This window comes from Mycolicibacterium agri (assembly GCF_002553505.1).
Classification (GTDB): domain Bacteria; phylum Actinomycetota; class Actinomycetes; order Mycobacteriales; family Mycobacteriaceae; genus Mycobacterium; species Mycobacterium agri.
This window is the reverse complement of the sequence record NZ_PDCP01000035.1, coordinates 1-54,718: the sequence shown is the minus strand read 5'-3', so window position 1 is coordinate 54,718 and position 54,718 is coordinate 1. Positions and strand designations below refer to the sequence as shown.

The 54,718-nt window shown below is 67.4% G+C and carries 61 protein-coding genes and 2 pseudogenes (1 of these 63 cut by a window edge); 29 read left to right on the top strand and 34 right to left on the bottom strand.

The window, feature by feature from the left end; all coding sequences use genetic code 11:
* The 6 genes from CQY20_RS19280 to CQY20_RS19255 form a co-directional block, all read left to right on the top strand.
* Positions 1-615, top strand: partial view of a hydrogenase assembly protein HupF gene (locus tag CQY20_RS19280; protein ID WP_097941686.1) — the 3' portion only. The gene continues 123 nt to the left of window position 1, outside the view; only the last 615 of its 738 coding nucleotides appear in the window; the start codon falls outside the window, past its left edge; its stop codon occupies positions 613-615.
* Positions 612-1,316 (top strand): D-sedoheptulose-7-phosphate isomerase, encoded by a 705-nt coding sequence (locus tag CQY20_RS19275; RefSeq protein ID WP_097941685.1) that lies wholly within the window; start codon positions 612-614, stop codon positions 1,314-1,316. The genes CQY20_RS19280 and CQY20_RS19275 overlap by 4 nt, the downstream gene beginning before the upstream one ends.
* Positions 1,313-2,413 (top strand): hydrogenase expression/formation protein HypE, encoded by a 1,101-nt coding sequence (gene hypE / locus CQY20_RS19270; RefSeq protein ID WP_163700357.1) that lies wholly within the window; start codon positions 1,313-1,315, stop codon positions 2,411-2,413. The genes CQY20_RS19275 and hypE overlap by 4 nt, the downstream gene beginning before the upstream one ends.
* A gap of 25 nt (positions 2,414-2,438) precedes the next feature.
* Positions 2,439-2,711, top strand: a complete 273-nt coding sequence (locus CQY20_RS19265; RefSeq protein ID WP_097941683.1) for a HypC/HybG/HupF family hydrogenase formation chaperone — start codon at positions 2,439-2,441, stop codon at positions 2,709-2,711.
* A gap of 10 nt (positions 2,712-2,721) precedes the next feature.
* Positions 2,722-3,849 carry a hydrogenase formation protein HypD gene (gene hypD, locus CQY20_RS19260; protein ID WP_097941682.1) on the top strand — a complete coding sequence of 376 codons (1,128 nt, stop codon included), beginning with the start codon at positions 2,722-2,724 and terminating at the stop codon, positions 3,847-3,849.
* Between the two features lie 75 nt (positions 3,850-3,924).
* On the top strand, positions 3,925-4,167 hold the full coding sequence (locus tag CQY20_RS19255; RefSeq protein ID WP_097941681.1) for a hypothetical protein: 243 nt from the start codon (positions 3,925-3,927) through the stop codon (positions 4,165-4,167).
* A gap of 17 nt (positions 4,168-4,184) precedes the next feature.
* Here the strand turns inward: CQY20_RS19255 and CQY20_RS19250 are convergent, their stop codons facing one another.
* Complete coding sequence (locus CQY20_RS19250) at positions 4,185-4,379, bottom strand: DUF3046 domain-containing protein (protein ID WP_097941680.1); 195 nt, start codon at positions 4,377-4,379, stop codon at positions 4,185-4,187.
* Positions 4,380-4,472: 93 nt separating this feature from the next.
* Here CQY20_RS19250 and CQY20_RS19245 point away from each other — a divergent pair, with 93 nt between their 5' ends.
* Positions 4,473-5,030: a hemerythrin domain-containing protein gene (locus CQY20_RS19245; RefSeq protein WP_097941679.1), complete on the top strand. Its 558-nt coding sequence runs from the start codon at positions 4,473-4,475 to the stop codon at positions 5,028-5,030.
* A gap of 11 nt (positions 5,031-5,041) precedes the next feature.
* Here CQY20_RS19245 and CQY20_RS19240 read toward each other — a convergent pair whose 3' ends face one another.
* Positions 5,042-6,214: a glycosyltransferase gene (locus CQY20_RS19240; protein ID WP_097941678.1), complete on the bottom strand. Its 1,173-nt coding sequence runs from the start codon at positions 6,212-6,214 to the stop codon at positions 5,042-5,044.
* 42 nt (positions 6,215-6,256) lie between these two features.
* Between CQY20_RS19240 and CQY20_RS19235 the strand changes: the two genes are divergently transcribed.
* On the top strand, positions 6,257-6,691 hold the full coding sequence (locus tag CQY20_RS19235) for a limonene-1,2-epoxide hydrolase family protein (protein WP_097941677.1): 435 nt from the start codon (positions 6,257-6,259) through the stop codon (positions 6,689-6,691).
* Here the strand turns inward: CQY20_RS19235 and pspM are convergent, their stop codons facing one another.
* The 4 genes from pspM to pgsA form a co-directional block, all read right to left on the bottom strand.
* A complete protein-coding gene (pspM, locus tag CQY20_RS19230) occupies positions 6,692-7,468 on the bottom strand; it encodes a phage shock envelope stress response protein PspM (RefSeq protein WP_097941676.1) in 777 nt (258 codons plus the stop codon). It lies immediately after the preceding gene.
* Positions 7,469-7,576: 108 nt separating this feature from the next.
* On the bottom strand, positions 7,577-8,392 hold the full coding sequence (gene pspA / locus CQY20_RS19225) for a phage shock protein PspA (RefSeq protein WP_097941675.1): 816 nt from the start codon (positions 8,390-8,392) through the stop codon (positions 7,577-7,579).
* An 80-nt stretch (positions 8,393-8,472) separates the two neighbouring features.
* A complete protein-coding gene (clgR, locus tag CQY20_RS19220; protein ID WP_097941674.1) occupies positions 8,473-8,799 on the bottom strand; it encodes a transcriptional regulator ClgR in 327 nt (108 codons plus the stop codon).
* A gap of 118 nt (positions 8,800-8,917) precedes the next feature.
* Positions 8,918-9,514, bottom strand: coding sequence for a CDP-diacylglycerol--glycerol-3-phosphate 3-phosphatidyltransferase (pgsA, locus tag CQY20_RS19215; RefSeq protein WP_097941673.1), 597 nt, complete (start codon positions 9,512-9,514; stop codon positions 8,918-8,920).
* 81 nt (positions 9,515-9,595) lie between these two features.
* Here pgsA and CQY20_RS19210 point away from each other — a divergent pair, with 81 nt between their 5' ends.
* Positions 9,596-10,078, top strand: a complete 483-nt coding sequence (locus CQY20_RS19210) for an amino-acid N-acetyltransferase (protein ID WP_097941702.1) — start codon at positions 9,596-9,598, stop codon at positions 10,076-10,078.
* A gap of 238 nt (positions 10,079-10,316) precedes the next feature.
* Here the strand turns inward: CQY20_RS19210 and CQY20_RS19205 are convergent, their stop codons facing one another.
* Positions 10,317-12,794 (bottom strand): FtsK/SpoIIIE family DNA translocase, encoded by a 2,478-nt coding sequence (locus tag CQY20_RS19205; protein ID WP_097941672.1) that lies wholly within the window; start codon positions 12,792-12,794, stop codon positions 10,317-10,319.
* A gap of 137 nt (positions 12,795-12,931) precedes the next feature.
* Here CQY20_RS19205 and CQY20_RS19200 point away from each other — a divergent pair, with 137 nt between their 5' ends.
* From CQY20_RS19200 to CQY20_RS19180, 5 genes are all read left to right on the top strand, one after another.
* Positions 12,932-13,258: a putative quinol monooxygenase gene (locus CQY20_RS19200; RefSeq protein WP_097941671.1), complete on the top strand. Its 327-nt coding sequence runs from the start codon at positions 12,932-12,934 to the stop codon at positions 13,256-13,258.
* Positions 13,258-14,076, top strand: a complete 819-nt coding sequence (locus CQY20_RS19195; protein ID WP_097941670.1) for a mycofactocin-coupled SDR family oxidoreductase — start codon at positions 13,258-13,260, stop codon at positions 14,074-14,076. The genes CQY20_RS19200 and CQY20_RS19195 overlap by 1 nt, the downstream gene beginning before the upstream one ends.
* Entirely contained in the window at positions 14,076-14,963 is an 888-nt protein-coding gene (locus CQY20_RS19190) for an SAM-dependent methyltransferase (protein ID WP_097941669.1), read from the top strand. Before CQY20_RS19195 ends, CQY20_RS19190 begins: the two co-directional genes overlap by 1 nt.
* Before the next feature lie 86 nt (positions 14,964-15,049).
* Positions 15,050-15,421, top strand: a complete 372-nt coding sequence (locus CQY20_RS19185; RefSeq protein WP_097941668.1) for a hypothetical protein — start codon at positions 15,050-15,052, stop codon at positions 15,419-15,421.
* Positions 15,422-15,446: 25 nt separating this feature from the next.
* Entirely contained in the window at positions 15,447-15,821 is a 375-nt protein-coding gene (locus CQY20_RS19180; protein WP_133119088.1) for a hypothetical protein, read from the top strand.
* Positions 15,822-15,829: 8 nt separating this feature from the next.
* Here CQY20_RS19180 and CQY20_RS19175 read toward each other — a convergent pair whose 3' ends face one another.
* The 3 genes from CQY20_RS19175 to thyX are packed head-to-tail and all read right to left on the bottom strand — an operon-like array spanning position 15,830 to position 19,185.
* Positions 15,830-17,506: a ribonuclease J gene (locus tag CQY20_RS19175; protein ID WP_097941666.1), complete on the bottom strand. Its 1,677-nt coding sequence runs from the start codon at positions 17,504-17,506 to the stop codon at positions 15,830-15,832.
* Positions 17,506-18,414, bottom strand: a complete 909-nt coding sequence (gene dapA, locus CQY20_RS19170) for a 4-hydroxy-tetrahydrodipicolinate synthase (RefSeq protein WP_174814640.1) — start codon at positions 18,412-18,414, stop codon at positions 17,506-17,508. Before dapA ends, CQY20_RS19175 begins: the two co-directional genes overlap by 1 nt.
* Before the next feature lie 18 nt (positions 18,415-18,432).
* Complete coding sequence (gene thyX / locus CQY20_RS19165) at positions 18,433-19,185, bottom strand: FAD-dependent thymidylate synthase (RefSeq protein ID WP_097941665.1); 753 nt, start codon at positions 19,183-19,185, stop codon at positions 18,433-18,435.
* Positions 19,186-19,263: 78 nt separating this feature from the next.
* Between thyX and CQY20_RS35180 the strand changes: the two genes are divergently transcribed.
* The 4 genes from CQY20_RS35180 to CQY20_RS19150 all read left to right on the top strand — a co-directional run bounded on the left by CQY20_RS35180 (position 19,264) and on the right by CQY20_RS19150 (position 21,798).
* Positions 19,264-19,416, top strand: a complete 153-nt coding sequence (locus CQY20_RS35180) for an FAD-dependent monooxygenase (protein WP_207767300.1) — start codon at positions 19,264-19,266, stop codon at positions 19,414-19,416.
* Positions 19,376-20,719: an FAD-dependent monooxygenase gene (locus tag CQY20_RS19160; RefSeq protein ID WP_207767299.1), complete on the top strand. Its 1,344-nt coding sequence runs from the start codon at positions 19,376-19,378 to the stop codon at positions 20,717-20,719. Before CQY20_RS35180 ends, CQY20_RS19160 begins: the two co-directional genes overlap by 41 nt.
* Complete coding sequence (locus tag CQY20_RS19155) at positions 20,716-21,306, top strand: acyl-CoA-like ligand-binding transcription factor (protein WP_097941664.1); 591 nt, start codon at positions 20,716-20,718, stop codon at positions 21,304-21,306. The genes CQY20_RS19160 and CQY20_RS19155 overlap by 4 nt, the downstream gene beginning before the upstream one ends.
* A gap of 195 nt (positions 21,307-21,501) precedes the next feature.
* Entirely contained in the window at positions 21,502-21,798 is a 297-nt protein-coding gene (locus CQY20_RS19150) for a Psi4 family immunity protein (RefSeq protein WP_133119087.1), read from the top strand.
* Positions 21,799-22,057: 259 nt separating this feature from the next.
* Here the strand turns inward: CQY20_RS19150 and CQY20_RS19145 are convergent, their stop codons facing one another.
* The 3 genes from CQY20_RS19145 to CQY20_RS19135 all read right to left on the bottom strand — a co-directional run bounded on the left by CQY20_RS19145 (position 22,058) and on the right by CQY20_RS19135 (position 24,676).
* Positions 22,058-23,266: a winged helix-turn-helix domain-containing protein gene (locus CQY20_RS19145; protein ID WP_097941662.1), complete on the bottom strand. Its 1,209-nt coding sequence runs from the start codon at positions 23,264-23,266 to the stop codon at positions 22,058-22,060.
* Positions 23,263-23,754 carry a dihydrofolate reductase gene (locus CQY20_RS19140; protein ID WP_097941661.1) on the bottom strand — a complete coding sequence of 164 codons (492 nt, stop codon included), beginning with the start codon at positions 23,752-23,754 and terminating at the stop codon, positions 23,263-23,265. The genes CQY20_RS19145 and CQY20_RS19140 overlap by 4 nt, the downstream gene beginning before the upstream one ends.
* A 121-nt stretch (positions 23,755-23,875) precedes the next feature.
* On the bottom strand, positions 23,876-24,676 hold the full coding sequence (locus tag CQY20_RS19135; RefSeq protein WP_097941660.1) for a thymidylate synthase: 801 nt from the start codon (positions 24,674-24,676) through the stop codon (positions 23,876-23,878).
* Positions 24,677-24,718: 42 nt separating this feature from the next.
* Here CQY20_RS19135 and CQY20_RS19130 point away from each other — a divergent pair, with 42 nt between their 5' ends.
* Entirely contained in the window at positions 24,719-25,456 is a 738-nt protein-coding gene (locus tag CQY20_RS19130; protein WP_097941659.1) for a dienelactone hydrolase family protein, read from the top strand.
* Positions 25,457-25,509: 53 nt separating this feature from the next.
* Positions 25,510-26,430, top strand: a complete 921-nt coding sequence (locus CQY20_RS19125; RefSeq protein ID WP_097941700.1) for an HpcH/HpaI aldolase/citrate lyase family protein — start codon at positions 25,510-25,512, stop codon at positions 26,428-26,430.
* Here CQY20_RS19125 and CQY20_RS19120 read toward each other — a convergent pair.
* The 7 genes from CQY20_RS19120 to CQY20_RS19090 all read right to left on the bottom strand — a co-directional run bounded on the left by CQY20_RS19120 (position 26,424) and on the right by CQY20_RS19090 (position 34,093).
* Positions 26,424-26,888, bottom strand: coding sequence for a hypothetical protein (locus CQY20_RS19120; protein ID WP_097941658.1), 465 nt, complete (start codon positions 26,886-26,888; stop codon positions 26,424-26,426). The two genes, CQY20_RS19125 and CQY20_RS19120, sit on opposite strands and share 7 nt — an antisense overlap.
* Positions 26,889-26,936: 48 nt before the next feature.
* Entirely contained in the window at positions 26,937-27,392 is a 456-nt protein-coding gene (locus CQY20_RS19115; protein ID WP_097941657.1) for a flavodoxin family protein, read from the bottom strand.
* The gene (locus CQY20_RS19110; protein WP_097941656.1) at positions 27,389-27,853 is read right to left on the bottom strand and encodes a tetratricopeptide repeat protein; all 465 of its coding nucleotides are present in this window, start codon (positions 27,851-27,853) and stop codon (positions 27,389-27,391) included. Before CQY20_RS19110 ends, CQY20_RS19115 begins: the two co-directional genes overlap by 4 nt.
* A 1-nt stretch (position 27,854) precedes the next feature.
* Positions 27,855-28,592 carry a 4-hydroxy-tetrahydrodipicolinate reductase gene (gene dapB / locus CQY20_RS19105; RefSeq protein ID WP_097941655.1) on the bottom strand — a complete coding sequence of 246 codons (738 nt, stop codon included), beginning with the start codon at positions 28,590-28,592 and terminating at the stop codon, positions 27,855-27,857.
* A gap of 33 nt (positions 28,593-28,625) precedes the next feature.
* The gene (locus CQY20_RS19100) at positions 28,626-30,266 is read right to left on the bottom strand and encodes an FAD-dependent monooxygenase (RefSeq protein WP_097941654.1); all 1,641 of its coding nucleotides are present in this window, start codon (positions 30,264-30,266) and stop codon (positions 28,626-28,628) included.
* On the bottom strand, positions 30,263-31,285 hold the full coding sequence (locus CQY20_RS19095) for an LLM class flavin-dependent oxidoreductase (RefSeq protein WP_097941653.1): 1,023 nt from the start codon (positions 31,283-31,285) through the stop codon (positions 30,263-30,265). Before CQY20_RS19095 ends, CQY20_RS19100 begins: the two co-directional genes overlap by 4 nt.
* Before the next feature lie 66 nt (positions 31,286-31,351).
* Positions 31,352-34,093: a helix-turn-helix transcriptional regulator gene (locus CQY20_RS19090; protein ID WP_097941652.1), complete on the bottom strand. Its 2,742-nt coding sequence runs from the start codon at positions 34,091-34,093 to the stop codon at positions 31,352-31,354.
* Positions 34,094-34,134: 41 nt separating this feature from the next.
* Here CQY20_RS19090 and CQY20_RS19085 point away from each other — a divergent pair, with 41 nt between their 5' ends.
* On the top strand, positions 34,135-35,097 hold the full coding sequence (locus CQY20_RS19085; protein ID WP_097941651.1) for a squalene cyclase: 963 nt from the start codon (positions 34,135-34,137) through the stop codon (positions 35,095-35,097).
* On the opposite strand, the gene aldR is transcribed toward CQY20_RS19085, so the two are convergent.
* A complete protein-coding gene (gene aldR, locus CQY20_RS19080; protein ID WP_097941650.1) occupies positions 35,086-35,601 on the bottom strand; it encodes an HTH-type transcriptional regulator AldR in 516 nt (171 codons plus the stop codon). The two genes, CQY20_RS19085 and aldR, sit on opposite strands and share 12 nt — an antisense overlap.
* Positions 35,602-35,694: 93 nt before the next feature.
* Here aldR and ald point away from each other — a divergent pair, with 93 nt between their 5' ends.
* Positions 35,695-36,810 (top strand): alanine dehydrogenase, encoded by a 1,116-nt coding sequence (ald, locus tag CQY20_RS19075; protein WP_097941649.1) that lies wholly within the window; start codon positions 35,695-35,697, stop codon positions 36,808-36,810.
* Positions 36,811-36,814: 4 nt separating this feature from the next.
* On the opposite strand, the pseudogene CQY20_RS19070 reads toward ald, so the two are convergent.
* From CQY20_RS19070 to CQY20_RS19040, 7 genes and pseudogenes are all read right to left on the bottom strand, one after another.
* A pseudogene (locus CQY20_RS19070) lies at positions 36,815-37,227 on the bottom strand (YchJ family protein).
* A gap of 18 nt (positions 37,228-37,245) precedes the next feature.
* The gene (locus CQY20_RS19065; protein WP_097941648.1) at positions 37,246-38,055 is read right to left on the bottom strand and encodes a rhomboid family intramembrane serine protease; all 810 of its coding nucleotides are present in this window, start codon (positions 38,053-38,055) and stop codon (positions 37,246-37,248) included.
* Between the two features lie 2 nt (positions 38,056-38,057).
* Complete coding sequence (gene bla, locus CQY20_RS19060; protein ID WP_097941647.1) at positions 38,058-38,960, bottom strand: class A beta-lactamase; 903 nt, start codon at positions 38,958-38,960, stop codon at positions 38,058-38,060.
* A 17-nt stretch (positions 38,961-38,977) separates the two neighbouring features.
* Positions 38,978-40,330, bottom strand: a complete 1,353-nt coding sequence (locus CQY20_RS19055) for a M16 family metallopeptidase (protein WP_097941646.1) — start codon at positions 40,328-40,330, stop codon at positions 38,978-38,980.
* A complete protein-coding gene (locus CQY20_RS19050; protein WP_097941645.1) occupies positions 40,311-42,572 on the bottom strand; it encodes a polyribonucleotide nucleotidyltransferase in 2,262 nt (753 codons plus the stop codon). The genes CQY20_RS19055 and CQY20_RS19050 overlap by 20 nt, the downstream gene beginning before the upstream one ends.
* Before the next feature lie 324 nt (positions 42,573-42,896).
* Positions 42,897-43,166 (bottom strand): 30S ribosomal protein S15, encoded by a 270-nt coding sequence (gene rpsO / locus CQY20_RS19045; protein WP_097941644.1) that lies wholly within the window; start codon positions 43,164-43,166, stop codon positions 42,897-42,899.
* 126 nt (positions 43,167-43,292) lie between these two features.
* Positions 43,293-44,267, bottom strand: a complete 975-nt coding sequence (locus CQY20_RS19040) for a bifunctional riboflavin kinase/FAD synthetase (RefSeq protein WP_097941643.1) — start codon at positions 44,265-44,267, stop codon at positions 43,293-43,295.
* A gap of 106 nt (positions 44,268-44,373) precedes the next feature.
* Between CQY20_RS19040 and mntR the strand changes: the two genes are divergently transcribed.
* The gene (gene mntR / locus CQY20_RS19035; protein ID WP_097941642.1) at positions 44,374-45,078 is read left to right on the top strand and encodes a manganese-binding transcriptional regulator MntR; all 705 of its coding nucleotides are present in this window, start codon (positions 44,374-44,376) and stop codon (positions 45,076-45,078) included.
* On the opposite strand, the gene CQY20_RS19030 is transcribed toward mntR, so the two are convergent.
* Complete coding sequence (locus tag CQY20_RS19030) at positions 45,075-45,488, bottom strand: DUF6632 domain-containing protein (protein WP_097941699.1); 414 nt, start codon at positions 45,486-45,488, stop codon at positions 45,075-45,077. The genes mntR and CQY20_RS19030 overlap by 4 nt on opposite strands.
* A 203-nt stretch (positions 45,489-45,691) precedes the next feature.
* Between CQY20_RS19030 and CQY20_RS19025 the strand changes: the two genes are divergently transcribed.
* Positions 45,692-47,143, top strand: coding sequence for a PE-PPE domain-containing protein (locus tag CQY20_RS19025; RefSeq protein WP_097941641.1), 1,452 nt, complete (start codon positions 45,692-45,694; stop codon positions 47,141-47,143).
* Between the two features lie 20 nt (positions 47,144-47,163).
* On the opposite strand, the gene truB is transcribed toward CQY20_RS19025, so the two are convergent.
* The 3 genes from truB to CQY20_RS19010 are packed head-to-tail and all read right to left on the bottom strand — an operon-like array spanning position 47,164 to position 49,657.
* A complete protein-coding gene (truB, locus tag CQY20_RS19020; RefSeq protein ID WP_165789275.1) occupies positions 47,164-48,054 on the bottom strand; it encodes a tRNA pseudouridine(55) synthase TruB in 891 nt (296 codons plus the stop codon).
* The gene (gene pptT, locus CQY20_RS19015) at positions 48,051-48,716 is read right to left on the bottom strand and encodes a 4'-phosphopantetheinyl transferase PptT (RefSeq protein WP_097941640.1); all 666 of its coding nucleotides are present in this window, start codon (positions 48,714-48,716) and stop codon (positions 48,051-48,053) included. The genes truB and pptT overlap by 4 nt, the downstream gene beginning before the upstream one ends.
* Positions 48,713-49,657, bottom strand: coding sequence for an ACP phosphodiesterase PptH (locus CQY20_RS19010; RefSeq protein WP_234816314.1), 945 nt, complete (start codon positions 49,655-49,657; stop codon positions 48,713-48,715). Before CQY20_RS19010 ends, pptT begins: the two co-directional genes overlap by 4 nt.
* 130 nt (positions 49,658-49,787) lie before the next feature.
* On the opposite strand from CQY20_RS19010, the gene CQY20_RS19005 reads away from it, so the two are divergent.
* Together CQY20_RS19005 and CQY20_RS19000 are read left to right on the top strand one after the other, a co-directional pair.
* Positions 49,788-50,393, top strand: coding sequence for a DUF3558 domain-containing protein (locus CQY20_RS19005; protein ID WP_097941639.1), 606 nt, complete (start codon positions 49,788-49,790; stop codon positions 50,391-50,393).
* The gene (locus CQY20_RS19000; protein ID WP_234816313.1) at positions 50,390-52,021 is read left to right on the top strand and encodes a CocE/NonD family hydrolase; all 1,632 of its coding nucleotides are present in this window, start codon (positions 50,390-50,392) and stop codon (positions 52,019-52,021) included. The genes CQY20_RS19005 and CQY20_RS19000 overlap by 4 nt, the downstream gene beginning before the upstream one ends.
* 107 nt (positions 52,022-52,128) lie before the next feature.
* Here the strand turns inward: CQY20_RS19000 and CQY20_RS18995 are convergent, their stop codons facing one another.
* Both CQY20_RS18995 and CQY20_RS18990 read right to left on the bottom strand, forming a co-directional pair.
* Positions 52,129-52,677 carry a DUF1802 family protein gene (locus CQY20_RS18995; RefSeq protein WP_097941695.1) on the bottom strand — a complete coding sequence of 183 codons (549 nt, stop codon included), beginning with the start codon at positions 52,675-52,677 and terminating at the stop codon, positions 52,129-52,131.
* Positions 52,678-52,688: 11 nt separating this feature from the next.
* Positions 52,689-52,958: a DUF2277 domain-containing protein gene (locus CQY20_RS18990; RefSeq protein WP_097941638.1), complete on the bottom strand. Its 270-nt coding sequence runs from the start codon at positions 52,956-52,958 to the stop codon at positions 52,689-52,691.
* Positions 52,959-52,980: 22 nt separating this feature from the next.
* Here CQY20_RS18990 and CQY20_RS18985 point away from each other — a divergent pair, with 22 nt between their 5' ends.
* From CQY20_RS18985 to CQY20_RS35175, 3 genes and pseudogenes are all read left to right on the top strand, one after another.
* A complete protein-coding gene (locus CQY20_RS18985; protein ID WP_097941637.1) occupies positions 52,981-53,739 on the top strand; it encodes an enoyl-CoA hydratase in 759 nt (252 codons plus the stop codon).
* Positions 53,740-53,756: 17 nt separating this feature from the next.
* Positions 53,757-54,323 (top strand): class I SAM-dependent methyltransferase, encoded by a 567-nt coding sequence (locus CQY20_RS18980; protein WP_097941636.1) that lies wholly within the window; start codon positions 53,757-53,759, stop codon positions 54,321-54,323.
* A 125-nt stretch (positions 54,324-54,448) separates the two neighbouring features.
* Positions 54,449-54,655, top strand: a pseudogene (locus CQY20_RS35175) (leucine zipper domain-containing protein); the annotation flags it as partial.
* Positions 54,656-54,718: the final 63 nt, after the last annotated feature.

Sequence of the window (54,718 nt, the reverse complement as noted above, 5' to 3'; positions counted from 1 at the left end):
TGGGAACCGCACGCCCACCACGTCGCCGTCGAGTTCGTCCATCCGGTGATCATGGGTAAACGCGCGCTGCCGTCGGTGGCGCTCGTCGAACCCGATCCGGTGGCGCAGGCCCGCGTCGCCACCCAGCCCGGTGACCTGTTGATGGCCGTGGCGTCGGCCGACCAGCCGGCCGTCATCGACGCGATGCGGCGCGCCCCGGCGTGGGGTGCGCGCACGCTGTGGATCGGTTCCGGCCCGCGCCCACCCGCCGGGGCCGCCGACCACATCCTGTGGGTCGACTCCGACGACCCGATGGTGCCCGCCACCGGCCGCTTCGTCCTGCTGTATCACCTGCTGTGGGAACTCACCCACGTCTGCTTCGAACACCCCGGTCTGCTCAAACCCGAGGCCGACGAATGCGCCGACGACGTGTGCGTCACGTGCAGCGACGAGGGCAGGCTCGGCGAAGTGGTGCTCGAGCCCGCAGAACCGTTGGGGCAGGCCCTGGTTCGCACCGCCAAGGGCGAGGAATGGGTCGACGTCAGTGTGCTCGGCGACGTGGCACAAAACGACCTGGTGCTGGTGCACGCGGGGACAGCGATCGCGCGCGTGGATGACGGGGAGGTGGATCGATGACCACACACGACGCCGGAAGCGGCGGCACGAAAAGCACTGAGAGCACCGGCTTCCTCTATCCGTTCATCGAGTCCGAGGAAACCGACGCGGGCAGCCTCCTCGACGACCTCGCCGCCTCGGCACGCGGCAAGGCCGCCGAAAGCGCTCGCCTGCAACAGGAGTCGCTGGACGAGTACGGGCCGGCGTTGACCGCGGCGGGCACGGAGATGGCCGAACGCTTCCAGCGCGGCGGCCGTCTTTACACGCTTGGCAACGGCGGCAGCTCGACCGACGCGGCGACGCTGGCGTCACTGTTCAGTCGCCCGGCGCGCGGACGCGCGGTCGCGGCGTGGTCGCTGGCCGCCGACGAAGCGGTGGTGACGGCCCTGGGCAATGACGTCGGCTTCGAGCTCATCTTCAAGAGGCAGATCATCGCCCACGCCCGCGACCGCGACGTCGCGATCGCGCTGTCGACCTCCGGCAACTCCGAGGACCTGATGACCGCGATCACCGAGGCCAAGCGCCGCGGGCTGTTGACGATCGGGTTCGCCGGGCACGACGGTGGCCGCATGGCCGTCGCCGACGACCTCGACTACTGCTTCACGGTGCACAGCCAGAGTATTCACCGCATTCAGGAGAGCCACGCGATGCTGGGCTTCCGGCTCTGGTCGGTCGCGCAGGAGCACATGTCCCGCCGCCGCAATGGAGTACACACGTCATGAGCTCAACCGATGCGATGACCGCCGCCGAACGCGAAGACCGGGTGCTGGAGCGGATCGACAAGTTCCGTCAGCGGCGGCCACGGCTGCTCGACGACGTGGTGACGCTCGCGCACGGCGCGGGCGGCAAGTCGTCGGCGGCGCTCGTCGACGCCGTTTTTCTCGAAGCGTTCCGCAACGACGAACTCGAACAACTCGGTGACGCGGCCGGGTTGCGCACACCGTCCGGTGAACGGCTGGCGTTTTCCACCGACTCGTTCGTCGTTTCACCGCGGCGCTTCCCGGGCGGCTCCATCGGCCATGTCGCCGTGCACGGCACCATCAACGACCTCGCGGTCTCCGGTGCACGCCCCCAGTGGTTGTCGGCGGCGTTCGTCATCGAAGAGGGCTTCCCCATCGACGAACTGCGCGAAATCGTCGCGGACATGAGCGAAGCCGCCGCGAAAGCGGGCGTGCAGATCGTCACCGGCGACACCAAAGTCGTCGGAAAGGGCGCAGCCGACGGGGTTTACATCAGCACCGCAGGGGTCGGCGTGGTGCCCGAGGGCAGGCAGCTTTCCGCTGAGCTGGTGCGTCCCGGCGACAAGGTCGTGGTGTCCGGCTCGATCGGTGAACACGGGATGGCCGTCATGCTGGCCCGCGGCGACCTGGCCATCGACGCCGACATCGCCTCCGACACCGCACCCGTGCACGAGCTGGTCGAGTTGCTCCTCGAGGCCGCGCCGTCGACACGGTGGATGCGCGACGCGACCCGGGGCGGGGTGGGGACGGTGTGCAACGAACTGGTCAAGGACCGCCCGTTCGCACTCGTCCTCGACGAACGGAGCCTGCCGGTGCAGCCGCAGGTGCTCGGCGCCTGCGACATGCTCGGCATCGACCCGCTGTATGTGCCCAACGAAGGCAAGTTCGTCGCCGTCGTCGCGCCGGAGGAGGCCGACGCGGCCGTCGGCGCGCTGCGCACGCATCCACTGGGCGCGCGGGCGACGGTCGTCGGCGACATCATCCCCGAACCCAACGGCATTGTCGCGCTGCGGACTTCGTTCGGCGGCAGCCGAATCGTCGACATGCTCGTCGGCGACCCACTACCCCGCATCTGCTGATGCGTCGCGTGAAAGGAGTTTGACGATGTGTCTGGGAATCCCCGGCCAGGTGGTCGACATCGTCGACGCCGAACAGTCGCTGGCCAAGGTCGACGTCAACGGCGTCCGCCGCACCATCAGCGTGCGACTGCTGGCCGACGACAACCTGCAGGTCGGCGACTGGGTGTTGGTGCACGTCGGATTCGCGATGGCCAAGATCGACGAGCACGAGGCGAAGCTGACGCTCGACCAAGTGCAGAAGATGGGCGCCGACTACATCAACGAGATCGAGGCCTTCAACTCCTCCGAAATCGCCTGAAAGGCTTGACATGAAGTTTGTCGACGAATTCCGCGACCCCGCCGCCGCACGCGCTCTGGTCAAATCGATCACCGAGCTGGCGGGCGGCGACGAATTCAAGTTCATGGAGGTGTGCGGCGGTCACACGCACACGATCTACCGGCACGGCATCGAGCACCTGCTGCCCGAATCGGTGGAGCTCGTTCACGGACCGGGATGCCCGGTGTGTGTGATCCCGATGGGCCGCGTCGACGACGCGATGTGGCTGGCCGAACAGCCCGGAATCATTTTCACCACGTTCGGCGACATGATGCGGGTGCCCGGATCCAAGGGAAATCTCATCGAGGCCAAAGCGCGTGGCGCCGACGTCCGGTTCGTCTACTCCCCCCTCGACGCGCTGAAGGTCGCCGTCGACAACCCCGACAAGCACGTGGTGTTCTTCGCCGTCGGTTTCGAGACCACCGCGCCGTCCACCGCGGTGACGCTGGTGCGCGCCCGCGCGCTGGGGGTGCGCAATTTCAGCATCTTCTGCAACCACGTCACGATCGTGCCGCCGATCAAGGCCATTCTCGAATCCCCTGATCTGCGGCTGTCGGGCTTCCTCGGGCCCGGTCACGTGTCCACCGTCGTGGGGCTGCGGCCGTACCGGTTCGTGCCCGAGGTGTACGGAAAGCCCATCGTGGTGGCCGGATTCGAGCCGCTCGACATCCTGGCGTCGGTGCACATGCTGCTGCAGCAGATCAGGGACGGCCGTTGCGAGGTCGAAAACCAGTACACCCGCGTGGTGCGCCCCGAAGGCAACACGCAGGCGTTGAAGCTGATGTCCGAGACGTTCGAATTGCGGCCCCACTTCGAGTGGCGCGGGCTTGGATTCATTTCGCAGAGCGCGTTGAAGATCCATCAGGACTACGCCGAATTCGACGCCGAGCGCAAGTTCGACATGCCCGGTGTGCGCGTCGCCGACCCCAAGGCGTGTCAGTGCGGCGAGGTGCTCAAGGGCGTCATCAAGCCCTGGGAATGCAAGGTTTTCGGCACCGCATGCACCCCCGAAACGCCGATCGGCACCTGCATGGTCTCCCCCGAGGGCGCCTGCGCCGCCTACTACAACTTCGGCAGGCTGCACCGCGAAACCGCCGCGCTGCTCGGCCAGCCGCGGTAGCCGGTTACCGCGACGAATTCCGGGGTAGGCGAGTGACAGTCGCCGCGGTGTGTGCGACGGCGGTTAGGAGTAATCATGAGCAGTCCACAAGACCGCTTCGCCGGGGAACCGGCACCAGGAACGCGAGACACCGGGTCAGACAAGCCGTCCGGCGGCGAGGACCGTCCGTCGGGCGCGTTGAAGGGCGACGAATCGGTGCCCGGCTACGGCGAAGAGGGTAGCGAAGACTTCGACACCACGATGACCAACGAACCGCCCCGCGACGTCGAACCGGCCGTCCCGCCCTACGAAGGCCGCAAGACGCAAGCCGACTCTTAGCCCGTCACGACTGCCGGTCACCACTGATCGCGCGGGACGTCGAAATCGGCGCACAGCGCCCGCCAGACGTCGCGCGGGTCCACGCCGTCCTCGATGGCCTGCGCGGCCGTGCGCCCGCCCAAGCCGGTCAACACGTGATCCAACAGCAGCGACTGTGCGCGCGCCGGGCCGAATTGGTTCTCGACGAGTTCATTGAATTCGGTCAACCGCACGCGACCAAACGTACGCGAGGCCGCGCTGTGTCACGGCCCACAGCCGGGGTACTCAATCGGGGCAACTGCACCTGACAGCCCGAGGGAAGCAAAGTGACCACACAGCAGAAAAGCATCATCGACGACATCGTCGCCGACCACCGCGAATTCGAGGCCGTGTTCAAGGAGCTCGAAAGCACTACCGATCCCGACACCCGGCGTGCGCTCGCCGAGCATGTGATCACCGGCCTGGTGCGCCATTCCGTCGGCGAAGAGATGTATCTCTATCCCGCCGCGCGGCGCGTGCTGCCCGACGGCGACAAGATCGCCGACCACGAGCTACACGAGCACGCCGAGGCCGAAGAGATCATGAAAGCCATCGAGAAGACCGACGACGAGGGCCCGGAATTCGACAAGCTGGTCGGCAAGTTGATCGACGACATCCGCCACCACATCGAGGACGAGGAAGGCGAACTGCTGCCCAAGCTGCACGACGCGTGCGACGCCGATGAGCTCGGCGAGCTCGGCAGCAAGTTCGAGGCCGCCAAGAAGATGGCGCCGACGCGGCCGCATCCGATGGCGCCGGATACGCCGCCGGGCAACAAGATTCTCGGCCCGGGAGTCGGGTTGATCGACCGCCTGCGGGACGCGCTGAGCGGCCGCAACACCTAGGCCCGCAACACCTAGGCCAGCGTCTTCATCGCGTCGTGGCACACCCGCACCGGGTCTGCCACGTCGGCGACGCTTGCCCCGGCCCGCTTGGCGGCCTCGGCGTAGCGCGGCGCGGCCAGCACATCAATGACGGCCTCGGCCAGCGCGGCGGGCTCCAGTGGCCGGATGAGTCGCGCACTGCCTTGGCGCACAAGGCGGTTCGCGATCTCCCACTGGTCGCCGCCGCCGGGCACCACCACCATCGGCACCCCGGCCAGCAGCGTCTTCGACACCATGCCGTGCCCGCCGCCGCAGATCACCAGATCGGCGTGGGACAGCAGTTCGTCCTGGCGGCCGAGGCCGACCACGGCCCACGGCGGCACCTCGAAGTCGGCACCCGACAGCCGGGACACCACCACCCGCGACCCCTCGGGCAGCACCTCACCTGGCCGCAGTGTTTCAAGCGCGATCTCGGTCAGGCCGCGGGTGCCGGTGACCGCCGTCGACGGCGCCACCACGATGACCGGCCCGTCACCCGGCGGAATCTCGAGCACCGCGTCGGTGGGCTCGAAATGCAACGGGCCGACGACGACCGCCTCCTCGGGCCAGTCCGGCCGCGGCACCTCGAGCGCGGGTAACGTGGCGATGAGTCGACGCAGCGGGCCGGGATCGGTTGCGGGCAAACCGATTTGAACCCGCACAGCCGAGCGCTGCCGGATGCCCTCGCGCCAGGAGCGCGCCGTCATCGCCCGCATGATCGCATCGCGCAGCCGCCCGCGAATGCCCACCCCCGGAGCAAGGCCGCTGCCCAGCGGCGGCAACCCCTTCGACGGCCGGTACAGCGGTGCCGGGTTCAGCTCGATCCACGGGATGCCCAGCAGTTCGGCGGCCAGCCCGCCGCAGGCGGTGATCACATCGGAAACCACCAGATCCGGCGCGAGGTCCCGCAGCACCGGCACATTGAGCACCGCCATGCGCCCGGCGCGCTGATGGATCTTGGCGCCCGCGTCGGTGTCGTCGTCGAGCTCGGTCGGGTCAAGCCCGATCAGCTCGACCGCATCCACCCCGGCCGCGCGGGCGGTGTCCAGCCATTCGGTGCCGGTCAACAACGTCGCCGTGTCGCCGGCAGCGACGAATCGGCGGCACAGGGCGAGCGCGGGAAAGGCGTGCCCGGGATCGGGACCGGCGACCACCGCGACGCGCATGCGGCTACCCTGCCATAACCCCCACCACTACGCTTGAGCGCCATGACGGCTTCCGAAGTGGACACCACTGCCAACGCACGCACGGTCGAGACGTTCCTGTACGCCATGCAGGACGAGGACTACGACACCGTGGACGCCCAGCTGGCCGACAACGTGCTGTACCAGAATTTCGGCTACACGACGATGCGCGGCCGCCAGCGGATCGTGAAGCTGTTCCGCCGCGGTGCGGGCAAGGTCGGCTTCGAGGTGAAGTTCCACCGCGTCGCCGCCGAGGGCAACGTGGTGTTCACCGAGCGCACCGACGCGCTGATCTTCGGGCCGCTGCGGGTGCAGTTCTGGGTGGTCGGCGTGTTCGAGGTGCACGCCGGGCGAATCACGTTGTGGCGGGACTATTTCGACGGATTCGACTTCTTCGTCAAGGCGCCGCTGCGCGGGCTCATCGGGATGGTCATCCCGTCACTGCGCCCAACGATGTGACTACGCGCGCTTGAGCTGGCCGAGCTCGTCGAACGCCTGCGCCCACCCGGTGAGCCGGTCGGTGGCGTTGACCAGCTCGTCGCGGTAGCGCCGCTGCGACATCGGCGAACTCGACATCGGGCCGTTGTTGGCCGCCGACACCAATTGCGCTGCGGCGGTGACCATGTCGTTGTACTGGCGGGCGCCGTTCTCGAGTTGGGCGGTGAACGCGCTGATGGTCGGCGCCAGGTGGGACCGCGATTGCGGAGCATTGGCGATCGCCCGCTCCATCGACACCACCTCCGCGGCCGTCGCCGCCATGGTCGCCGCGGACTGATTCGCGACCGCGACCAGTTCCCGCAGCTCATCCTGGGGCAGCATCTTGCCCCGCTCCATCACGCTGATCAGCGAGAACAACCCACGTTCGGAGGCCGCCAGCGCGGCCATCGGCTGCCGGGCCGCCGAGCCCCACGGCGGCAGCTTACGGGTGGCCCGCGACCGCGGCGGCGGCAACGGCTCCTTGCGTAGCCAGCGGTAGCGCAAAAACGCCAGCGTGGCCAGGAAACCCGCACCGACAGCGATCGGCGCGGGGATGAGCAGCGCCCACACCGGCGTGCTCCACGATGCGAGCACACCCGTCACAAAGACGAAGAAGATGCATGCGCCGGTGAAGAACAACGCCAGCCGAAGCGCCCATTTGCGCTTGCGCAGCAGCTTCGCGCGGGGATCGGCGACGGCGTTGAGCTTCTGCGCCAGGACATCGGAGAACTCGGCGGCCGTGTCGATTCCGCGTTGCATCAGCGACCGCCACGCTTCCGGTCTGCTAGTTGTCGAACGCTGTTTCACTGCCAATCCTCGTCCGCCAATCCCACGACGGGCTATTGGGTTCTATTGAGTCCTGTTGGCCTATTGGCCGAGCGGCTTCTCGGGTGTCGCCTCGGGCGTCGACGCGGGGGTAGCCGGAGCGCCGGTACCCTGCGCGTCGCCCGACGGCAGCGCCTCGCCGCGCATCGAGGCGCGGATCTGCTCGAGCCGCGAGTGGCCCGCCATCTGCACGCTGGCCTGCTGGACCTCCATCATCCGGCCCTGCACCGAGTTCTGCGCCAGCTCGGCCGCGCCCATCGCGTTGGCGTAGCGGCGTTCGATCTTCTGGCGCACCTCGTCGAGGCTCGGGGTGTTGCCGGGAGCGGCCAGTTCGCTCATCGACTGCAGCGACGCGCTGACCTGTTCCTGCATCTTGGCCTGCTCCAGCTGGCTGAGCAGCTTGGTGCGCTCGGCGATCTTCTGCTGCAGCATCATGGCGTTCTGCTCGACGGCCTTCTTCGCCTGGCTGGCGGCCTGCAGTGCCTGGTCGTGGAGGCCCTTGAGGTCTTCGACGCTCTGCTCGGCGGTCACCAGCTGCGCGGCGAAGGCCTCGGCGGCGTTGTTGTATTCGGTGGCCTTGGCCGCGTCGCCGGCCGCGGTGGCCTGATCGGCCAGCGTCAGCGCCTGGCGGACGTTGACCTGCAGCTTTTCGATATCGGCGAGCTGGCGGTTGAGCCGCATCTCCAGCTGACGCTGGTTGCCGATCACCTGGGCGGCCTGCTGCGTCAGCGCCTGGTGCTGGCGCTGGGCCTCCTCGATCGCCTGCTGAATCTGCACCTTCGGGTCGGCGTATTCGTCAACCTTCGAGCTGAACAGCGCCATCAGGTAGCGCCACGCCTTGACGAACGGATTGGCCATGGGTTCATTCCGCCTTCGTTGTCTGGATCTGCTTGCAGGTGACTACTGCCAACCTATCGGTTTCACGCAGACCAGAACAGCTACGCGACCGCCATCGAGACCTCGTGCGGGATGACGACCTTGGTGGTCTCGTCGATATTCGCCGCGCCTTCGCGGGCGAACTCCCGAAGCTCCTCCTGCGCCATCTCGTCACCGGCGTCGGCCAGCACCCGTGAGAGCGGAATGTCAAGGGCGCCGCAGATCGCGCTGAGCAGTTCGCTCGACGCCTCCTTGCGGCCGCGTTCCACCTCCGACAGGTAGCCCAGGCTGACCCGCGCGGCGTCGGAGACCTCACGCAGGGTGCGGCCCTGGTCGATGCGGGCACGACGCAGCACGTCGCCGATCACCTCGCGCAGCAATGTCGCCATCGTGCTCTCCTTCAATTGGCTGGTATTAGAGCAACGCCACGGACCGCCGAGATGGTTCCCGTTCGGCGGCAATTAGCTCAGATCAAAGCCCGCGGAAGCCGCCGAGGGCCGGCGAAGGTCACTGACCAGCGAGGCGACCGCGCGAATCGCGGATCGCGCTGGCCACGTAGTCGATGCCGGTGAGCACGGTCAGCGCGACCGCGATCCACATCACCACCCAGGCGCCGGTCAGCCACGGCCCGGACAGCGGCAGCACGAACAGCCCGATCGCCACCGCCTGGACGAGGGCTTTGAGCTTTCCGCCGCGACTGGCCGGGATGACGCCGTGGCGCAGCACCGCGAAGCGCAAGGCGGTGATGCCGACCTCGCGGCCCATGATGACGATCGTCACCCACCACGGCAGGTCGCCGAGCATCGCCAGACCGATCAGCGCGGCGCCAACCAGCGTCTTGTCGGCGATCGGGTCGGCCAGGCGACCGAAATCGGTTTCGATTCCGTAGCTGCGGGCCAGCGCACCGTCGAACCGGTCGGTGATGACCGCGACCGCGAAGATGATGAAAGCAAGGACGCGCCATGGCGTTTCGTGGCCGTCGCCGGCAAACAACGCGATCAGGAAAACGGGAACGAGGACCAACCGCAATCCGGTGAGGACGTTGGCGATGTTCGCGACCTTCGCGCGAGGAATCACCGGATCGGTATGAGGTTGGCCCGACACCGCAACAGAATATCGGTTGCACCTGCCGATACCCTCGCTCCTGTGGACCAGGAGGGCTCTTCGCGGGCTGACGGGCTGGTGGTGCGCCGCGCCCGCACCTCGGATGTGCCGGGCATCAAGGAACTCGTCGACATCTATGCCGGGCGCATCCTGCTCGAGAAAAACCTTGTGACGCTGTATGAGGCCGTGCAGGAGTTCTGGGTCGCCGAACGCGACGGCAGGCTGATCGGCTGCGGCGCGCTGCACGTGCTGTGGGCCGATCTCGGCGAGGTGCGCACCGTCGCGGTGCATCCGTCGGTGAAGGGCCAGGGCGTCGGGCACCTGATCGTCGACCGGCTGCTGGACACCGCGCGCGAACTGCACCTGCAGCGCATTTTCGTGCTCACCTTCGAGACCGAGTTCTTCAGCAAGCACGGGTTCACCGAGATCGAAGGCACGCCGGTCACGGCGGAGGTCTACGAGGAGATGTGCCGTTCCTATGACACCGGCGTCGCCGAGTTCCTCGACCTCTCCTACGTCAAGCCGAATATCCTCGGCAACACCCGCATGCTCCTGACCCTCTGACGGCTCCCATTACGCCGAAACCAACGTTTGGGCGCAAAAGTGCGAGTGGCGCGCGCCATTTTGTCGGTCTCGGTGCTCAGGCGGGGGCGCTATGTCGTTCAGTGGGGCGCTACTGGTCGCTCGGCCGGGCGCTACTCGTCCCCGTCGCCGCCCGCTCGCCCAGCGTGCAGAAATTGCGAAATTTTGCCCGAAAACTCGCAGAGGCTTCACGTTCGGCGGGTAAGTCGGGCCAGTCGTCTCAGTCGTCGTCGCCACCGGAGGAGCTGCCGCGGATCGACGCGATCGTCGCGGCCAATTCGTCGGGCTTGACCAACACCTCACGCGCCTTGGAGCCCTCGCTGGGCCCGACGATTCCGCGGGTCTCCATCAGATCCATCAGCCGACCGGCTTTTGCGAAGCCGACCCGCAGCTTGCGCTGCAGCATCGACGTCGAGCCGAACTGGCTGGACACCACCAGCTCCACGGCCTGCAGGAAGACGTCCATGTCGTCGCCGATGTCGGGGTCGACGTCGGTGCGCTCGCTGTTCGGCTTGGCGGCCGTGACGCCCTCGGTGTAGTCGGGCTCGGCCTGCTCCTTGCACGCGGTGACGACGGCGTGGATCTCGTCGTCGGAGACGTATGCACCCTGCAGCCGGATCGGCTTGTTGGCGCCCATCGGAATGAACAGCCCGTCACCCATGCCGATCAGCTTCTCGGCGCCCTGCTGGTCGAGGATGACCCGGCTGTCGGTCAGCGACGACGTCGCGAACGCCAACCGCGACGGCACGTTGGTCTTGATCAGACCCGTGACGACGTCGACGGACGGCCGCTGCGTGGCCAGCACCAGGTGAATGCCTGCGGCGCGGGCCTTTTGGGTGATCCGCACGACCGCGTCCTCGACGTCGCGCGGCGCGGTCATCATCAGGTCGGCCAACTCGTCGACGATCGCGACGATGTACGGGTAGGGGCGGTACTCGCGCTGACTGCCCAGCGGCGTGGTGATCTCCCCCGACCGCACCTTGGTGTTGAAGTCGTCGATGTGGCGCACCCGCGACGCCTGCATGTCCTGGTAGCGCTGCTCCATCTCCTCGACCAGCCAGGCCAGCGCCGCGGCGGCCTTCTTCGGCTGCGTGACGATCGGTGTGATGAGGTGCGGAATGCCTTCGTAGGGCGTCAGTTCCACCATCTTCGGGTCGATCAGGATCATCCTGACCTCCTCCGGGGTGGCGCGCGCCAGCAGAGACACCAGCATCGAGTTGACGAAGCTCGACTTGCCCGAGCCGGTGGACCCGGCGACGAGCAGGTGCGGCATCTTCGCCAGATTCCACGAGATGTACTCGCCCTCAATGTCTTTGCCCAATGCAATCACCAGCGGGTGGTGGTCGCTGCGCGTCGTCGGGTCGGTGAGCACGTCGGCGAGCCGCACCATCTCGCGGTCGGTGTTGGGCACCTCGATGCCGACGGCGGACTTGCCGGGGATCGGCGCGAGCATCCGCACGCTTTCGGTCGCAACCGCATACGCGATGTTCTTCTGCAGCTGGGTGATCTTCTCGACCTTGACGCCAGGACCCAGCTCCACCTCGTAGCGGGTGACGGTCGGCCCGCGCGTGCAACCGGTGACGGCGGCATTCACCTTGAACTGCTGCAGCACTTCGGTGATCGCGTCTGCCGTACGGTCATTCGCGCCGGTGCGCCGTTTCGGCGGATCGCCCTTCTGCAGCAGATCCAGCGGCGGCAAGTGGTACGGGCCCTCCACCACGCGGTCGGTCACGGCCATTTCGCGCTTCGGCTTCTTGCGCCGCGACGCGCGCGTCGGCTCGGGAATCGTCGGCGCCTCGTCGTCGAGCGGGTAGTTCTCCATCGGCGTGCCGCCATTGAACGCCGCCGCGCCGGACGGCCACGCCTGCGCCTCGTCGTCGACGTAGGACGGGTCGTCGTAGTAGCCGTCGGAGAAGTCCTCGTTGTCGGTGTCCTGCGGCGACTCCTCGTCGTCGTAGTACTCGTCCTCGTCGTCGCGCCACATCCGGGTGCTGAACATCGCCCGCACGGTCTCGGGCACTTCGCGAATCGTCGTGCCCGTCACAAGCAGCACCCCGAACAGCACGCCGATGAAGAGCAGAGGCGCAGCGATCCACTGCGTCAAGCCCTCCGACAGCGGGCCGCCGATCGCGAAGCCGACGAACCCGGCGGCGTGCTGGCGGCCGGCCGGATCGGCGGGCGAACCGGCCCACAGATGCCACAGGCCGAGCGCGGGCAGGCTGACCATCGCCGCGCCGAGGACCAACCGCGGGCGCGCGTCGGGATCCGGTTCGCTTCGCATCAGCACCATCGCGATGGCGATGAGCGCGATCGGCAGCAGCACGACCGCCGAGCCGATGAGAGTGCGCACAAAATTGTCGATCCACCCGCCGACGGGCCGTGCCGCGTCGAACCACGAACTGGCGGCGACGATGACGGCCAGGCCGAGCAGCGCCAGCGCGATTCCGTCGCGGCGGTGCCCGGCGTCGATGTCGCGAGCCCGGCCGACCGAGCGGGCCGTCGAACCAGCGCCGCGGGCCAACATGAACCAGCCGGCACGCGCGCCGCGCCCGATCGCCAGCCCGGCGGCGGGGATCGGCGATGCGGCGCGACGTTTGGCCGGCTTCCGGCGCGGGGCAGGTCGGGTGCCGCGGGACCGTGATCCGACCTTTGACCTGCTAGAACGGCCTCCAGAGCGCGCAGCGGTCTTGCTTGGCATGGTCTCAAGCCTAGTCGCATTCGTCCCATATTCACCATCTGCCACACGGGTCACAGTTAGGTGTCGAATATTTAGTTAGATCCGCTGAGTAGGGTGTGCAGTTGACCCGGTCCCCACTACCGAGGAGTTGCTCGCCCATGGCAAGCCAAGGCCCGATCGTCGTCGTCGCCACCATGAAGGCCAAACCCGAGTCCGTCGACACAGTCCGGGATGCGTGCACGAAGGCGGTCGAGGCGGTGCACAACGAGCCCGGGTGCGAGCTTTACGCGTTGCACGAGTCCGACGGCACCTTCGTCTTCGTCGAGCAGTGGGCCGACGCCGACGCGCTCAAGACGCACAGCTCCGCCCCGGCGATCGCCACACTGTTCGGCACGGTGGGCGAACTGCTGGACGGGGCGCCGGACATCAAGACTCTGCAGCCGGTCGTCGCGGGCGACCCCGCCAAGCGGCAGCTGCGGTCCTGATGGCATCACTCGACGGCAAGGTTGCATTCATCACCGGCGCCGCTCGAGGGCAGGGACGAGCGGAGGCCGTGCGGCTGGCGTCCGACGGCGCCAACATCATCGCGGTCGACATCTGCGCCCAGATCGCCTCGGTGCCCTATCCGATGGCCACGCCGGACGATCTGGCGGAGACCGTCAAGCTCGTCGAGGACGCCGGGGCGCGAATCGTCGCGCAGGAGGCCGACGTTCGTGACCGTGAGCAGTTGACGACCGCGCTGCAGGCGGGGCTGGACGAGTTCGGGCGGCTGGACATCGCGATCGCCAATGCGGGCATCGCTCCGATGCAGTCCGGCGCCGACGGGTGGCGCGACGTCATCGACGTCAACCTCACCGGCGCGCACAACACCGTCGAGGCCGTGAAACCGACATTGATCGAGCAAGGCACCGGCGGAGCGATCGTGCTGACCAGTTCGGTGGCCGGGCTGGTCGGGATCGGCGGCGAGGATCCCGGCGCGCTGGGATACACCGCGTCCAAGCACGGCATCGTCGGGTTGATGCGCGCGTACGCCAATCATCTTGCCCCGCATCGCATCCGGGTCAACTCGATCCACCCCAGCGGGGTGAACACACCGATGATCCACAACGAGTTCACCCGCAAGTGGCTCGACGAGGTCACCGCGGCGGCCGACGCTCCGGTCGACTGGGGCAACGCGCTGCCGGTGCAGGCGGTCGACCCCGAGGACATCGCGGCGGCGGTGGCGTGGCTGGTGTCCGACGAGGCGTGGTACATCACGGGCGTGACACTGCCCGTCGACGCGGGCTACTACAACAAGCGCTGATGGCTCACAATCCGGCAGCCCAAACGGCCTACGGCCCGATGGTCCAGGCCGCGATCGAACAATACGAGCCACCCGAACGCCGACTCGTCGACGACGATCTCGCGCTGTCCATGCTGTCGACGAGGCAGCGCGCGTTCGTCCGCGCGACGCAATGGACGCCGCTGCGCCGCTTGATGATCGCGGCGACCGAACGCGCGGTTTCCGGGTCCTGGGCGCTGATCACCTGTCGCAAGCGCTTCATCGACGACAAACTCGCCGAAGCCCTGCCCAACATCGACGCCGTCGTCATCCTCGGCGCCGGCATGGACACCCGCGGCATTCGTCTCGCACACCGCTCCGATGTCCCGGTCTTCGAGGTGGACCTCCCGGTCAGCATCGACCGCAAGAGGGCGGCCGTGCAGCGCGCGGTCGGCGGGGTGCCGTCGTCGGTTCGGTTGCTGCCCTTGGATTTCGAGCGCGACGATCTGGTTGACGCCCTGATGGACAATTGCTGGTCCACCGACGCGCGCACGTTCGTCATCTGGGAAGGCGTCACGCAATATCTCACCGAGGACGCCGTGCGGGCCACGCTCGTGGCGGTCGAGGGGATGCCGGCGGGTAGCCGACTGCTGTTCACCTACGTGCGTGCCGATTTCATCGACGGGTCGAACATGTACGACGCGGCCGTGCTCTACAAGCGTTTCCGGCAACGGCGGCAGGTGTGGAAGTACGGGCTCAACCCCGACGACGTCGGCGCTTTCGTCGGCCAGTACGGCTGGCGGGTCGTCGAACAGGCCAGCCCCGACTACTACGTGCAGAACTACATCCGGCCGGCGGGGCGCAATCTGCCCGCCTCCGATCTGGAGTGGTCGGCGTACTGCACGAAGGTAACCCCTAACCCCCTATAGCGCGTAGGGGGCCGCAGCCCGTTTCTCGGCCGCTCAACGCTGCCCACACTCGTTCCCACGACTTTCCGTCAATCAAAGGAACGACAATGAAAACGCTCATCACCGCCGCATCGGCGGCCGCCTTCGCGGCGACCGCCGTTGTGCTCGCGTTGCCCGCCACCGCATCCGCGGCAGAACGGGAATGGGATATCGGCTCCTACGACCAGTGCATCGCCGACGGTTACGGCAAGGGGTTCGACAACCAGGACTGGGAGAACCATGACGCACTGTGCTGCTGGGCGAGCGGCGGCGATTGGAATGCGGCGCAGGGCAGATGCCAGGCTCCGCCCGCCGAACAGCAGACAGCACGTCCGAGCCTGGCCCACCAGGGTGAGCTTCCCACCCACACGCTGGAGCCCTCGACGCCGCCAGTGCGCGTGTCGCCACGGGTGATCACCCAGAGCATCACACCCGGATAACCCCACGAACTAGAGGAACACGATCATGACATCGCTACGCCGACTCCTGCCCGCCGCACTCCTGGTGGCAGCAGCCGCATCGGGTCTGTCGGGGGCCGCTTCGATCGCCACCGCATCGGCCGCGCCGATCGAGTGGGACATCGAAACATACGACGACTGCCTGAAAGCCAACACCACCACCGATCCGTCCGAGCAGATCGCGTGGTCGCGAAAGTGCTGCAAGGATTCGGGCGGCGTATGGAACGACACCCTGGCCAAATGCCAGTCACCACCGGCGAATCCGGCGCAGGCGTCTCCATCCAAGGTGGTGACCAAAGTGCCCGTCCAAGTCCTCGAGCCTGCTCGTCCCGCGACTACCGGCGTTAGCGGAGGAGTCTTCGGTCAAACACTGACGCCGTAGCAGAAACGCTAGATTTCGATGACCGTCGGCACGATCATCGGCTGGCGACGGTAGGTCTCCCCCACCCATTTGCCGACCGTCCGGCGCACGGCCTGCGCGATCCGCGCGACATCGGTGATGTTGTCGGCGGCAAGAGCTTCCAGTTCCTGCTCCACCTTCAGCGCAGCCGGCTCCAGCGCCTTGGGGTCTTCGGAGAAGCCGCGCGAATGCAGGTGTGCAGGCGCGGCGGCGCGACCGGTGCCGCGATGCACGACGACGGTCACGGCGACGAAACCCGAAGACAGCGTCAGGCGCTCACCGAGTGTCGCGTCGCCAACATCGCCGGTGATCAACCCGTCGACGAACATCTTCCCGGTCGGCACCGCGCCGGCGATCGAGGCCTTACCCGCGACCAGGTCGACACTGACGCCGTTCTCCGCCAACATGATCGCCTCGGAAGAAACGCCGGATCTCATCGCCAGCCCGGCGTTGGCTCGCAGCATCCGCCATGTGCCGTGCACCGGCATGACGTTGCGCGGCCGCACGCCGCGGTAGAGGAACAGCAATTCGCCCGAATAAGCGTGTCCCGAAACATGGACTCGCGCCTGCTGGTTGGTGACGACGCGGGCGCCGATCTTGGCCAGCGCGTCGATGACACCGTAGACCGCTTCCTCATTGCCCGGAATCAGCGACGACGACAGGATGATCAGATCCCCCGACGTCAGGGTGATGCTGCGATGCTCGCCCCGCGACATCCGCGACAGCGCCGACATCGGCTCGCCCTGAGTTCCGGTGGTGATCAACACAACCCGTTGCGGCGGCATCATCTCGGCCGCTCCGATGTCCACCACATCTTCGTCGGCGACGCGCAAATACCCCAGTTCGCGCGCGATCCCCATGTTGCGCACCATCGATCTGCCGACGAACGACACTCGCCGCCCCAGCGACACGGCCGCGTCGATGATCTGTTGCACGCGGTCGACGTTGGAGGCGAAACACGCCACGATGACCCGGCCCTCGGCGCCGCGGATCAGTCGGTGCAGCGTCGGGCCGACCTCGCTCTCTGAGGGCCCGACACCGGGAATCTCGGAATTCGTTGAGTCGCAGAGGAATAGATCCACACCAGCGTCACCGAGCCGCGACAGGCCGGGCAGGTCGGTGGGGTTGTCGTCCGGCGGCAGTTGGTCGAGCTTGATGTCGCCGGTGTGCAACACGGTGCCCGCGCCGGTGCGTATCGCGATGGCCAGACAGCCGGGGATGGAGTGGTTCACATGGAAGTACTGGCACTCGAACACGCCGTGGGTCGAACGCTGGCCCGCTGCGACCTCGATGAGCACCGGCTTGATGCGGTGTTCGCGGCACTTCTCGGCGACCAGCGCGAGCGTGAACTTCGAACCGACGAGCGGGATGTCGGGCCGCAACTTCAGCAGGAACGGGATCGCACCGATGTGGTCTTCATGCGCGTGGGTCAACACCAGCGCCTCGACGTCGTCGAGGCGGTCCTCGATCAGGCGCAGATCGGGCAGGATCAGGTCGACGCCGGGCTCGTCATGGCCCGGGAACAGCACGCCGCAATCGACGATCAGCAGACGGCCGAGATGCTCGAAAACGGTCATGTTGCGGCCGATTTCGCTGATACCGCCGAGCGCGGTGACCCGCAGGCCTCCAGGGGCCAGCGGCCTCGGCGGCTTGAGGTCCGCGTCCACTACCGCAGTACCGCGGCTGCCCGCATATCGGCGGCCAGCGCCTCGATCTGGTCAGGGGTGGCCGGCACTTGCGGCAATCGCGGATCACCGGCGTCAAAGCCTTGCAGCCGCAATCCGGCCTTGGCCATCGTCACGCCGCCCATCCGCGATTGGGCGGCCGACAGCGGCGCCAGGGTCGCGTTGATCTTGCGAGCAGTCGCCACGTCGCCAGAATTGAACGCCGTCAACATCTCTCGGAGTTCACTGGCGGCGACATGCCCCCAGACGCTGATGAACCCGACGGCGCCCATGGCCAGCCACGGAAGGTTGAGCGCGTCGTCGCCCGAGTAGTACACCAAGCCCGTTTCGGCGATCATCTGCCCGCCACCGCACAGATCACCCTTGGCGTCCTTGATTCCAACGATGTTCGGGTGTGCGGACAGCGCCCGGATGGTGTCCCATGCGATCGGGATACCGGAGCGTACGGGGATGTCGTAGAGCAGGATCGGCACCGAGACCGCGTCGGCGATCGCGGTGAAATGGGCGGTAAGTCCGATCTGTGAGGGCCGGGAGTAGTACGGCGTCACGATGAGGAGCCCGTGGGCGCCTTCGGATTCGCAGGCCTTCGCGAGACGGACGCTGTGCGCGGTGTCGTAGGTGCCCGCGCCTGCAATGATGCGGGCACGATCACCGACGGAGTCCAGCACGGTACGCAGCAGCGCGATCTTCTCGTCGTCGGTGGTCGTCGGCGACTCGCCGGTGGTGCCGGAGAGGACCAGGCCGTCACACCCGGCGTCGACCAAACGGGTGGCGAGCTTCGCCGCGGTCGCCGTGTCGAGCGAACCGTCCGGCTTGAACGGAGTCACCATTGCGGTCAGCACGGTGCCCAACCGGGCCGTCACATCGATTCCGCTGGTGCTCACGGCCACCTAGGTTACCCGCTTGGTTCAGGCTTCCGTGGCCAACGGGGACGTTGCGACCTCCGTGCCGTCGGCCAGGGTGGCGATCTCGAAGTCGGAGAACACCTGCGGGGCCACGTCGAGCAGTTGGCGCAGGCACGCGATGGCCAACCGGCGGATCTCGACGTCGGCCTGTTCGCTGGCCCGCATGGCGATGAAATGCCGCCATGCGCGGTAGTTGCCGCTGACCACGATGCGGGTCTCGGTGGCGTTCGGCAGCACAGCACGTGCCGCTTGACGAGCCTGTTTGCGCCGCAGCGACGCATTCGGCTGGTCGGCGAACTTCGCCTCGAGCCTGGCCAGCAGTTCGGTGTAGGCGGCCCGGCTGGCATCGGCGGCGGCGGTGAAGATCTCCTGCAGTTCCGGGTCGTCCTCCATACCGGGCGGCACCACCACCTGCGAGTCGTGCTCCGGCACATACCGCTGCGACAGCTGCGAGTAGGAGAAGTGCCGGTGGCGGATCAGTTCGTGCGTGCACGAGCGGGAGACGCCGGTGATATAGAACGACACCGACGCGTGTTCGAGCACCGAGAAATGCCCGACATCGATGATGTGGCGCAGGTAGCCGGCGTTCGTCGCGGTCCGCGGATTCGGCTTGGACCAGCTTTGGTAGCAGGCCCGGCCGGCGAACTCCACCAGCGCGGGTCCGCCGTCGGCGTCGGTGCTCCACGGCACGTCGGGTGGCGCCAGAAACTCCGTCTTGGCGATCAATTGCACACGTAAAGGCGCGGTCTCGGCCACGGGCTCACCCTAACGTGGGTCATGGACACTTCGATGTTAGCGGACTAACATGTTAGTCGACTAACAACAGGAGGCGGCATGGACAACGTGGTCGTGATCGGAGCGGGACCCACTGGACTGGCGGCGGCGTGCGGGCTGCGCGAAGCCGGCGTCGAAGTGCGCGTGCTTGCGCGGCGCTGCGGGCCCCTCGGTGACGTCGCGGGCGCTGGGCCTGCAACCGCGCGGGGTTGAGGTGTTGCGTCGCCTCGGCGCGTTGGGCGACCTGCGCGAGCGTGTGATGCCCATCGACAAAGTGGTGATGACGGTCAACGGCCGCGTGTTGGTCCGGCTGTGGGTCGGTGCCGCCATGCGGCGGCTCGGTGTTCAGCCCGGGATGATCATTTCGCAAGCCGAGATCGAGAGGGCGCTGCGGGAACGGTTAGCCGAATTCGGCGGGACGGTCGAGTGGGGCCGACGCGTCAACGGGCTCGAGCTGCGGGCCGACGGGGTAACCGTGCTTTGCGATGACGGCGACGACGTCGATACGGGGTGGGTCATCGGCGCCGACGGTGCTCACAGCGTCGTGCGCAAGGCGTTGAACATCGACTTTCCGGGCAGGCCGCTGGTCGAACAGTTCCTGCTCGCCGACGTGCATGCGGACCTGGACCAGCCGCACGACGCCGCGTGCACGTGGGTCGACGGCTACGAATTGCTGGCCGCATTCCCTCTGCCGGGCGACGACCTGTGGCGGCTGATGGCCCCGGCGCCGGCCGGTTTCGCCGACAAGCCGACGCAGGACGCGATCGTCGACTTCCTCGGCGGCCGGTTAAGGGTGGAGGACGGCGCGACGATCCGGTCGACGGAGTGGACGTCGTCGTTTCGAATTCAGCAACGTCTTGCCGCCACCTACCGGCGCGGACGGGTGCTGCTCGCCGGGGATGCCGCACACATCCACAGCCCCTTGGGCGGTCAGGGCATGAACACCGGCATCGGCGATGCGGAGAACCTGGCTTGGAAGCTCGCGCTGGTGATCAGCGGCCGGGCCGATGACCGGCTGTTGGACACCTACGAAATCAAGCGCCGCCCGATCGCCAAGGCAGTGCTCGAGTCGACGACCGGGCTCACCCGCTTGGTGGTGTCGAGCAATGCCGTTGCACGGTTCGTCCGTGACCGCGTCGCGCTGCCGTTGTTGAGCCGGTCTTGGGTGCAGCGGCGGATCGCGCAGAAGGCGTCCCAGCTGCGCGTGACCTATCGGGGAGGTCCGCTCGGTGCCGGGCGTCGGCGCCTGCTGCCAGGTCTGCAGGTAGGAGACCGCGTCGCGGGCCCCGACGGACTCCATGACGCGCTGGGGCCGGCGTGGGCGCTGGTCGGTCCCGAATCGCTGGCCGAGGTCGCCCGCGAACGGCTGGGCGAGGTGGTCACCGTCCCCGGACATAGAAATGCGCTGCTGGTCCGGCCCGACGGCCACCTGGCGTGGCGCGGGACATCGGCCGATGGGCTGCGGCAGTGGTTGGACGAGGCGCTGGGGCGACCTGCGGAGGTGCCTGTCCGGTGAGCGAGTGGCGGGAGCGGAAGAAGGCGGCGACCAAGCATGCGATCCAGCAGCATGCTCTGAGGTTGTTCGTCGAAAAAGGCTACGACGCAACGACGGTCGAGGAGATCGCCGCCGCGGCGGGTGTGTCGCACATGACGTTCTTCCGGTACTTTCCGCGCAAAGAAGAAGTCGTCGAGTACGACGAGTACGACCCGATACTGGAAGACCTGATTGCCGCCCGTCCTCCGGAGGAACCGCCGATCACCGCTTTGCACAACGCGATTCGTGTCGGTTTGCAGCGGGTTCTCGCCGCCGATCGCGATGCGCTGCTGGTGCGGACGCGGCTGATCCTGAACAACCCGGTGCTGCGCAGCCGTAACCTGATCGCGCAGGACACCACCCGCGACCTGTTCGCCAGGGCGCTGGCGCGGCGCGCCGGGCGCTCCGAACCCGATCTGGCCGCCACGGCGCAAGCGGCCGCGGCGCTCGGTGCGGTGGGCTCGGCGCTGATGGCGTGGGCGCAAGACGGCTCGGCTGATCTCGTTGGGCTTGTCGATGCCGCCTTCGCAGCACTGCAATCCGGTGTCGCGGCGCGCCAGCCGAGCTAGGGGCGGCTATCGCGGCTGTGCGGTGTCGTACGCGACACGCCGTAGCGCCGTTCGGGAACGCACAACCGCCGTGACCAGGTAGGTATTCGGTGAGATCCATGTTGAGCGAGCTGCGCTTTTCGGAAGCTCGATAGCCATTGGGAGCGAACAATTTACGGACGCGCAGTGAGCAAGATACTTGCCCGTGTCAACGCGATGCGTATCGCGCAGCGCACACCAGATACCAGTGGCTACTTTCGTCTGATCGACGACTTCATCGCCGGACGCATGACTGCGCCGGAGTTTCAGAAGTCGTTTCTGATAGCTCTGAAGTTTGAGAACAGAGGACTCGACGATCGATTGTTCGATGTTCTCCAGCGACTGTTCGAAGATACCGATGACTACGTCGCCTACCCCGAACTGCGAACGGATCCCGAAGATCTCGACGACGAACAGCTACGCGAGTGCGCGATTCGCGCCAGACGTGAACTCCGCGATCTCGGGTACGAATAGACGGCGCCCACCCAGCCACGCGCAAGATGTCGCTTAATTACGCCGCGAACTCACCACAGTGTCAGCCAAAACCATCCAATCGGTGCACCGCGTGTTCTACACGACCAGTGACGAGGTCCAACGAAGGGCCAATCCAGTTCGCGTTCAAGGGGTTGGGATATCGATTGGGAAACCATCGTCGCGTCCTGTTATTCATCGACACCCACGTGGTCCGGGTCGAGTCGATCATGGACGAACGGCGCATGGACGTCACAACCACCTAAACCGCTCGACGCAACGCCCCCGCCAGATCCCCACGCCTGCCCACCGTCAGCGTGCCCAACCCGAGCCACGACGCCATCGACTGCAACTCCCCCGCCATCGCCGTCGCCACCCGCACCGCATCCTGCCCACGCTCCGCGAACGCGCCCACCACATGCAGCGCATCCGATGCCCGCTCCGCCTTCAGGTCGACCCGGCCCACCAACTGGCCGTCGAGCAGAAACGGCCATACGTAGTAACCGAATTCCCGCTTCGGCGCCGGCGTATAGATCTCGATCCGGTACCGGAAGCCGAAGATCCGCTCCACCCTCGGCCGGAACCAGATCAACGGGTCGAACGGGCACAACAGTGCCGTCCCCCGCTCGACCCGCGGCACGATCTGGCCGGTCCGCAGATAGCCCGGCGCCTTCCAACCGTCCACGTCGACCGGCTCAAGTTCGCCGTCGGCCACCAGCTTCGCCAACGCCGGCTTGACCTGCCCCGCCCCCAACCGGAAGTAGTCGCGAATGTCGGCCTCGGTGCCGACACCCAACGCACCCGCCGCCCGCAACACCAACTCACGGATCGCCTCCTCGTCGTCCACCTCGCGAGCCAGCACCTCCGGCGGCAACACCTTTTCGACCAGGTCGTAGTGCCGGGCGAACCCGACGCGCGTCGCCGTCGTCAACACCCCCGCGGCGAACAACGCCTCCGTCACCCACTTGGTGTCGCTGCGGTCCCACCACGGACCCTTCCGCCCGCGCTGTTCGGCGCCGAGATGGGTCTCGATCTCCCCTGCCGTCGATGGCCCCAATTCGGTTATGGCAGCGACGATGTCGTCGGCCAGCCGCGGGTTCTTCTTGACGATCTCCCTGCCCCACCGGCCATGCGTGTACTCCCGCATCCGCCACCGCAGCAGCGGCCAATCGTCGACCGCCATCAGCGCCGCCTCATGCGCCCAGTACTCCACCAGCAGCCGCGGCGAGCGGGCGCTGTGACTCCACGCCGCCCGGTCGACCACATCCCGGTCATACGGCCCGAGCCGGCTGAACACCGGCGCATAGTGCGCCCGCACCGCAACCGACACCGAGTCCAGCTGCAACACCTGAATCCGCGAGATCAGCCGCCGCAGATGCGCCCGCGTCACCGGACCGGCCGGCTTGCGCTCGTGAAACCCCTGCGCCGCGACGGCCACCCGCCGCGCCTGGGCCACAGTCAGCCTGCTCATGCCCGCACGTAGGTGTGGAACCGATACCGCAGACCCGACCTGCTGGTCAGCCAGTCCCCCGCGGTGCCCACCCACGACTCGTCCAGCACGGGCGCCACCGCGTCCCCGTCCTCACGGCGCAGGTCCACCTCCACCTCGGTGATCTCGCAGCGCGCCGCCATCGGCAGCGCCGCCACATAGATCTGCTCGCCGCCGATCACCCACGTCTCGTCATCGCTGAGCGCCTCCGCCAGGCTGCCCACCACCGTCGCTCCCTCGGCCATGTAGTCAGCTTGCCTGCTCACTACGACATTTCTGCGGCCCGGCAGCGGACGCGTCTTGTTCGGCAGCGACTCCCAGGTCAAACGGCCCATGACGACGGTGTGGCCCATCGTCAACTCCTTGAACCGGGCCAGATCCTCCGGCAGCCGCCACGGAATGCCCCCATCGCGGCCGATCACACCACTGGTCGACTGGGCCCAGATCAGGCCCACCTGCCTCGCGTTCATGATTCGGCCCTGCGAGCGGGCCTCAGGCTTGTCGATTCGGCCCTGCGAGCAGGCCTCAGGCTTGTCGATTCGGCCCTGCGAGCAGGCCTCAGGCTTGTCGATTCGGCCCTGCGAGCAGGCCTCATACCGCCACAGGCGCCTTGATCGCCGGGTGCGGATCGTAGTTCTTGATGACGATGTCGTCGTAGGTGTAGTCGAAGATCGAATCGCGCGGCGCGAGAACAAGTTCCGGATACGGCCGCGGTTCCCGGCTCAGCTGCAGCCTGACCTGCTCGACGTGGTTGTCGTAGATGTGGCAGTCTCCGCCGGTCCAGATGAACTCGCCGACGTCCAGCCCCGCCTGCGCGGCCATCATGTGGGTCAGCAGCGCATAGCTGGCGATGTTGAACGGCACACCGAGGAACAGGTCGGCGCTGCGCTGGTACAGCTGGCACGACAGCCGCCCATCGGCGACGTAAAACTGGAAGAACGCGTGACACGGCGGCAGCGCCATCTGCGGGATCTCGCCGACGTTCCACGCCGAGACGATGATCCGCCGCGAGTCCGGATCGGACCTGAGCAGATCCAGCGCGGCGCTGATCTGGTCGATGTGCTCACCGGAGGGCGTCGGCCACGACCGCCACTGCACCCCATAGATCGGGCCGAGATCGCCTGTCGGACTTGCCCATTCGTCCCAGATCGTGACGCCGTGCTCCTGCAGCCAGCGCACATTTGAGTCGCCGCGCAGGAACCACAGCAGCTCATAGATGACCGACTTCAGGTGCACCTTCTTGGTGGTGATGAGCGGAAAGCCCGCGGTCAGGTCGTAGCGCAGCTGATGGCCGAACAGGCTGCGGGTGCCGGTGCCGGTGCGGTCGGATTTCGGGATGCCCCGCTCCAACACCACGCGCAGCAGATCCTCATAAGGCGTCGCGATCGGCACGCCGCTCAGCTTACGTCCAGAGCGGTGGCGTAGAACGGACCTATGCCGAGTGTCTCCGCAACTGTCACCACGCCCGACGGCGCCTGCCCGGTCACCCTGCACACCCCCGACGGCGACGGCCCATGGCCCGGGGTGGTCATGTACGTCGACGCCGGCGGTGTCCGCGACACCATGCACGACATGGCCGCCCGGCTGGCCGGTCTGGGCTACGCCGTGCTGCTGCCCGACGTGTACTACCGGTATGGCGACTGGCAGCCGTTCGACATGAGCACCGTGTTCTCCGAGAGCAAGGAGCGCGCCCGGTTGATGTCGATGGTCAGATCGCTGACACCGGACATGATCGCCAGCGACGCAGGCGCGTTCTTCGACTTCCTCGAACAGCGGCCTGAGGTCAAAGGGTCCCGCTTCGGGGTGTGCGGCTACTGCATGGGCGGGCGTGCCTCGGTGATCGTGGCGGGCCGCCAGCCGGAGCGCGTCGCGGCGGCGGGCTCGTTCCACGGCGGCGGGCTGGTCACCGACGACGCCAACAGCCCGCACCTGCTGGCCGACAAGATGACGGCGACGGTCTACATCGCGGGCGCCGAGAACGACGGCAGCTTCACCAAGGAAAACACCGAAACGCTCGACAAGGCGCTGACCGCCGCCGGCGTCGAGCACATCGTCGAGTTCTATCCCGCCGCGCACGGCTTCGCGGTCCCGGACAACCCGCCCTACGACAAGGACGCCGCCGAGCGGCACTGGTCGGCGCTGGAGCGTCTGTTCGGCGCGACCCTCGCCTGACCTGGACCGACCCCGCTATTGGCCCGCTGACCGCGGTGCGCGACGATATTGACGTGGATAACGAGGTCAGCATCAGCCACGACGACGCCGAGGTCGGGTCGCGGATCAGTCCCGTGCTCGCCCGCAGCTGGCTGCTGGTCAACGGCGCGCAGTACGAGCGGTTCGCCCCCGCGGCCCGGTCGCGCGCCGACATCGTCGTCCTCGACATCGAAGATGCGGTCGCGCCCAAGGACAAGGTCGCGGCCCGCGCCAACGTCGTGAAGTGGCTCGGCGAGGGCAACAGCGACTGGGTGCGCATCAACGGGTTCGGCACGCAGTGGTGGCAAGAAGACCTCGAAATGCTGGCCGGCACCTCGGTCGGCGGGGTGATGCTGGCGATGGTCGAGTCCGTCGACCACGTCACCGAAACCGCCAAGCGGCTGCCGAACGTGCCGATCGTCGCTCTGGTCGAGACGGCCCGCGGGCTGGAACGCATCACCGAGATCGCGGCGGCGAAGGGGACGTTCCGGCTCGCCTTCGGCATCGGCGACTTCCGCCGCGACACCGGCTTCGGAGACAACCCGACCACGCTGGCCTACGCGCGATCTCGGTTCACGATCGCGGCCAAGGCCGCGCACCTGCCCAGCGCGATCGACGGGCCGACGGTCGGCAACAGCGCGCTCAAGCTCAGCGAGGCGACAGCGGTGTCCGCGGAGTTCGGCATGACGGGCAAGATCTGCCTTACGCCCGAGCAGTGCCCGACGGTCAATGAGGGGCTGTCTCCGTCGGTCGACGAAATCAACTGGGCCAAGGAGTTCTTCCTGGAGTTCGAGCGCGATGGCGGCGAGATCCGCAACGGCTCGGATCTGCCGCGCATCGCCCGCGCCAACAAGATCCTGGATCTGGCCCGCGCCTACGGCATCGAGCCGTCAGAGTTCGACGACATCGACGACCCCGCGCACATCCCTGCGCCGTCGGACACCTACCACTACTGAGCCGGCTCGGTGTTCCTGCGGCTCATGTACCGGCCGACGGCGCGCAGCAGACCGCGGGCGGCGTAGACCCCTGCGACCACCGACAAGATGATCATCACGATGAACATCACCAGCCAGTTCGACCGGTCGTGGCTGACGTTCCACCAGACGATCGTGAACAGCACCGCACAGATGAAAACAACGACATCGCGCCAGTTTCCGGTGTAGGACAACGCGGCCAGGCGCAGTTCGCGGCTGCGCTCGGTGGTGTTGATCAAGTCCTCGATGCGCTGGTCGATACTCGCCTTGAGCCGGGCCTTGAGTTCGGGTTGATCCTCGGGTATCCGCTCCAAGAGGTCCATGTCCTTGGCGATCATGCCGCGGAAGTCGGGACCCTTGAGATTGCCTGCGACGGCACCTAATAGCGCACCACCGGCGATCGGGGCTGCACCCAACGCGAGTTCGGCAAAACCTGGCATAGCCTCAGTTTCTACCGTGTTGGCGCCGCAGAGGTGGCGTTCTGCCCGCTATTCCATGAGGCCCGCGGCGACGGTCGCGCCCAGGTTCCAGCACGCCTCGAGATCGTCTTTGCTCGGTTTGCCCGACACCACAACGGTTTCTGCGGCCTGCTCCCACCCCAGACCTGTCGTGATTTTGGCGATGCCCTGTTCGGCGCCCTCGGTGCCCTCATTGCCGTGCAGGTAGACGCCGAACGGGCGCCCGCGGGTGGCGTCCAGGCACGGGTAGTAACACACGTCGAAGGCGTGCTTGAGCGCGCCGCTCATGTAGCCGAGGTTGGCCGGCGTGCCCAGCACATACCCGTCGGCCTCCAGTACGTCGGCCGGCGACAGCGTCAGCGCCGGTCGGCGCACGACGTCGACGCCCTCGATCTCGGGATCGGTGGCACCCGACAGCACCGCTTCGAACATCTCCTGGCAGTACGGCGACGGTGTGTGGTGGACGATCAGCAGTCGCTTGGTCATTCCGCCTCCTGCAGTTCGACGGCCTTCTTCATCGCCTCTCGGGCTCGGGGTCGGTCGCCGGCATAGTCGTAGGCGCGGGCCAGCCGGTACCAGCGCAGCCAATTGTCGGGGTCCTGCTCCAACTCATCCTTCACGGTCGCAAAGAGCGCATCGGCCGCGTCGCGCTGGATCCGGCCGGACGGCATGCGCGGCAGATCGCTGACGTCGAGCTCCATTCCCCGCTCGCGGGCCAGCCGCGCCAGCCGCTGATGCGCAAGCCCGGCCTGCAACGTGCTGACCATGACCCAGACGCCGATCAGCGGCAACACCATCAGCGCCAACCCGAATCCCACCGCGGCGCCACTGCCCGACGTGATGAACGCCCAGGCGAGACGGCCGAGAAAGAAGAAGTAGACGACCAGCGCGACGCACATGAACCCGATGAGCACCTGGATGCGCAGCGCGCGCCCGCCTTCGCTCATGTCAGGTCAAGTCGAGCAGCGGCTCGATGCCCACCGTCAGCCCCGGATGCTCCGCGACGCCACGCACCGCCAGCAGCACACCGGGCACGAACGAGGTGCGGTCCAGGCTGTCGTGGCGGATCGTCAGCGTCTCGCCCTGCGTGCCGAGCAGCACCTCCTGGTGCGCGACCAGGCCGGCCAGCCGCACCGAATGCACGGGTATCCCGTCGACGTCGGCGCCACGGGCGCCCTCCATAGCGGTGCTGGTGGCATCGGGGTTGGGCGGCAGGTCTTTTCGCGCCTCGGCGATGAGCCGTGCGGTGCGGGCGGCGGTCCCCGACGGCGCGTCGGCCTTGTGCGGGTGGTGCAACTCGATCACTTCAACGGACTCGAAGAACCGCGCGGCCTGCTTGGCGAAGTGCATCGACAGCACGGCGCCGATCGCGAAGTTCGGGGCGATCAGCACCGCGACGTCGGGCTTGGCGGTCAGCCAGCTGCGGACCTGTCCCAGCCGCTTGTCGTCGAAGCCGGTGGTGCCGACGACGGCGTGGATGCCGTTCTCGATGACGAACTTCAGGTTGTCCATCACGACGTCGGGATGGGTGAAGTCGATGACGACCTCGGTTCCGCTGTCGGTCAGCAGGCTCAGCGGGTCACCCGCGTCGACCTCGGCGGACAGGGTCAGGTCGTCGGCCTCTTGGACCGCCGCGACCATGGTCGACCCGACCTTGCCCTTGCTGCCCAGCACTGCGACTCGCATGCCCTCACCCTAGTTCGTCGCGATTTGTGGGACTTACTTCTCCTCCACCAGCGTCGATCTGACCGGTTGAAGCCACTGCTGCAGCCCGGTTCGCAACACGCCGGGCGCCCACTCGTCGTGGCGCAACGCCAGATAGCCGTCCGGCCGGATCAGCAGCATCGCCTGGCGGTCGATACCGTACTTGGCGCGCAGCGTGTTGCCGACATCGGCGAGCGCCGTCGCGGCGATATCGGCGTCCACCGCGGCGCCTGTGCCGGGGAGGACGACGTACTCGCTGACCGTGGGAAAGTTCTCCGCCACAGCGTGAATGTGGCGATAGCCGGCGGCGACGTCGGCCGCTTCACCGACCATCAGCAGCGAGAACTCGTCGCGGCTGATGATTTCGAAGAGCCGACTCACCGGCGCCGCGCGCGACGACGCCATCCCGTGATAGCGCAGCGGCGCGTCGGGCGCGCGGTCGCCGGTGACCGGCGTACCTTTCACCACCGCGGACGCGCCGGGGTTGCGGTAGGAGATGTCCAGCTGCGACAGGGCGTGCTCGATGGTGTTGCGCACCCGACGCCTGCCCAACACCAGCGGCGCGATCCGTCGCCGCGCCAGCACCGCCGGCGGCCTGCGCAGCAGGGTCATCCGCGTGGCGCGCCGGGTCCCGGTCACGATTCGTTTCGCGGCCGGGCGACGTTCTGCCGCATAGGTTTCCAGCATCGTCGGATCTGCCCGTCCCGCGATGACGGCCGCCAGCTTCCAGGCCAGGTTGAACGAGTCCTGCACACCGATATTGAGACCCTGCGCGCCCACAACGGAATGCACGTGCGCGGCGTCGCCCGCCAGGAACACCCGGCCGACGGACTGCGCCTGCACCGTGCGCTGGTTGATGACGAATCGTGACCGGTCACCGATTTCGACCGCCCGCGCACCGACCGGCCCGCACGCGTCGATGGCTCCCTGGACTTCGGCGAGCGTCACCTCTCCTTGCGGCGCTCGGCGGGTGTTGTAGGCGATCGCCACCCGATGCCAACCGCCGACCATCGGGAAGTAGGCGATGAAGTTGCCTCGGTTCAGGAATGCGTACAGCTCGTCCATCGGCAAGCCCCAATCGATGCGGACATCGGCGGTGGCGAACTCCTCGCGGAATGCGCCGCCCTCGAATTGCAGACCCAATTGATGACGAACCAAGCTGTGCGCCCCGTCGGTGCCGACCAACCAGTCGGCGCGCACGTGCTCCCTGCGCCCATTTGCGTGCCGCAGCACCGCGTCGACACCGTCGGCGTCCTGGGTGAATCCGATCAGTTCCACCGCCTGTTCGACGCCACCGCCGAGCTCTACCAATCGATCTCGCAGAATCTGCTCGGTCACGTGCTGCGGCAGCATCAACAGGTACGGATACGGCGTGTCAAGGCCGCCGAGGTCGAATTCGGCGATCTGCCGCTGCTCGCTGAGGATGTTGAATCGCCGGACCGGCAATCCGCGCGCGACGGCCGCCTCGACGATCCCGAGCCGTTCGAACAGTTCCAGTGTTCGCGCCTGCAGCCCAAGGGCTTTCGTGGTGACATTGTGATGCGCCGCAGCGTCCACGCACCGGACGCCGACCCCGCGCAGCCGAAGCTCGGCCGCTGCCGCCAGGCCGACCGGACCGGCGCCCACTACCAGGACCTCGATGTGATTGCGCGTCATCTTGCCATTCCTTCTGGGAACGCGGGCAGCACGTACTTGGCGAAAAGCCGCATCTGGTCGAGCATTTCGTCGATCGTGTCGGCGACGAACAGCGTCGCGGAGAACGCATCGAGCCCCGCCTCCTGGAAGGCCGCGACCTTCTCACATACCTCGTCGGGGGTCCCGATCAGGCTGTCGGCGATGTATTGGTCCTCGGAGACGCCGGTCAACATGGTGTCGTTCAGCGAGCACCGGAACAACTGGAAGGTTGATTGCCGGAATTTCTCGCGGGCCTGCGCCGCGGTGTCGGCGATGCAGACGACCGACTGCAGCGCGATGGTGATGGCCGACGCGTCACGTCCCGCCTCACGCGCGTAGCCGTGCACCTTGGCGCGGCCCGCTGCCAATTCGGCGGGGCCGATCTTGGCCGGCAACCAGCCTTCGCACCGCTGCCCTGCGCGGCGGATCGCGCCCTTGCCGTTGCCGCCGGAATAGATCGGCAGCGGCGACTGCACCGGTTTGGGATAGGACTCCACGTCGACGAACCGGCGATACTTGCCGTCGTAGGTCGAGCGCGATTGTTCGAACAGGACGCGCAGCGACTCGATGCCTTCGGTCATCAAGTCGTTGCGGTTCGCTTCGGCGAGATCCGGTGCGACGGCTTCGAATTCATCGCGGTATCCGCCCGCGGCCACCGCCAGCGTCACTCGCCCGCCGCTGATCTGGTCGAGCGTGGCCACCTGCTTGGCCAGCAGCACCGGGTCGCGCATCGGCAGCACCAGAATCCCGGTGCCCAGCCGCACCGTCGACGTTTTGGCGGCGATGGTGGCCAGCATCATCAACGGTTCGAAATAGTCCGGCGCGGCCGGCCACGCTTCCCGCACGAACCGCTGCGTGCTCAGGTGATCGTTGCCGGCGACCTCGTCATAACCGAGCTGCTCGGCCTCGACGGCGATGCGCACGACGTCGTCGGCGGTGGCGAAGGGCACCGGGTAGGCCATTCCGGCCAGACAAGTGGGGACATCGACTCCGAATTTCATGCCATCCACGATGGCCCCGATGGCGCCGGCGCCGAATCTGTCGAATGACTGTAGTGGTGACTGTATTCAGGCCAGGTCGAGGGCCGCGAGCTCGTGCCGACCGGCGACGCCCAGCTTGGGAAAGGCCTTGTAGAGGTGATAGCCGACCGTGCGCGGGCTGATGAACAGCTGTGCGCCGATGTCCCGGTTGCTCAAGCCGGTCGCGGCCAGCCGCACGACTTGAAGTTCCTGTGGCGTCAGCTGGTCTTGCCCGCGCGGCTGCGAGGCGGGCGCGACGCTCTCGCCGGTGGCGCGCAGCTCGGTGCGGGCCCGCTCGGCCCACGCCCTGGCACCGATCTGCTCGAACGCCCGCACCGCCGCGCGCAACGGTTCGCGGGCGTCGGACCGGCGCCGGACCCGTCGCAGCCACTCGCCGTACAGCAGGGCGGTGCGCGCCCGCGCCATCGGCCGATTCACCTCGTCGTACAACCGGATCGCCGAAAGGTAGTTCACCTCTGCCTCCTCGTCGGGGCCGAGCAGCGCGCGGCAGCGGTGCACGTTCGCGTGTACGACGGGATTGTCGCGGCCGGCAGCCCATCGCTCATAGGTCGCCATCATTTCGGCCGCCCGCTCCCCCGCGCCGCTGCGCGCAGCGGCTTCGGCCCACTCCGGCGGTGACAGCAGGCCGAAGGTGGGATGTCGCCGCAACTGTGTCGGCACCGACGAAAGTCGTTCCAGCGCAGCGTTGTACCGACCATGGCTCAGCTCAAGGGTGGCCAGCGCCAGGTGCGCAAGAGCCACGCTGGACGAATGTCGTTCGGCGCCACGGTCTATCGACGACGTCGCAGCCGTGACGCAGGTGTCCTCGTCGCCGGTCGTCGCGGTGATCAGGGCCAGCACAGCGCGCAGGTTCGCCGCGGAGTTCAACTGCCCGGTGTCCTCGGCGACCTGCACACCCTCGGACGCGGTGCGCAGGGCGTCCTGCAGGCGGCCCGAGAACAGCGCCGCCTGCGCATGCTGCAGCAGGATGTGCGGCAGCCCACCGATCATGCCCCGCTCACGCGCCTCGACCAGTATCCGGGAAGTCCGCGCCCACCCTTCGTCGACCTCACCGACGATCATCTGCAGAAACGCGCCGTGGATCGCCAGGTTGCCGATGGTGACGCCGAGCGGCGTCGGGTCGATCCGGTGCACGATGTCCGACAACGGCGGTACCCGAGCGGTAAGCCCGTCGCACTGCAGCCGGGCCAGGATCGCGCTGGCGGCCAGCATGGCAGCCAGCGGGTGGTCGGTCGCCAGTGACAGGTTGTCGATCAGATCGATCACGCGGCCGAGGTGCGGCGCGTCGTCGGCGAAATACGCCATCCGCACCACCTCGATCAACATCTTGGCGGCTTCTTCCTGATCGAAGCCATACAGCGCCTCGGCCCCCTCAAGCAGCATTCCCGATGCGCGCCTTGGTGTTCCACGTTCGAACTCAACGCGGGCGCGGACCCACGCCAACCGGGCCAACGTCGGCGGGTCGCCGCCGAGCGTGGCCGCCTCCTCAGCCAGCGCCGCGGCGAGATCGAGTTGGCCGGAGTCGCGCGCCCCCATCGCGGCGGCGGCGAGCCGCTTGCCACGCAGGACCGGATCCGCGGTCAGCCGGGCGGCGCGCTCGTGGGCGGCCGCGCCGGCCGCATAACCGCCCCGGCGATCGGCTCGTAGCGCCGCAGCTTCCATAGCATCGGCGGCCTTTTCGTCGAACCCAATCGTCGCAGCGGCCAGATGCCACGCTCGGCGGTCGACGAACTCGGGCGCGGAAAGCGCATCGGCCAACGCGCGGTGGACGGTGATCCGGTCGGCGACAGCGGAGCGCCCGTACACCGCTGATCGGATCAGTGGATGGCGAAACGTCACCGCGGCATTGGTCACCGCGACCAGCCCTGCGGTTTCTGCAGGTCCAAAGTCATTGGGAAACAACCCGATCCGAGCCATCGCATCCACCACGACGCCGAGCTCCCCCGCGCCTTCGGCGGCCGCAACCAGCAGCGCCATCCGGGTTTCCCGCGGCAGCCGCTCGGTCTGGACGCCGAATCCGTCCAGCACCCGGCGGCCCGCCGTCGACAGCGCGGTCGTCACGGTCGGAGGGCGTCCGGGAACGGGATCGCCCGCCCGCAGCGCGGCCGCCAACTCGATCAGCGCCAACGGATTACCTTCGGCTTCAGCGATCAACGTGTCCCGCAGATGGGGCGCCAACTCCGGCGCCCGCTCGGCCAGCAGCGCTGCGGCCGCCGAGTCACTGAGCGCGGGCAGCTGTCGCACACGCAGCCCGGAGAAGCCGATATCGCGGTCGTCGGGGCGCGCGCCCAGCAGCAGCATCACCCCTTCGGCCCCGAGTCGGCGACCGGCGAACAACAGCGCGTCAAGTGAGGCGCGATCGAGCCACTGCGCATCGTCGACGAGGCAGAGCACCGGCACCTCGGCGGCGATCTCCGACAGCAGCGTCAACGTGGCCAGCCCGACCAGAAACCTGTCCACGCCGGGCGCGTCGGCCAGGCCGAACGCCGCACGCAGCGCGCCGGCCTGCGGGCCCGGCAGCGCGTCGAGGCGATCCAAATCGTCGTGCAGCAGAAGGTGCAGTGCGGCGAAGGGCAATTCGGCCTCGGATTCCACGCCGGTGCAACGCAGCACCCGGAAGTCGTGCGCGTCCGCGGCGACCTGCCGAAGAAGCGCCGTCTTGCCGCTACCCGCCTCGCCCTGCACCACCAGCAGTGAACTGCGGCCGCCGCGGGTCTCGGTGAGAAGCCCGTGAACCTCCGCCAATTCCGCCGCCCTCCCGTGCAGCATGCCTCAACCTAACGCGAACGCACATCACTACAGTCGGCGCCATGGCGGACGACGCGTTGCTGTCCTGGCTGCTCGACTCGGATCCGGCACTGCGTTGGCAGGTCGAACGCGACCTCGTGCACGCCCCGCAGGAAGTGTGGGAGGCGACGCGAGCGCGGGTCGCGACCGAAGGCTTCGGCAAGCGGCTCCTCGATCTGCAGGACGCCGACGGGCAATGGGCAGGCGGAGCGTTCTTTCCCGCCGACTTCGACCCGAAAGAAGAACACGGTCAGCCGTGGACGGCGACGACGTGGACGCTCAACGCGCTGCGGGAGTGGGGACTCGACGCGCAAGTCCTGAAGGGGCGTCGGACCGCCGAATTGCTTGCCGCGCATTCCCGTTGGGAGTACGACGATCTGCCGTACTGGGGCGGTGAGGTGGACTGCTGCATCAACGGCTACACCGTGGCCAACGGCGGATGGCTGGGCGTCGATGTCAGCGGCATCGTGGAGTGGTTCGTCGACCATCGCCTGCCTGACGGCGGGTGGAACTGCGAATGGATCGAGGGATCACGTCGATCGTCGTTTCACTCGACGCTCAATTCGTTGAAGGGCCTGCTGGCCTACGAGAAGGCGACGGGAGGCGCCGCGGCCGCCCGCGCGGCGCGACTGGCAGGTCAGGAGTATCTGCTTGAGCGACGGCTGTTTCGGCGGTTGTCGACGGGTGAGCCGGTTGGGCCCTGGACGACGCAGTTCGCGTATCCCTTCTACTGGGTCTACAGCGTGCTCAACGCCGCCGAGTACTTCCGCCGAGCGGCGCTGCACGACGGCGTGGCGCCGGATCCACGGATGAGTGAGGCGATCGAGTTGATCCGTGCGGCGCGGCAACCCGACGGCACCTGGTTGCAGGGCGGCCGGCAACCGGGCCGGGTCTGGTTCGAGGTCGACGCGCCCGCCGGCGAGCCGTCCACATGGCTGACCTTGGTCGCGATGCGGGTGCTCGCCTGGTGGGATTCAGAGCGGTGAGGCGCCGCGCAGGTGCTCGAAGATCAGTGAGGTCTGCGTACCGGCGACGTCGGCATCGGCGTTGAGATTCTCGACCACGAACGACCGCAGATCTTCGGTGTCGCGGGCCGCAACATGCAGGATGAAGTCGTCGGCGCCGGCGAGAAAGTACACATCCATCACCCGGGGGTTGCGCCGGATCTGCTGGATGAAACTGCGGATTTTGGCCCGTGCGTTGGCCTGCAGGCTCACCGAGATCATCGCCTGCAGCGACAAGCCGATGGCCGCAGGGGCGATATCGGCGTAGAAACCGCGGATCACCCCGAGTTCGTGGAGCCTGCGGACCCGGCCGTGACACGTGGACGGCGCAATGCCGACGGCCTCGGCGAGCGCGCTGTTGGACATGCGCGCATCGCGGTGCAACAAGATCAAAATCTGCCGGTCGATGTCGTCGAGATCGGCGGCTCGAACATCCTTCGGCGGACGCGGCCGACCGACCGTCGCGATCGATGATTCTTCGGTCATTCGTCGATCATATCGAAGTATCTGCACAGCTATTGCTTCACCGCCGAAGCTTCTTCACAATTTTAGACACCCAACGACATTTCAGGAGCGATCATGCGCGTCGGAGTCCCGACCGAGATCAAGAACAACGAATACCGCGTTGCCATCACCCCCGCCGGGGTTGCCGAGCTGGTCCACCGCGGCCATGAGGTACTCATCCAAGCAGGCGCAGGCGAAGGCTCTGCGATCTCCGATGCAGACTTCAAACGCGCCGGCGCGCAGATCATCAACAGCGTCGACGAGGTCTGGGCCGAGGCCGACCTGCTGCTGAAGGTCAAGGAGCCGATCGAGGCCGAATACGGCCGCCTGCGGAAAGGCCAGACGCTCTTCACGTATCTGCACCTGGCCGCGTCCAAGCCGTGCACGGACGCCCTGATGGCTTCGGGCACCACGTCCATCGCCTACGAGACCGTGCAGACCGCCGACGGCGCACTGCCCCTGCTGGCGCCGATGAGCGAGGTCGCGGGCCGGTTGGCCGCACAGGTCGGCGCCTACCACCTGATGCGCAGCCACGGCGGCCGCGGCGTGCTGATGGGCGGCGTGCCCGGGGTGGCGCCCGCCGAGGTCGTCGTGATCGGCGGCGGCGTGGCGGGTTACAACGCCGCCCGCATCGCGCGGGGCATGGGCGCGCACGTCAACGTGTTCGACGTCAACGTCAACACGTTGCGCAAGATCGACAACGAGACCGGCGGTGCCATCGAGACCCGGTACTCGTCGATGCTCGACCTGGAAGACGCTGTCAAGGGAGCCGATCTGGTGATCGGCGCGGTGTTGGTGCCCGGCGCCAAGGCGCCCAAGCTGGTGAGCAATTCGACTGTGGCGCACATGAAGTCGGGCGCGGTTCTGGTCGACATCGCGATCGACCAGGGCGGCTGCTTCGAGGATTCGCATCCGACGACGCACGACGATCCCACGTTCAAGGTGCACGACACGCTGTTCTACTGCGTGGCCAACATGCCCGGCGCGGTGCCGCGCACGTCGACCTACGCGCTGACGAACGCCACCATGCCGTACGTCGTCAAGCTGGCCGAGCGCGGTTGGCGGGCGGCCTGCCAGGCCGATTCGTCACTGACCAAGGGTCTTTCGACGCACGAGGGCGCGCTGCTGTCCGAGCAGGTAGCCCACGACCTCGAGCTGCCCTACACCGATCCCGCCGAGGTGCTGGCCTGATCGGTCAACCGAACAATTCCCCGTCCAGGTAGAACCACCGACGGGCTCTGACGGCGAAGTGGGACCGCTCGTGCAGGGAGCCTCTGTGCTCCTCGCGTGCGCCTGTCCCACTTCGTCGCGTTCTGCGGTAGTGGGCCCGGAACTCCACCACCCCTCGTCATCGCCTGCCGCGCCCGCGATTACGTCGAGGATTTCCAGCCCGGTCCACACCTCGTCCGACGGCGTCAGCACCTCAGGCCTGGTGCGTGGATGCCAGGTCCGCCAGACGTAGTCCAGATCTCCGACCGCATATGCGGTGTAGCGCGACCGCATCAGCTCCTCGGCGGTGGCGGCCTCGCGCTCCCTGGCAAGAAGAGGCCCGCAGCAGCGGCCGAAAAGTTCTGCGCTGCCGCACGGGCAGTCACCTGTCGACGACACGATCACTCTGCGAGTGCGTTAGGACAGCACCAGCAGATCGGCTGTCCGCCACCACACCAGCGCGGCGAACAACACGATCAGGGCGGCCGTCGCGCCTGCCTGCACCGGGATGCGTTGCTTGGCAGGCGCATACGCGTAGGCAAACGCGACCACCCCACCCGTGATCAGGCCGCCCAGGTGTCCCTGCCAGCTGATCGACGGCACGGTGAAGGTGATGACCAGGTTGATCACGATCATGATGACAACCCAGCGGATGTCGACGTTCACCTTCCTGCCGATGACGAAAGCGGCTGCGAACAACCCGAATACGGCCCCCGACGCGCCCAGCGTCGGCGCATTGGAGAACAGGTAGATCAGCACCGAACCGCCCAGCGCGCTCAGCAGATACAGCGCCATGAACCGCAGCCGGCCCAGCCAGATCTCCAGCGCCGGGCCCACCACGTACAACGCGAACATGTTGAACAGGATGTGCGTGATGCCGCTGTGCAGGAACGCCGAGGTGAGCAACCGGTACACCTCGCCGTTGGCGACGGCGGGCGAGTACATGACGAACTCCACCTCGACGCGCCGCGACGCCATCTGCGCGACGAACGCTGCCACGTTGATCGCGATCAGGGTGTAGGTAACCACCGGCGTCGTCGCACCCCACTGGGTACGAGTTCGCGGTTGGCGCACCGTTTTCGCCCCGGCGTTGACGCATTCGGCGCACTGGTGGCCCACCGCGGCGTCGCGCATGCATTCCGGACAGATGTAGCGATGGCACCGGGTGCATTGAACGTATGTCGGCCGGTCGGGGTGGCGGTAGCAGGTCGGGACGGGCGCGGTCATGCTCAGCTACCGAGAAGCCACGGAACCAGTGCCTTGGTGACCTCGCCGATCAACGGCCGGTTGTTGGGCGCATCGGGATTGTCGGTCTGTGTGCGCGTCATGATGGCGAGCAACAGCCGCTCCCCCTGCGGGCCGTAGGCGATGCCGACGTCGTTGGTGCTGGCGTAGTCGCCGTTGCCGGTCTTGTCCGCGGTGGTCCAGCCCTCGGGAAGGGCCGGCCGGATGCTCGACGTCTCGTTGGCGCGCATCCAGTCTTCGAGCTGCTGGCGTTGCGGCGGTGCCAACGCGTCGCCGGTGAGCAGGGCGCGGTAGCCGCCGCCGAGTGCCCGCGGCGTGCTGGTGTCGCGGGGGTCTCCCGGTGTCGCGGAGTTCAACTCGATCTCCCAACGGTCGAGCCGAGTCCGCTCGTCGCCTATGCTGCGCGCGAAGTGGGTGATGGCCGATGGCCCGCCGATCGTCTGCAGCAGCAGGTTGCCCGCGGCGTTGTCGCTGACCTGCACGGCGGCCGCGCAAAGGTCTGCCAAGCTCATCTGACCGCCGGAGTTCGGGGCGGTCCTCGGCGAGTTCGGCAGCGCCGCCCATTTCGGGTCGACGTACACCTGGCGGTCCAGCGTCAACTCACCGTTCTGCACCATCTGCAGCACCCGGGCCGCGGCGTAACCCTTGAATGTCGAGCACATGGCGAACATTTCGCCGTCGAGATGCGACACCGTGCGACCGGATGCGAGGTCGACGGCGTAGACGCCGATCTTCGTGTTGTGCTGGCGTTGCAGCGCCTCGATGCGCTGGTGCGCCGGCGAGACGGGTTCGTTGGGTTCGGCGAGGACGGATTTCGGTGGGCAGGCCGCGAGGCCGGCTACCGCCAGCCCGCCGACCAGGACGCTTCGTCGCGAGAGTCGATTCACGGCCCCCACGCTACCGATCAGCCCGCGATGGCCCGAAGCCGCTGCGGCAACGACCGTTTGGTCCGGTACGGCCCCAGCACCGCGGCGCCGAACGGCCTGTTCAGCATCCGCCGGGCCACCGCGTTGACTTCCTCCAGGGTGACCGCGTCGATCATCGCCAGCGTGTCGTCGATGCTGCGATGCTCGCCGTAGTTCAACTCGTTGCGGCCGAGCCGGTTCATCCTGGAGCCGGAGTCCTCAAGCCCCAGCACCAGCCCGCCGCGCAGCGAGCCCTTGGCGATCCGGCACTCCGCCTCGGTGATCCCGTCGCGGGCCACCGCCTCCAGTACGTCGGTGGTCACTCGGGCCACTTCGGGGAAGCGCTCGGGCAGGCATGCGGCATACACCGACAGCGCGCCGCTGTCGGAGAACGTGTCGACGGTCGAGTACACCGAGTAGGCCAGACCGCGGGATTCGCGAACCTGTTGGAACAGCCGGGAACTGAGCCCGCCGCCGAGCGCGGTGTTGAGCACCGACAGTGTCCAGCGCTGCTTCCAATGCCTGCCCGGTACCCGCACGCCGAGCGACATGTGGGTCTGCTCGGCATCCCGGTTGACCACTTCCAGCGACGGCCGCCCGGTCACCCTGCCGGTGCCCTTGCGCGGCGGCACCGCGGTGCGGCTGCGCACCAGATGCCTGCCGAAGTACTCGCGCACCATGCCCACCACCTCGAGGTGGTCGACGTTGCCCGCAACCGCGACGACCATCCGCTCAGGTGTGTAGCGCCGGACGTGAAACGAGTGCAGCTGGTCGCGGGTCATCGCCGAAACCGAAGCGGCGCTGCCGATTACGGGCCGACCCACCGGATGCGGGCCGAACACCGCCGACAGGAAGACGTCGCCGAGGGTGTCCTCGGGGTCGTCGTCACGCATGGCGATCTCTTCCAGCACGACCGCGCGTTCGAGTTCGACGTCCTCCGGTGCACACACGCCGCGCAGCACCACGTCGGCGACCAGGTCGATCGCCAGCTCCAGATCGGAGTCGAGCACGTGCGCGTAGTAGCAGGTGTGCTCGCGGGCCGTGAAGGCGTTCAGTTCACCGCCCACCGCGTCGACCGCTTGAGCGATCTCCACCGCGGTGCGCGTCGGGGTGGCCTTGAACAAAAGGTGTTCCAGGAAATGGGCCGCGCCTGCAACGCTGGGACCTTCGTCGCGCGACCCGACGCCGACCCACACCCCGACGGACGCCGAGCGCACCGACGGGATGTATTCGGTGACCACCCGCAAGCCACCCGGAAGGGTGGTGCGGCGGACAGTGGACTGTTCTGCGGACTCGTTTCCGCGGCGGACCCGGCGAAGGCCCGCCTTTCGGTTAGTTGCTTGTCGTGGCATCGACCGGCTTATCAGCAGAGGAGGCGTCGTCAGCCTCGTCTTCCGGAACCAGGACGAGCGAAATCTTTCCTCGGTTGTCGATGTCGGCGATTTCCACGCGCAGCTTGTCGCCGACGCTGACCACGTCTTCGACCTTGCCGATGCGCTTGCCGCGGCCGAGCTTGGAGATGTGCACCAGCCCGTCACGACCCGGCAGCAGCGACACGAATGCACCGAAATCGGTTGTCTTGACGATGGTTCCGAGGAACCGCTCGCCGACCTTCGGCAGCTGCGGGTTGGCGATGGCGTTGATCTTGTCGATCGCGGCCTGCGCCGACGGCCCGTCGGTCGCGCCGACGAACACGGTGCCGTCGTCCTCGATCGAGATCTGCGCGCCGGTCTCCTCGGTGATCGCGTTGATGATCTTGCCCTTGGGGCCGATAACCTCGCCGATCTTGTCGACGGGCACCTTGATCGCGGTGACGCGCGGCGCGTACGGGCTCATCTCGTCGGGGCCGTCGATGGCCTCGGCCATCACCTCAAGGATGGTCAGCCTGGCGTCCTTGGCCTGCGCCAGCGCACCGGCCAGCACCTGCGACGGGATGCCGTCGAGCTTGGTGTCCAGCTGCAGCGCGGTGACGAAGTCCTTGGTGCCTGCCACCTTGAAGTCCATGTCGCCGAACGCGTCTTCGGCGCCGAGGATGTCGGTCAGCGCGACGAAACGGCGCTCGGTGGTGCCGTCTTCGAGCTCGACGTCGTCGGACACCAGACCCATCGCGATGCCCGCGACCGGCGCCTTCAGCGGAACACCCGCATTCAGCAGCGCCAGCGTCGATGCGCACACCGAACCCATCGAGGTCGACCCGTTGGAGCCGAGCGCCTCGGAAACCTGCCGGATCGCGTACGGGAACTCCTCGACGCTGGGCAGCACCGGCACCAGCGCCCGCTCGGCCAGTGCGCCGTGGCCGATCTCGCGGCGCTTGGGCGAACCGACGCGGCCGGTCTCACCGGTCGAATACGGCGGGAAGTTGTAGTGGTGCATGTAGCGCTTGCTGGTTTCCGGTCCCAGCGAGTCGATCTGCTGGGCCATCTTCATCATGTCCAGCGTGGTGATGCCCAGGATCTGGGTCTCGCCGCGCTCGAACAGCGCGCTGCCGTGTGCCCGCGGCACCACGGCCACCTCGGCCGACAACGCGCGGATGTCGGTAACGCCGCGGCCGTCGATGCGGAAGTGGTCGGTCAAAATGCGTTGCCGCACAAGCTTCTTGGTCAGCGCACGGAACGCAGCGCCGATCTCCTTCTCGCGGCCGGCGAACTGCTCGGCCAGCCGCTCGAGCACCTCGGCCTTGATCTCGTCGGTGCGCTCGTTGCGCTCGGTCTTGCCTGCGATCGTCAACGCCTCCGACAGCGCGTCGGTGGCCACCGAAGACACCGCGTAGTACACGTCGTCGCCGTACTCCGGGAACAGCGGATACTCGGCGGTCTCCTTGGCAGCGCGATCGGCCAGCGCCTGCTGCGCCTCGCACACCACGCGGATAAACGGCTTGGCGGCCTCAAGGCCTTCGGCCACAACGGATTCGGTCGGCGACTGCGCGCCGCCTTCGATCAGCTCGATGACGTTCTCGGTGGCCTCGGCCTCGACCATCATGATCGCGACGTCGTCGGCGTCGTCACCGACGACGCGGCCCGCGACCACCATGTCGAACACCGCGCGCTCCAACTGCTCGACGGTCGGGAACGCGACCCAGGTGCCGTCGATCAACGCGACGCGCACACCGCCGACGGGACCGGAGAACGGCAGGCCGGCCAGCTGGGTGGACGCCGATGCGGCGTTGATCGCCAATACGTCGTACAGGTCGTTGGGGTCCAGCGACAGCACCGTCACCACGACCTGGATCTCGTTGCGCAGGCCGTCGACGAACGACGGGCGCAGCGGGCGGTCGATCAGCCGGCACGTCAGGATGGCGTCGGTGGAGGGACGCCCCTCCCGGCGGAAGAACGAGCCGGGGATACGCCCGGCGGCATACATGCGCTCCTCGACGTCGACCGTCAACGGGAAGAAGTCGAAGTGTTCCTTGGGTGTCTTGCTGGCGGTGGTCGCCGACAAGAGCATGGTTTCGTCGTCAAGGTAAGCGACGGCCGAACCGGCGGCCTGCTGGGCAAGGCGGCCGGTCTCGAAGCGGATGGTGCGCTTGCCGAAGCTTCCGTTGTCGATGACGGCGGTCGATTCGTAAACGCCGTCCTCAATTTCTGCAACAGACATATGTGTCCGTGAGCCCTCTCTTGGGTCTTATTCAGCTGTTTTGCGTCGTCACGCTCATAACGCTGAGCAGCCTGTCAGACCACGGGCCTTGATGCGGCTACGGCCGTCGATCGAAGCGGCCGGAAACTTGCCCCGGCAGCCACTACCGAAGACCGCCCGATCAGGCGGGGTCCGCCAGGGACGCGCAGGAACGGTGCACGCGGACTGCGAGAACCGCACCTATGACGTTCAGGTCCGGATCGGATACCGCGCTGCGGCTCCGACGGCTGTCGAACGCACCCATGTTACACCGCAGCGAAGCCGCGGCCGACATCGTGAGACGGGTCAGCGGCGCAGGCCGAGACGCTCGATCAGGGAGCGATAGCGCTCCACATCGACCTGGGCGACGTACTTGAGCAGCCGCCGCCGACGACCCACGAGCAGCAGCAGTCCGCGCCGCGAGTGGTGATCGTGCTTGTGCACCTTGAGGTGCTCGGTCAGGTCGGCGATGCGCCTGGTGAGCAGAGCAACCTGGGCCTCCGGCGAGCCGGTGTCGGTCTCGTGCAGGCCATATTCGTTCAGAATCTCTTTTTTCTGTTCGGCAGTGAGCGCCACGAATCAATCTCCATCAATCGGTCCGCGAGTCTTCTTAGGCGTGGCCGCCGCGAACTGCAGTCCACGCTGGGTCGTCAGGGAGTTTAGCAGCGGGCCAGGCTGCGGGACGAATCGCTTAGGCCGGCGTCACTGGGCGGTCAGGATGTCGCGGGCCCGTTCGATGTCGGCGCCCATGGCCTTGACCAGGTCGTCGACCGACTCGAAGCGCTCCTGGCCGCGGATGCGCGCGACGAAGTCCAGCGCGACGTGCTGGCCGTACAGGTCGGCCTCGGTGTCGAGGACGAACGCCTCGACCGTGCGGGTGCGCCCCGAGAACGTCGGATTCGTGCCGATGGAGACGGCCGCCTGGTACCGCTCGCCCGGCACCACGGTGCCCATCACCGGGCCGTGGCCCAGCACGGTGAACCAGGCGGCGTACACCCCGTCGGCGGGAATCGCCGAATACATCGGCGGCGCGACGTTGGCGGTCGGATAACCCAGCACCCGGCCGCGGCCGTCGCCTCGGACCACGACCCCTTCCACCCGGTGCGGCCGGCCCAGCGCCTCGGCGGCCGCGACGACGTCGCCGGCATCGACGCAGGAGCGGATGTAGGTCGAGGAGAAGGTGACGGTCTCGTCGTTGTGGTGCTCGGCCACCAGCGACACGCTCTCCACCGCAAAGCCGAACCGCTCCCCCGCCTTGCGCAGCAGGTCGACGTTTCCGGCCGCCTTCTTGCCGAAGGTGAAGTTCTCGCCGACCACCACCTCGAGGACGTGCAGCCGTTCCACCAGCAACTCGTGGATGTAGCGCTCCGGCGTGAGCTTCATGAAGTCCGCGGTGAACGGCATGACCAGGAAGACGTCGATGCCGAGCTCCTCGACCAGCTCGGCGCGGCGGGTCAGCGTCGTCAGCTGCGCGGGATGGCTGCCGGGGAACACGACCTCCATCGGGTGCGGGTCGAACGTCATCAGCACCGTCGGCACACCGCGGGACCTGCCCGCTTTCACCGCGTGCTGGATCAGCTCGGCGTGTCCGCGGTGCACCCCGTCGAACACGCCGATCGTGATGACGCATCTGCCCCAGTCCGTAGGAATCTCGTCCTGGCCCCGCCAGCGCTGCACAGTGGCAAGCCTACGGCGCGGGGGCAACGCGGTGCTTCACTCCCCGTGTTCAGACAACCGTGTTCAGACAACCAGATCAGATAACCATTGCCTAAACTTCGTAGTTGTGAACCCGAACGGTAACCCGCGCGACCTGACCGCGGTCGCTCAGGATTACCTGAAGGTGATCTGGACGGCCCAGGAGTGGTCGCTGGAGAAGGTGAGCACCAAGATGCTCGCCGAACGGATCGGCGTCTCGGCCAGCACCGCATCGGAGTCCATCCGCAAGCTCGCCGATCAGGGGCTGGTCAACCACGAGAAGTACGGGGCGGTGACGCTGACCGACGCCGGTCGCAGGGCCGCCCTGGCGATGGTGCGCAGGCACCGGTTGATGGAGACGTTCCTGGTTCGCGTGCTCGGCTACAGCTGGGACGAGGTGCATGACGAGGCCGAGGTGCTCGAGCATGCCGTCTCCGACCGGATGCTGGACCGCATCGACGCCAAGCTGGGCTACCCCAAGCGCGACCCGCACGGCGATCCGATTCCTGCCGCCGATGGACACGTGCCGACACCCGATGCGCGGCAGCTGTCGGTGTGCGAGGACGGCGACACCGGCACGGTCGCCCGCATCTCCGATGCCGACCCGGAGATGCTGCGCTACTTCGACAGCGTCGGCATCACGCTGGACTCCCGGCTGATGGTGCTGGCCCGCCGCGACTTCGCGGGCATGATCTCGGTGGCGATCAAGTCCGCCGGGGCCGAGGAGGACGACCCGGGCACCACGGTCGATCTCGGCAGCCCTGCGGCCGAGGCGATCTGGGTGGTCGGTTAGCTCGGCTGTCGGCTCCGGTATTCGCCGGCTGGCTTGAGGTCGGCGGCTTTGACCAGAACGGCCAGCACGACGGCGACGATGAGAAGCGCCGGGACATCACCCAGCAGATGGCCCATGTGGTGTCCGTGGCCGAACGACTGCACCGCCATGATGACCGCGTGCACGACCGATGACCAGACGACGAACCAGATGAAGCTCAGGTTGGCCTCGGGCTTGCGCGCGGCGTTGATCAAGAAGACGCCGATGGTGACGTAGAGGCCGACGATCATCATGAAGTACTGCGACTCATGCGGTGCGCCGGCATGCCACGCCCACCCCGACGGCCAGACGACCGCCAGCGGATAGAGCAGCAGGGCCACGGCGCCGAAGACCACCAACGCCACTTGCAGGAGTCTGTACGGGGTTGTCATGGGCGGCCTCCGATCGTTGTCGGCCTTCACACGGATTGTGAGCCTTGCGGGTTCACTTCGGTCGATCTGCGCTGAAATCGGCGAAATCGCAGTGCTGCACTACTGCGTGTGCCGGCACTGTCGCCATTGAGCATTTCCATCACGGAACTGGACACAGAACACGATGGTCGTCGTTCGCCGGGACCGAGGGTGGAGGACGGGTCATGAGCGGCAAGCACATCGGTCGTATCGGCGCATTGGCGGTCGCGCTGGGGGTGGGATTCGCGGCGGCTCCGGTGTCGACGGCGTCCGCAGAGCGCGAGCCGTGTTCGGACACCGAGGTGACCTGCGCTCTGATCCTGGGCGGGACCACGGTTCCGACACCCGACGCTTCTTGGCTCGAGTCCGTCAAGAATCAGTTCATCGCCCCAACGCATCCGGGCTACATCGAATACACCGCGGTGACGGCCCCACAGGAATTTTGGCCCATCACGGGTTTTTTCCGCGTCCTTGGGCTCGCCCTTGGCCCTTCGGAGATATTCGGGCTTGATGGCCCGGCCTGGCCGGACGAGCCGTTGTGGAAACTGTCGGGGCTCTTCGATCTCACCGCGGATGTGTCCTTGGAGGTGGGTGCCAACGATCTGGAGGACGCGATCGCCAGCCATCCGAACAAGCATTTGATCATCTATGGACAGTCGCAGGGCACGGGTGCGGCGAACGTCGTGAAGCGACGGCTCGCGCAGGAGTACCCAGAGGGGACAACAGCCCCTGACATCGACTTCGTCCTTGGCGGTGATCCCAACCTGCCCAATGGTGGCCTTGCTGCCCGCTTTCCGAATTTGTACATCCCGATTGTCAATCTGACCCTGAACGGCTCTGCCCCGACCAACACCCAGTTCGACACGGTCGAGATCAACCGAAAGTACGACGGCTTCGCCGACTTCCCGCTGTACCCGCTCAATTTCATCGCCGACGTGAACGCGGTGCTGGGAGTCGTCTATGTACACATGTACGGCTTCGACGTGAGCCTTCCCGCCGATGACCCCACGAAATCACCGGCGTACCAGGGCGAGTACGGGGACACCAGCTACTACTTGTTCGACAGCCCGGACCTGCCGTTGTTCGGGCCGTTGCGCACTGCAGGTGTACCCGAGCCGTTGATCGACGTCGTGGAGCCGTTCTTCCGCGAGGTCGTCGAACTCGGATATGACCGCAGCATCGAGCCATGGAAGCCGACCCCAGCACGGCTGATCCCCCGCGTCGACCCAGCCGCTGCCGCTGGCAACTTCGCCGACGCGATCTCAGAAGGATTCGACAACGCCCGCGCGCTCATCCAACCGCAGGCACCGGTCAAACCCGCTGCGGTGTCGACGGATACAGACGTCATCGAGGGCGCCGATTTGCAGACCAACCAGTCCGTCGGCGAATCGGTGGACGACAACGGCGGCGTCACCGCGCTGTCCGAAGGACGCACCCACGATCCGACGCCCTCTTCCGCGAACCGAACGCGGCCCACACCGTTGCGAGATGCGGTCACCAATGTGCGCAGTGGCATCAAGAAGGCCGTCGCCGACGTGACCCACAGCATCAAGAAGGCATTGAGTGTGAACAAAACCCACGGCACAGACAACGCCCGCGAAGATGGGTCTCGATCCCCCGCAACAGAACCCGACTAGTTGTCTGCCGCGCCAGCGGCTTACAGCGTCGCCGGCCGGACGACCACAACGGATTTCGTCGCGTCGGCCTCGTCGCGCAGCAACGCGATGACGTGTCCGTCCGGAGAAACCGCCGCATACACACCGTCGATGCCCGCCGGGCTCAATCGCCTGCCGTGGCGGGCGGATTCGGCCTCGTCGGCGGACAGGTCGCGCCGCGGGAACGCCAACAGACAGGCCTCGTCGAGCGTGTAGGACAGCCGCGGTTCCTCGGCCAGGGCGCCGAGTGTGCGCGCCTGGTCGAGCCCGAAGCGGCCGACGCGAGTGCGCCGCAACGCGGTCAGGTGTCCACCGACGCCCAGGGCGGCGCCGATGTCGCGCGCCAGCGCGCGGATGTAGGTCCCGCTCGAGCAGTCGACTTCGACATCGACGTCGATCAGATCATCGATGCGCCGGAGGGCCAGCACGTCGAAGCGGTCGATCCGCACGGGCCTGGCGGCCAGCTCGACGGCCTGACCTTCGCGGGCCAACCGGTAGGCCCGCTTGCCGCCGACCTTGACGGCGCTGACCGCCGACGGGATCTGCGCGATCTCACCGCGCAGGTCGGCCGCGGCGGCTTCGATGGCCGCGTCTGTGAGGTGTGCCGCCGAAACCGTCTGCAGCACTTCGCCGTCGGCGTCCTCAGTGCTCGTCGTCTGGCCCAGCCGGATGGTCGCCGCATACGACTTGTCGGTCGCGGTCAGCAGCCCGAGGATCTTGGTGGCCCGCTCGATGCCGACCACCAGGACGCCGGTGGCCATCGGATCGAGCGTGCCGGCGTGACCGACCTTGCGGGTCTTGAAGATCCGCCTGCACCGGCCGACGACGTCGTGGCTGGTCATTCCCGTCGGCTTGTCGACGATGACCAGGCCGGGGCGTGGCGGGTTCGTCACAGCGCGATCGCCGTCAGCGCCAGCCCGTTGCGCACCGACCAGCGGCCGCGCAGCGTGGTCAGCGGCGGGCCGTCCAGCGCGGCGGGGTCGATCAGGATGCGCGACTCGAAGCTCCCAGTGCCGTCGCCGTCGACGTCGAAGACGATGTGGGCGTCCTCGAACCCGAGCCAGCGCCGGGTGAGCGGGAACCACGCCTTGTACGTCGCCTCCTTGGCGCAGAACAGGATTCGGTCCCAATGCAGGCCGTCGGGCAGGGCTCGCAGTTCGGCGCGTTCGGCGGGCAGGCTGATCGCGTCGAGCACCCCGTTGGGCAGCACGTCGTGCGGTTCGGCGTCGATGCCGATCGACCGCACCGCCTCGTGGCGACCGACTGCCGCGCCGCGGAACCCCTCGGTGTGGGTGAGGCTGCCGACGACGCCGTCGGGCCAGCACGGTTCGCCCTTCTCCCCCTTCAGGATCGGTGTCGGCGGCACACCGAGCTCCTCGAGCGCCAATCGGGCGCAATAGCGCACCGTGATGAACTCGTTGCGGCGCTTGGCCACCGACCTGGCGATCAGCGGCTCCTCCTCGGGCAGCGGCGCCAGCCCCGGCGGGTCGGTGTAGAGCTCGGCGGTGACGACCTTGTCCGGCAGCACCTCGGTGAGCAGGGCGGCGTCCGTCATCGCGACCGCGTTGCCTGCCGGTTGGCGATGCGCTCCTGGATCTTCTGCGCGTTCACCCGCATCTCCTGCGTGATCTCGAAGTGCCCACCGAACTCGTTGAGATAGCCGGGCGGATACAGCGGATCGGGAAGCACCTGGCGCAGCCAGCGGTACGGCTTACGGCGCCGCCACTCGCGCGGGTAGCCAACCGACACCTCCTCGAACCGCACGCCGTCGTACCAGGTCGTGCGCGGGATGTGCAGGTGTCCGTACACCGAGCAGACGGCGTTGTAGCGGGTGTGCCAGTCGGCGGTCGCCGTGGTGCCGCACCACAGCGAGAACTCCGGGTAGAAAAGCGCCTCGCAGGGTTCGCGCACCAGCGGGAAGTGATTGACCAGCACCGTCGGCGTCACCCAGTCCAGCTCGTCGAGCCGCTTGCGGGTGACGCTCACCCGGTCGCGGCACCACGCGTCCTTCGTCGCGTACGGCTCGTTGGACAGCACGAACTCGTCGGTGGCCACCACGTTGCGGTCCTTGGCGATGGCCAGGCCCTCGGCCTTGGTCGCGGCGCCCGTGGGCAGGAACGAGTAGTCGTAGAGCAGGAACATCGGCACGATCGTGGCCGGCCCGCCCGCGTCGGTCCACACCGGATACGGGTGCTCGGGGGTGATCACACCCATCTCGTCGCACATGTTGACCAGGTAGTCGTAGCGCGCCCGGCCGAATACCTGCACCGGGTCCTTGTTCGTGGTCCACAGTTCGTGATTGCCCGGCACCCAGATGACCTTCGCGAAGCGCTTGCGCAGCAGGTCGAGCGCCCAGCGGATCTCGTCGGTGCGTTCGGCCACGTCGCCCGCGACGATCAGCCAATCGTCGGGAGACGACGGATGCAACGACTCGGTGACCGGCTTGTTGCCGGTGTGACCCGTGTGCAGGTCGCTGATCGCCCAGAGTGTCGCCACAACCGACCAGATTACTTGCGCGCAGAGGGCTGCCCCTCCGGGCAACTAGAACATGTTCTCGTTACCTGTTCGGCCGCGGGCCGCCGACTTGTATAGTCCCCGCAAGGGCCGACGAGCGCGAGGGGGATTCATGGCCACCAGGTTCCGGCTGTTCGCAGCGTTCTCCGCGCTGGTGACGGCGGTGATCCTGGTGCTGCAGAGCGGTGCGCTGACGGTACCGGCCGCCGACCCGGTCGAATTGCGCTCGACCGCGGCGCCGTGGCCCCAGGCAACGACGACGATCAAGTGGCCGGTGATCGAGACCGTCGACCCCGACCCGTTCGACCCGTGCCGCGACATCCCCCTCGACGTGATTCAGGGCATCGGCCTGGCCTTCACCCCGCCCGAGCCCGAGAACAACCTGCGCTGCCACTACGACGCGGGCAACTACCAGATGGCGGTCGAAGCCTTCGTCTGGCGCACCTACGAGGAGAGCCTGCCGCCCGACGCGGTCGAGTTGGACATCGACGGCCACCGCGCGGCCCAGTTCTGGGTGATGAAGCCGACGGACTGGAACAACCGGTGGTGGATCACGTGCGCGATCGCGTTCAAGGCCGACTACGGGGTGATCCAGCAGTCGCTGTTCTACTCGCCGATCTATACGGCCGACGACGTCGACTGCATGCAGACCAACCTGCAGCGCGCCCACGAACTGGCGCCGTACTACAAGTACGAAGGGGATCCGGCCAACGAGTGAGCTCGCCGACCCGGGTCATCGGCCGCGCCGCCGACCGCATCCTGCGCCTTCCGCGGCGCACCACCGACTACGACGTCGCGCGTAATGTGCGGGTTCCGATGCGCGACGGCGTCGAACTGGTCGCCGATCATTACCGGCCTGCAACGCCGAATCCGGCCGGCACGCTTCTGATTCGCGGCCCCTACGGCCGCGGATATCCGGTGTCGGTGTTGTTCGGCGGCGTGTTCGCCGCGCGCGGCTACCACGTGATCATCCAGAGCGTTCGCGGCACGTTCGGCTCCGGCGGCGAGTTCGACCCGTTCGTCAACGAAGCCGCCGACGGCGCCGACACCGCCAGGTGGCTGCGTGAACAACCTTGGTTCACCGGCTCTTTCAGCACGATCGGACCGTCGTATCTCGGCTTCACCCAGTGGGCGCTGCTGGCGGATCCGCCGCCGGAGATGGCTGCGGCTGTCATCGTCGTCGGTCCGCACGACGTCAGCGGACCACGCTGGGGCACAAGCTCATTCGGGCTCCACGATCTCCTCGGGTGGAGTTATGCGGTGGGTTATCAAGAGGATCCAGGCCGCATGCGCAACATCGTGCGGATGTTGCGCATACGCCGGAGGCTGGCGCGCGCGACGGCTGGGCTGCCCGTCGGTGACGCGGCGCGAACCCTGCTCGGCGACCGCGCGCGGTGGTTCGAAACGTGGCTGGAGCATCCAAGCCCCGACGATCCGTACTGGGCGCCGGTCAAACTGACCGAAGCGCTCGAGCGCGCCGAGGTTCCAGTGCTGTTGCTCACCGGGTGGCAGGACATCTTCATCGACCAGACGCTGGTGCAGTACGAGCACTTGCGGCGCCGCGGCGTACCGGTCGCCATCACCGTCGGCTCGTGGACCCACAGCGATCTGTCGGCGAAAGCCGCGCCGACCGTGCTGCGCGAGTCGCTGGCCTGGTTGGACACCCACCTCGGCAACAGCCGTCGCGCACACCGGGCACCGGTGCGCATCCACGTCCACAACGACGGTTGGGTGGATCTCGACGAATGGCCGCCGGCGATGCCTGAGCAGGTGCGTTACCTGCAGCCGGGCGGTCGCCTCGGTGATGCGGTTCCGCCCGACACCGCTCCGGCGTCGACATTCACCTACGACCCCGCCGATCCGACGCCGACGATCGGGGGCCGCCTGCTGGCCCCCGAGGGCGGATATCGCGTCGACTCCAAGCTGTCCGAACGCCGCGATGTGCTCACCTTCACCGGTGACGCGCTGGCTCAGGACCTCTATGTGGTCGGCAACCCGGTCGTCGAGCTGTCGCACTCCTGCGACAACCCGCACAACGACCTGTTCGTCCGGGTCAGCGAGGTCGACACCAAAGGCCGCTCGCGCAACGTCAGCGACGGATACCGGTGCGGGGCAGCCGATTCCGGGACGGTCGTGATCGAACTCGACGCCGTTGCGCACCGATTTCGGGCGGGCTCGCGGATACGGGTGCTGGTGGCAGGCGGATCGCATCCGCGGTTCGCCCGCAATCTGGGTACCGGCGAGCCGCTGCGCACCGGCAGGCGGCTGCAGCCGGCCACGCACACGGTGCATCTCGGCGACGGCGCCTCCCGGTTGCGACTTCCCGCCGCACCTCGGCTGCCTTAGCCCACTGGACGGCCACCCCGGCCGCCGAGCGTGAAGCCTTTGCGAAAAACCGGGCAGAAACTCGCTGAGGATTCACGTTCGGCGTGTCGTAGGTCTTCCGACGCGTGTCAGCCCACTGATTCACGTACGCGCGCGGTGATGTCACGCAGCGTCGCGTCGTCGTGCACCGGGGTGCCCCACATCGGGTTGACGGGCAGCGGCACCCAGCTGGTGCAGCCCGCGTATTCCGGTGCGCGGCGCAGGCGTTCGGGCGCGGCGAGCGGGCTGACCTGAACCACCAGGACGGTCAGCCGATGCTTGGGCCGAAAGTCCAGCCTGTCCTTCTGCACGGATTCCGATGTCCAGATGTGCAGAGGCGCAATGTCTTCGAGATTCTCCGGCCGGTTGACCTCAACGGCGGCAACGACTTTCGCGCCTGCCCTCAAGACGATCTCGGTTTCGGTGCTGTCGACGGCGGCGGGCTCGAGGAGGTCGCGGTGCTCTGGCCGCACCCGCTCGGCGTGGCTGTGCGCCACCGTCGGGAAGAACAGGAAATGCGATGCGTCGAGGCTGAACCTCTTCTCATGAATGCCGCCCTTGCGCAGCAGCACGGTCTGGCGGCCGTCGAGCATGGCGTGCACCGCCGCGCTCCACTCCTTGAGCGCGGGCTGGGTCAACGTCTGCGCCGTCACCCTGTGCGCGCGATCCTGGCCCGCACCTCCGGGCGACGCAACGGCGGCACGGTCTTGGGCGGCTGCTTTCGCGGCGGCAAAGCGGCCAGCAACCGCGTCGTGGTCGCCGTGACCTCCGCGACCGCGGTCTCGAACGCGTCCACGTTGGTCGCCGACGGCCGGGTGACCCCGCTGACCTTGCGGACGTATTGCCGGGCCGCGGCCTCGATCTCCTCGGGGGTGGCCGCCGGTTCCAGGCCGCGAAGCTCCGTGATGTTTCGGCACATGCCTCCACGATAGGTTCAGCCCATGACCAACGACGACGTGCTGCTCATCGAAACAGAAGACCGGGTGCGCACCTTGACACTGAACCGGCCGCAATCACGCAACGCGTTGTCGACTGCGCTGCGCAAGCGGTTCTTCGCGGCGCTGCGCGAGGCCGAGGCCGACGACGCCGTCGACGTGGTGATCCTCACCGGCGCCGACCCGGTGTTCTGCGCGGGCCTTGACCTCAAGGAACTCGGCGATTCGACGGAGTTGCCCGACATCTCACCGAAGTGGCCGCCGATGACCAAGCCCGTGATCGGCGCCATCAACGGCGCGGCCGTCACCGGCGGGCTGGAACTGGCGCTGTACTGCGACATCCTGATCGCGTCCGATCGGGCCCGATTCGCCGACACGCACGCCAGGGTCGGGCTGCTGCCGACGTGGGGTCTGTCGGTGCGGTTGCCGCAGAAGGTCGGCGTCGGTATGGCCCGCCGCATGAGCCTGACCGGCGACTACCTCTCGGCGGACGAGGCCCTGCGGGCCGGCCTGGTCACCGAGGTCGTGCCGCACGAGGACCTGCTGCCCGCCGCGCGGCGGGTCGCGGCGTCCATCGTCGGCAACAACCAGAAGGCCGTGCGGGCGCTGCTGGCGTCATATCACCGCATCGATGAGGCGCAGACCAATGAAGGGCTGTGGCTGGAGGCGGCGGCGGCACGCGAGTGGATGAGCAGCGCCAGCGGTGACGACATCGCCGCCAACCGCGACGCCGTGATCCAGCGGGGCCGCGCCCAAGTCCGCTGAGCGCCTAGGCTGCCAGCGTGAACAAGGCACACGAGAAATGCGGCAGCGACGAGTGGCGGCAGACGATATGCGAGGTCATCCTGCCGTGGGCGCTCAACGGCACCGACCTCGGCGACGACGTGCTCGAGGTCGGGCCCGGCTATGGCGCCACCACCGACGTGCTCAGCAAGGCGGTGCCGCGGCTGACATCGGTCGAGATCGACGCCGAACTGGCCGCGATGCTCACCAACCGGTTCGCCGACGTGCCGTCGGTCGAGATCGTCAACGGCGACGCGACGGCGCTGCCGTACGCCGGCAACCGGTTCTCCGGCGCCGCGTGCTTCACGATGCTGCATCACGTCCCGACGATCGAACTGCAGGACCGGCTGTTCGCCGAGGTCGCCCGGGTGTTGCGGCCCGGCGCACCGCTGGTGGCCAGCGACAGCCTGGCCAGCGACGAACTCAAGGCCCACCACGAAGGCGACACCTACAACCCCGTCGACCCGGCCACCCTCCCCGACCGGCTGGCGGCCGCCGGATTCGTCGACGTGAACGTGCGCACCAACGAGTTCGGATGGGCCCTCATCGCTCGGGTGGCGCGCTAGCTGTACTGCCCAGGCAGGTTGGTTGAGGAAGTGTGACGACGCGCTGTAGCGGTCGTTGATTGGTGAGGGTCTCCTGTCGTGGAGTGGAGCTGCTACCACTTCACTTCGACGAACAGGAGACCCTCGTGGTCCACGGTAATGCTGTTTTGACGCCCAAGGGGCGGTTGTTGCTCGCGCGTTTGATTGTTGAGGAGGGCTGGCCGGTCGTTCGGGCCGCCGAGCAGTTCAACGTGTCGTGGCCGACCGCTAAGCGGTGGGCGATGCGGTATGCGGCGATGGGTTCGGCGGGGATGAGCGATCGGTCCAGCCGGCCTCATCTGTCGCTTGCCAGGGTGATGGGACCACCTGATTGCCAGGGGGATGGGACCACCGTGGCGCGTTACTGAGGATGCTTG

Coding starts and splice junctions, on each gene's coding strand:
- CQY20_RS19090 (WP_097941652.1), bottom strand. CDS start 34,093: ATGCTGCACGGGAGGGCGGCGGAATTGGCGGAGGTTCACGGGCTTCTC.
- pptT (WP_097941640.1), bottom strand. CDS start 48,716: ATGACGGACGCCGCCCTGCTCACCGAGGTGCTGCCGGACAAGGTCGTC.
- clgR (WP_097941674.1), bottom strand. CDS start 8,799: ATGGCGACATTGCTGCGCGAGGTGATCGGCGACGTGCTGCGTCGTGCC.
- CQY20_RS19255 (WP_097941681.1), top strand. CDS start 3,925: ATGAGCAGTCCACAAGACCGCTTCGCCGGGGAACCGGCACCAGGAACG.
- CQY20_RS19005 (WP_097941639.1), top strand. CDS start 49,788: ATGGCCACCAGGTTCCGGCTGTTCGCAGCGTTCTCCGCGCTGGTGACG.
- aldR (WP_097941650.1), bottom strand. CDS start 35,601: ATGACCGAAGAATCATCGATCGCGACGGTCGGTCGGCCGCGTCCGCCG.
- CQY20_RS19055 (WP_097941646.1), bottom strand. CDS start 40,330: ATGCCACGACAAGCAACTAACCGAAAGGCGGGCCTTCGCCGGGTCCGC.
- CQY20_RS19240 (WP_097941678.1), bottom strand. CDS start 6,214: ATGCGCGTCGCGGTGGTCGCCGGTCCCGATCCCGGGCACGCCTTTCCC.
- CQY20_RS19120 (WP_097941658.1), bottom strand. CDS start 26,888: ATGCCAGGTTTTGCCGAACTCGCGTTGGGTGCAGCCCCGATCGCCGGT.
- CQY20_RS19140 (WP_097941661.1), bottom strand. CDS start 23,754: ATGAACGCGAGGCAGGTGGGCCTGATCTGGGCCCAGTCGACCAGTGGT.
- CQY20_RS19085 (WP_097941651.1), top strand. CDS start 34,135: ATGGCGGACGACGCGTTGCTGTCCTGGCTGCTCGACTCGGATCCGGCA.
- pspM (WP_097941676.1), bottom strand. CDS start 7,468: ATGCAACGCGGAATCGACACGGCCGCCGAGTTCTCCGATGTCCTGGCG.
- CQY20_RS19185 (WP_097941668.1), top strand. CDS start 15,050: ATGAAAACGCTCATCACCGCCGCATCGGCGGCCGCCTTCGCGGCGACC.
- CQY20_RS18985 (WP_097941637.1), top strand. CDS start 52,981: ATGACCAACGACGACGTGCTGCTCATCGAAACAGAAGACCGGGTGCGC.
- dapB (WP_097941655.1), bottom strand. CDS start 28,592: ATGCGAGTCGCAGTGCTGGGCAGCAAGGGCAAGGTCGGGTCGACCATG.
- CQY20_RS19110 (WP_097941656.1), bottom strand. CDS start 27,853: ATGAGCGAAGGCGGGCGCGCGCTGCGCATCCAGGTGCTCATCGGGTTC.
- CQY20_RS35180 (WP_207767300.1), top strand. CDS start 19,264: ATGGACAACGTGGTCGTGATCGGAGCGGGACCCACTGGACTGGCGGCG.
- CQY20_RS19050 (WP_097941645.1), bottom strand. CDS start 42,572: ATGTCTGTTGCAGAAATTGAGGACGGCGTTTACGAATCGACCGCCGTC.
- CQY20_RS19195 (WP_097941670.1), top strand. CDS start 13,258: ATGGCATCACTCGACGGCAAGGTTGCATTCATCACCGGCGCCGCTCGA.
- pspA (WP_097941675.1), bottom strand. CDS start 8,392: ATGGCCAATCCGTTCGTCAAGGCGTGGCGCTACCTGATGGCGCTGTTC.
- CQY20_RS19130 (WP_097941659.1), top strand. CDS start 24,719: ATGCCGAGTGTCTCCGCAACTGTCACCACGCCCGACGGCGCCTGCCCG.
- CQY20_RS19150 (WP_133119087.1), top strand. CDS start 21,502: ATGCGTATCGCGCAGCGCACACCAGATACCAGTGGCTACTTTCGTCTG.
- CQY20_RS19030 (WP_097941699.1), bottom strand. CDS start 45,488: ATGACAACCCCGTACAGACTCCTGCAAGTGGCGTTGGTGGTCTTCGGC.
- CQY20_RS19145 (WP_097941662.1), bottom strand. CDS start 23,266: ATGAGCAGGCTGACTGTGGCCCAGGCGCGGCGGGTGGCCGTCGCGGCG.
- CQY20_RS19065 (WP_097941648.1), bottom strand. CDS start 38,055: ATGACCGCGCCCGTCCCGACCTGCTACCGCCACCCCGACCGGCCGACA.
- CQY20_RS19100 (WP_097941654.1), bottom strand. CDS start 30,266: ATGACGCGCAATCACATCGAGGTCCTGGTAGTGGGCGCCGGTCCGGTC.
- CQY20_RS19180 (WP_133119088.1), top strand. CDS start 15,447: ATGACATCGCTACGCCGACTCCTGCCCGCCGCACTCCTGGTGGCAGCA.
- CQY20_RS18990 (WP_097941638.1), bottom strand. CDS start 52,958: ATGTGCCGAAACATCACGGAGCTTCGCGGCCTGGAACCGGCGGCCACC.
- CQY20_RS19275 (WP_097941685.1), top strand. CDS start 612: ATGACCACACACGACGCCGGAAGCGGCGGCACGAAAAGCACTGAGAGC.
- CQY20_RS19200 (WP_097941671.1), top strand. CDS start 12,932: ATGGCAAGCCAAGGCCCGATCGTCGTCGTCGCCACCATGAAGGCCAAA.
- hypE (WP_163700357.1), top strand. CDS start 1,313: ATGAGCTCAACCGATGCGATGACCGCCGCCGAACGCGAAGACCGGGTG.
- CQY20_RS19095 (WP_097941653.1), bottom strand. CDS start 31,285: ATGAAATTCGGAGTCGATGTCCCCACTTGTCTGGCCGGAATGGCCTAC.
- ald (WP_097941649.1), top strand. CDS start 35,695: ATGCGCGTCGGAGTCCCGACCGAGATCAAGAACAACGAATACCGCGTT.
- CQY20_RS19205 (WP_097941672.1), bottom strand. CDS start 12,794: ATGCCAAGCAAGACCGCTGCGCGCTCTGGAGGCCGTTCTAGCAGGTCA.
- CQY20_RS19235 (WP_097941677.1), top strand. CDS start 6,257: ATGACGGCTTCCGAAGTGGACACCACTGCCAACGCACGCACGGTCGAG.
- CQY20_RS19025 (WP_097941641.1), top strand. CDS start 45,692: ATGAGCGGCAAGCACATCGGTCGTATCGGCGCATTGGCGGTCGCGCTG.
- CQY20_RS19265 (WP_097941683.1), top strand. CDS start 2,439: ATGTGTCTGGGAATCCCCGGCCAGGTGGTCGACATCGTCGACGCCGAA.
- hypD (WP_097941682.1), top strand. CDS start 2,722: ATGAAGTTTGTCGACGAATTCCGCGACCCCGCCGCCGCACGCGCTCTG.
- CQY20_RS19115 (WP_097941657.1), bottom strand. CDS start 27,392: ATGACCAAGCGACTGCTGATCGTCCACCACACACCGTCGCCGTACTGC.
- CQY20_RS19190 (WP_097941669.1), top strand. CDS start 14,076: ATGGCTCACAATCCGGCAGCCCAAACGGCCTACGGCCCGATGGTCCAG.